Annotated in this window: 46 protein-coding genes, 1 pseudogene and 1 riboswitch (2 of these 48 only partly in view); of the genes and pseudogenes, 25 read left to right on the top strand and 22 right to left on the bottom strand. The window is 71.4% G+C overall.

Annotated elements, in window-relative coordinates:
- On the top strand, positions 1–1,252 hold the 3' portion of the coding sequence (locus tag ACZ59A_RS15480) for a hypothetical protein (RefSeq protein WP_470958548.1). The gene continues 176 nt to the left of window position 1, outside the view; 1,252 of the gene's 1,428 nt are visible here — the last part of the coding sequence; the start codon falls outside the window, past its left edge; its stop codon occupies positions 1,250–1,252.
- Here ACZ59A_RS15480 and ACZ59A_RS15485 read toward each other — a convergent pair.
- The 5 genes from ACZ59A_RS15485 to ACZ59A_RS15505 all read right to left on the bottom strand — a co-directional run bounded on the left by ACZ59A_RS15485 (position 1,249) and on the right by ACZ59A_RS15505 (position 7,074).
- Positions 1,249–1,863: a DUF742 domain-containing protein gene (locus tag ACZ59A_RS15485; protein ID WP_470958550.1), complete on the bottom strand. Its 615-nt coding sequence runs from the start codon at positions 1,861–1,863 to the stop codon at positions 1,249–1,251. The genes ACZ59A_RS15480 and ACZ59A_RS15485 overlap by 4 nt on opposite strands.
- 16 nt (positions 1,864–1,879) lie before the next feature.
- A complete protein-coding gene (locus ACZ59A_RS15490; RefSeq protein ID WP_470958553.1) occupies positions 1,880–2,290 on the bottom strand; it encodes a roadblock/LC7 domain-containing protein in 411 nt (136 codons plus the stop codon).
- 56 nt (positions 2,291–2,346) lie between these two features.
- Entirely contained in the window at positions 2,347–5,229 is a 2,883-nt protein-coding gene (locus ACZ59A_RS15495; RefSeq protein WP_470958556.1) for a sensor histidine kinase, read from the bottom strand.
- A 228-nt stretch (positions 5,230–5,457) separates the two neighbouring features.
- Positions 5,458–5,601 carry an MFS transporter small subunit gene (locus tag ACZ59A_RS15500; RefSeq protein ID WP_468045055.1) on the bottom strand — a complete coding sequence of 48 codons (144 nt, stop codon included), beginning with the start codon at positions 5,599–5,601 and terminating at the stop codon, positions 5,458–5,460.
- A 3-nt stretch (positions 5,602–5,604) separates the two neighbouring features.
- On the bottom strand, positions 5,605–7,074 hold the full coding sequence (locus ACZ59A_RS15505; protein ID WP_470958559.1) for an L-lactate MFS transporter: 1,470 nt from the start codon (positions 7,072–7,074) through the stop codon (positions 5,605–5,607).
- Between the two features lie 559 nt (positions 7,075–7,633).
- Here ACZ59A_RS15505 and ACZ59A_RS15510 point away from each other — a divergent pair.
- A complete protein-coding gene (locus ACZ59A_RS15510) occupies positions 7,634–8,029 on the top strand; it encodes a DUF485 domain-containing protein (protein ID WP_468045059.1) in 396 nt (131 codons plus the stop codon).
- Entirely contained in the window at positions 8,026–9,621 is a 1,596-nt protein-coding gene (locus tag ACZ59A_RS15515) for a solute symporter family protein (RefSeq protein WP_470958562.1), read from the top strand. Before ACZ59A_RS15510 ends, ACZ59A_RS15515 begins: the two co-directional genes overlap by 4 nt.
- A gap of 67 nt (positions 9,622–9,688) precedes the next feature.
- Here ACZ59A_RS15515 and ACZ59A_RS15520 read toward each other — a convergent pair whose 3' ends face one another.
- Positions 9,689–10,786 carry a LacI family DNA-binding transcriptional regulator gene (locus ACZ59A_RS15520; RefSeq protein ID WP_470958565.1) on the bottom strand — a complete coding sequence of 366 codons (1,098 nt, stop codon included), beginning with the start codon at positions 10,784–10,786 and terminating at the stop codon, positions 9,689–9,691.
- 193 nt (positions 10,787–10,979) lie between these two features.
- Between ACZ59A_RS15520 and ACZ59A_RS15525 the strand changes: the two genes are divergently transcribed.
- From ACZ59A_RS15525 to ACZ59A_RS15555, 7 genes are all read left to right on the top strand, one after another.
- Positions 10,980–11,906, top strand: a complete 927-nt coding sequence (locus ACZ59A_RS15525; RefSeq protein WP_468045063.1) for a carbohydrate ABC transporter permease — start codon at positions 10,980–10,982, stop codon at positions 11,904–11,906.
- A 4-nt stretch (positions 11,907–11,910) separates the two neighbouring features.
- On the top strand, positions 11,911–12,858 hold the full coding sequence (locus ACZ59A_RS15530) for a carbohydrate ABC transporter permease (protein WP_470958568.1): 948 nt from the start codon (positions 11,911–11,913) through the stop codon (positions 12,856–12,858).
- Positions 12,859–12,898: 40 nt separating this feature from the next.
- Positions 12,899–14,239: an ABC transporter substrate-binding protein gene (locus ACZ59A_RS15535; protein ID WP_470958571.1), complete on the top strand. Its 1,341-nt coding sequence runs from the start codon at positions 12,899–12,901 to the stop codon at positions 14,237–14,239.
- 43 nt (positions 14,240–14,282) lie between these two features.
- On the top strand, positions 14,283–16,349 hold the full coding sequence (locus ACZ59A_RS15540; RefSeq protein ID WP_470958574.1) for a beta-galactosidase: 2,067 nt from the start codon (positions 14,283–14,285) through the stop codon (positions 16,347–16,349).
- Positions 16,350–16,456: 107 nt separating this feature from the next.
- Entirely contained in the window at positions 16,457–18,502 is a 2,046-nt protein-coding gene (locus ACZ59A_RS15545) for a glycoside hydrolase (RefSeq protein WP_470958577.1), read from the top strand.
- 118 nt (positions 18,503–18,620) lie between these two features.
- Positions 18,621–20,507, top strand: coding sequence for a glycoside hydrolase family 9 protein (locus ACZ59A_RS15550; RefSeq protein WP_470958580.1), 1,887 nt, complete (start codon positions 18,621–18,623; stop codon positions 20,505–20,507).
- Between the two features lie 90 nt (positions 20,508–20,597).
- Complete coding sequence (locus ACZ59A_RS15555) at positions 20,598–21,941, top strand: NAD-binding protein (RefSeq protein WP_470958583.1); 1,344 nt, start codon at positions 20,598–20,600, stop codon at positions 21,939–21,941.
- Between the two features lie 3 nt (positions 21,942–21,944).
- Here ACZ59A_RS15555 and ACZ59A_RS15560 read toward each other — a convergent pair whose 3' ends face one another.
- From ACZ59A_RS15560 to ACZ59A_RS15570, 3 genes are all read right to left on the bottom strand, one after another.
- Positions 21,945–23,897, bottom strand: a complete 1,953-nt coding sequence (locus ACZ59A_RS15560) for a phosphatase PAP2 family protein (protein ID WP_470958585.1) — start codon at positions 23,895–23,897, stop codon at positions 21,945–21,947.
- A gap of 121 nt (positions 23,898–24,018) precedes the next feature.
- Positions 24,019–24,660 carry a YceI family protein gene (locus ACZ59A_RS15565; protein ID WP_470958588.1) on the bottom strand — a complete coding sequence of 214 codons (642 nt, stop codon included), beginning with the start codon at positions 24,658–24,660 and terminating at the stop codon, positions 24,019–24,021.
- 278 nt (positions 24,661–24,938) lie between these two features.
- On the bottom strand, positions 24,939–26,165 hold the full coding sequence (locus tag ACZ59A_RS15570) for a PucR family transcriptional regulator (protein WP_470958590.1): 1,227 nt from the start codon (positions 26,163–26,165) through the stop codon (positions 24,939–24,941).
- A gap of 196 nt (positions 26,166–26,361) precedes the next feature.
- Between ACZ59A_RS15570 and ACZ59A_RS15575 the strand changes: the two genes are divergently transcribed.
- Positions 26,362–28,158, top strand: a complete 1,797-nt coding sequence (locus ACZ59A_RS15575) for an FAD-binding dehydrogenase (protein ID WP_470958593.1) — start codon at positions 26,362–26,364, stop codon at positions 28,156–28,158.
- 34 nt (positions 28,159–28,192) lie between these two features.
- On the opposite strand, the gene ACZ59A_RS15580 is transcribed toward ACZ59A_RS15575, so the two are convergent.
- Both ACZ59A_RS15580 and ACZ59A_RS15585 read right to left on the bottom strand, forming a co-directional pair.
- Positions 28,193–29,338 (bottom strand): Glu/Leu/Phe/Val family dehydrogenase, encoded by a 1,146-nt coding sequence (locus ACZ59A_RS15580; RefSeq protein WP_470958596.1) that lies wholly within the window; start codon positions 29,336–29,338, stop codon positions 28,193–28,195.
- 119 nt (positions 29,339–29,457) lie between these two features.
- The gene (locus ACZ59A_RS15585; protein ID WP_470958599.1) at positions 29,458–30,372 is read right to left on the bottom strand and encodes a LysR family transcriptional regulator; all 915 of its coding nucleotides are present in this window, start codon (positions 30,370–30,372) and stop codon (positions 29,458–29,460) included.
- 168 nt (positions 30,373–30,540) lie between these two features.
- Between ACZ59A_RS15585 and ACZ59A_RS15590 the strand changes: the two genes are divergently transcribed.
- The 3 genes from ACZ59A_RS15590 to amaB are packed head-to-tail and all read left to right on the top strand — an operon-like array spanning position 30,541 to position 34,744.
- Positions 30,541–31,725, top strand: coding sequence for an NAD(P)/FAD-dependent oxidoreductase (locus tag ACZ59A_RS15590; protein ID WP_470958601.1), 1,185 nt, complete (start codon positions 30,541–30,543; stop codon positions 31,723–31,725).
- Between the two features lie 47 nt (positions 31,726–31,772).
- Entirely contained in the window at positions 31,773–33,176 is a 1,404-nt protein-coding gene (gene hglS / locus ACZ59A_RS15595; RefSeq protein WP_470958604.1) for a 2-oxoadipate dioxygenase/decarboxylase, read from the top strand.
- A gap of 38 nt (positions 33,177–33,214) precedes the next feature.
- A complete protein-coding gene (gene amaB, locus ACZ59A_RS15600; protein WP_470958606.1) occupies positions 33,215–34,744 on the top strand; it encodes an L-piperidine-6-carboxylate dehydrogenase in 1,530 nt (509 codons plus the stop codon).
- An 11-nt stretch (positions 34,745–34,755) separates the two neighbouring features.
- Here the strand turns inward: amaB and ACZ59A_RS15605 are convergent, their stop codons facing one another.
- Both ACZ59A_RS15605 and ACZ59A_RS15610 read right to left on the bottom strand, forming a co-directional pair.
- A complete protein-coding gene (locus ACZ59A_RS15605; RefSeq protein ID WP_470958609.1) occupies positions 34,756–37,296 on the bottom strand; it encodes a SpoIIE family protein phosphatase in 2,541 nt (846 codons plus the stop codon).
- 33 nt (positions 37,297–37,329) lie between these two features.
- Entirely contained in the window at positions 37,330–37,716 is a 387-nt protein-coding gene (locus tag ACZ59A_RS15610; RefSeq protein ID WP_470958612.1) for a VOC family protein, read from the bottom strand.
- Positions 37,717–37,808: 92 nt separating this feature from the next.
- On the opposite strand from ACZ59A_RS15610, the gene ACZ59A_RS15615 reads away from it, so the two are divergent.
- Positions 37,809–38,810 (top strand): helix-turn-helix transcriptional regulator, encoded by a 1,002-nt coding sequence (locus tag ACZ59A_RS15615; protein ID WP_470958614.1) that lies wholly within the window; start codon positions 37,809–37,811, stop codon positions 38,808–38,810.
- A gap of 11 nt (positions 38,811–38,821) precedes the next feature.
- On the opposite strand, the gene ACZ59A_RS15620 is transcribed toward ACZ59A_RS15615, so the two are convergent.
- Positions 38,822–39,706, bottom strand: a complete 885-nt coding sequence (locus ACZ59A_RS15620; RefSeq protein WP_470958617.1) for a fructosamine kinase family protein — start codon at positions 39,704–39,706, stop codon at positions 38,822–38,824.
- Positions 39,703–40,167, bottom strand: a complete 465-nt coding sequence (locus tag ACZ59A_RS15625; RefSeq protein ID WP_470958619.1) for a low molecular weight protein-tyrosine-phosphatase — start codon at positions 40,165–40,167, stop codon at positions 39,703–39,705. The genes ACZ59A_RS15620 and ACZ59A_RS15625 overlap by 4 nt, the downstream gene beginning before the upstream one ends.
- A 94-nt stretch (positions 40,168–40,261) precedes the next feature.
- On the opposite strand from ACZ59A_RS15625, the gene ACZ59A_RS15630 reads away from it, so the two are divergent.
- Positions 40,262–40,756, top strand: a complete 495-nt coding sequence (locus ACZ59A_RS15630) for a MarR family transcriptional regulator (protein WP_470958621.1) — start codon at positions 40,262–40,264, stop codon at positions 40,754–40,756.
- Here the strand turns inward: ACZ59A_RS15630 and ACZ59A_RS15635 are convergent.
- On the bottom strand, positions 40,749–42,299 hold the full coding sequence (locus tag ACZ59A_RS15635) for a carboxylesterase/lipase family protein (RefSeq protein WP_470958623.1): 1,551 nt from the start codon (positions 42,297–42,299) through the stop codon (positions 40,749–40,751). The genes ACZ59A_RS15630 and ACZ59A_RS15635 overlap by 8 nt on opposite strands.
- A gap of 152 nt (positions 42,300–42,451) precedes the next feature.
- Here ACZ59A_RS15635 and ACZ59A_RS15640 point away from each other — a divergent pair, with 152 nt between their 5' ends.
- On the top strand, positions 42,452–42,607 hold the full coding sequence (locus ACZ59A_RS15640; RefSeq protein WP_468045107.1) for a DUF6131 family protein: 156 nt from the start codon (positions 42,452–42,454) through the stop codon (positions 42,605–42,607).
- 44 nt (positions 42,608–42,651) lie between these two features.
- Here the strand turns inward: ACZ59A_RS15640 and ACZ59A_RS15645 are convergent, their stop codons facing one another.
- A complete protein-coding gene (locus ACZ59A_RS15645) occupies positions 42,652–43,506 on the bottom strand; it encodes a LysR family transcriptional regulator (protein ID WP_470958626.1) in 855 nt (284 codons plus the stop codon).
- 68 nt (positions 43,507–43,574) lie between these two features.
- Here ACZ59A_RS15645 and ACZ59A_RS15650 point away from each other — a divergent pair, with 68 nt between their 5' ends.
- The 3 genes from ACZ59A_RS15650 (at position 43,575) to ACZ59A_RS15660 (ending at position 47,998) form a co-directional block, all read left to right on the top strand.
- Positions 43,575–44,495, top strand: coding sequence for an EamA family transporter (locus tag ACZ59A_RS15650; protein WP_470958629.1), 921 nt, complete (start codon positions 43,575–43,577; stop codon positions 44,493–44,495).
- A 62-nt stretch (positions 44,496–44,557) separates the two neighbouring features.
- Positions 44,558–44,758, top strand: a riboswitch (cobalamin riboswitch).
- Between the two features lie 28 nt (positions 44,759–44,786).
- A complete protein-coding gene (nicT, locus tag ACZ59A_RS15655; protein ID WP_470958632.1) occupies positions 44,787–45,887 on the top strand; it encodes a Nickel transporter NicT in 1,101 nt (366 codons plus the stop codon).
- Positions 45,888–46,021: 134 nt separating this feature from the next.
- On the top strand, positions 46,022–47,998 hold the full coding sequence (locus ACZ59A_RS15660; RefSeq protein WP_470958635.1) for an aconitate hydratase: 1,977 nt from the start codon (positions 46,022–46,024) through the stop codon (positions 47,996–47,998).
- 191 nt (positions 47,999–48,189) lie between these two features.
- Here ACZ59A_RS15660 and ACZ59A_RS15665 read toward each other — a convergent pair whose 3' ends face one another.
- The 3 genes and pseudogenes from ACZ59A_RS15665 to ACZ59A_RS15675 all read right to left on the bottom strand — a co-directional run.
- Entirely contained in the window at positions 48,190–48,873 is a 684-nt protein-coding gene (locus tag ACZ59A_RS15665; RefSeq protein ID WP_470958637.1) for a GAF and ANTAR domain-containing protein, read from the bottom strand.
- A 40-nt stretch (positions 48,874–48,913) separates the two neighbouring features.
- Positions 48,914–49,057, bottom strand: a complete 144-nt coding sequence (locus ACZ59A_RS15670; RefSeq protein WP_470959715.1) for a hypothetical protein — start codon at positions 49,055–49,057, stop codon at positions 48,914–48,916.
- Between the two features lie 100 nt (positions 49,058–49,157).
- Positions 49,158–49,274 (bottom strand): annotated as a pseudogene (locus tag ACZ59A_RS15675) (hypothetical protein); the annotation flags it as partial.
- 16 nt (positions 49,275–49,290) lie between these two features.
- Between ACZ59A_RS15675 and ACZ59A_RS15680 the strand changes: the two are divergent.
- From ACZ59A_RS15680 to ACZ59A_RS15695, 4 genes are all read left to right on the top strand, one after another.
- Positions 49,291–49,518 (top strand): hypothetical protein, encoded by a 228-nt coding sequence (locus tag ACZ59A_RS15680; protein ID WP_470958640.1) that lies wholly within the window; start codon positions 49,291–49,293, stop codon positions 49,516–49,518.
- Between the two features lie 93 nt (positions 49,519–49,611).
- Positions 49,612–52,038, top strand: coding sequence for a glycoside hydrolase family 44 protein (locus ACZ59A_RS15685; RefSeq protein WP_470958643.1), 2,427 nt, complete (start codon positions 49,612–49,614; stop codon positions 52,036–52,038).
- A gap of 23 nt (positions 52,039–52,061) precedes the next feature.
- Positions 52,062–53,168, top strand: a complete 1,107-nt coding sequence (locus ACZ59A_RS15690; RefSeq protein ID WP_470959663.1) for a glycoside hydrolase family 53 protein — start codon at positions 52,062–52,064, stop codon at positions 53,166–53,168.
- A gap of 46 nt (positions 53,169–53,214) precedes the next feature.
- Positions 53,215–53,841, top strand: a complete 627-nt coding sequence (locus ACZ59A_RS15695) for an alpha-ketoglutarate-dependent dioxygenase AlkB (RefSeq protein ID WP_470958646.1) — start codon at positions 53,215–53,217, stop codon at positions 53,839–53,841.
- A gap of 24 nt (positions 53,842–53,865) precedes the next feature.
- On the opposite strand, the gene ACZ59A_RS15700 is transcribed toward ACZ59A_RS15695, so the two are convergent.
- Positions 53,866–54,627, bottom strand: coding sequence for an oxidoreductase (locus ACZ59A_RS15700; RefSeq protein ID WP_470958649.1), 762 nt, complete (start codon positions 54,625–54,627; stop codon positions 53,866–53,868).
- Positions 54,628–54,666: 39 nt separating this feature from the next.
- Positions 54,667–55,251 carry a TetR/AcrR family transcriptional regulator gene (locus ACZ59A_RS15705; protein WP_470958651.1) on the bottom strand — a complete coding sequence of 195 codons (585 nt, stop codon included), beginning with the start codon at positions 55,249–55,251 and terminating at the stop codon, positions 54,667–54,669.
- Positions 55,252–55,849: 598 nt separating this feature from the next.
- Here ACZ59A_RS15705 and ACZ59A_RS15710 point away from each other — a divergent pair.
- Positions 55,850–57,358 carry the beginning of an SDR family NAD(P)-dependent oxidoreductase gene (locus ACZ59A_RS15710; RefSeq protein ID WP_470958653.1) on the top strand. 5,448 nt of this gene lie beyond the right edge of the window, so only the first 1,509 of its 6,957 coding nucleotides appear in the window; it begins with the start codon at positions 55,850–55,852; the stop codon falls past the right edge of the window.

Here is a 57,358-nt window from a genome sequence, read left to right on the forward strand (position 1 = left end):
GCTGCTGTTCAGCCACGGCTACGCCCCGCAGGGCAGCCCCAACCCCGCCCAGAACGCCCCGAGCGCGGCGACCCGTACCCGGCTGCTGGACGAGGGATATGCGCTGGCCGGCTCCTCCTACGCCACGACCGGCTGGGCCGTGACGGACGCGGTGCCCGACCAGCTGGCCACCCTGGACCTGTTCACGCAGAAGTTCGGCGCGGCACGGCAGACCCTCGCCTGGGGGCAGTCGTACGGCGGGTTCGTCACCACGGCGATCGCCGAACGGCACGCCGACCGGATCGACGGTTCGCTGTCGATGTGCGGACTCGTCCAGGGCGGGGTCGCCAACTGGAACAGCACCCTCGACCCCGTCTTCGCACTGAAGACCCTCCTCGCACCGGACTCCGGCATCCGCCTCACCGGTTTCACCGACCAGGCGGAGGCCAAGAGCGCCGCGAGCGCCCTCACCGGGAAGCTGACCGAGGCCCAGCAGACCCCGCGGGGCCGGGCGCGGATCGCGCTCGCCGCCGCCCTGCACAACATCCCCGGCCACAACGACGCGTCACAGCCGAAGCCCGGCCCGGCCGACTGGGCCGGACAGCAGGCCAACCAGTACGCGGCGGTCGCCGGACTGGTGCGGACCGCCGCGTTCTCGTGGCGGCAGGAGGCCGAGTCCCGGGCGGGCGGCAACCCGTCCTGGAACACGGGCGTCGACTACTCGGCGATGTTGCGGCACTCCTCGGTGTACAAGGAGGTGACTGAGCTGTACAAGAGGGCGGGGCTGACGCTGCGCGACGACCTCGCGGCCCTGGGCCGTGCTCCCCGTACCGCCGCCGACCCGCGGGCCGTGGCATGGATGCGGAACACCAGCGCCTTCACCGGCAGGCTGGCCGACCCACAGCTGAACATCCACACCACCGGTGACGGGCTGATCCCGGTGCAGGCGGAGAGCGCCTACCGACGGGCCGCCACCGCTGGAGGATCGGCGGGGCTGCTGCGTCAGGCGTATGTCGACGGGCCCGGCCACTGCACCTTCACCACCGGTGAGTCACTCGCCGCCGTGCACACGCTGGAGCGGCGGGTGGCCACCGGCCGCTGGGACACCTCGCCGGACACGCTCAACTCCGCGGCGAAGACGGAGGATCCGGGCGGCGAGGCACGGTACGCCGGCTACCGGCCCACCACGTATCCGCGCCCCTACGACCTGGCCCACCGCGACGGCCCGACCCACCGCGACGGCCCGGGGCACCACGGCCGGGACCGCCGCTAGAGCCGCCGGAGTCCGGTCAGCACCCGCTCCATCAGCGCGACGGTCGGGGCCTCGCCCTCGCTGGTCTCGGTCTGGTGGACGGCGATCAGCCCACGGTCCGCCATGTCGCCGAGCAGCACCCTGGCCACGCCCAGCGGCACCGAGAGCCGCGCGGACACCTCCGCCACCGACGTCGGCTCCTGGCACAGCGAGATCACCGGAACGTGATCCGCTTGCGTGAAGGCGACGGACTGGTGCCCCAGTTCGGTGGTCGTCACCAGGGTCTCCAGCTCGAAGTGATGCTGGGACCTGGTGCGGCCACCCGTCCACGTATAGGCGCGCACGAACGAGGGCGAGCCCTGTTGCTGCTGCTCGTATCCGCCCTCCCACCCGGCGTGCTGCTCGTCCTGCGACGGCGGGTACGCGTACGGGTCCGGGGAAGCGGGCGGCGTCTCCTCCGGCTGCTGGCGGGCCGCGGCCTCCGCGCCGGAGTCGGAACCGGAGCCGGACTTCTTCCGCGGCCGCCGTGCCTTGCCGAAACTGAACGCGTTGAGCACGTCGGCGAAGGTCTGCTCGTCCTCCGCTCCCTGATCTCTCCGAGCGTCCCCGGAAGGGCCTTCACCGGTGCTCATGATCTCCTCATCCGAGCTAGTGGGTTGCCGACTTGTTGAATCCCTGTAGCTCCGCGCGCAGTTCGGGGGTCAGCATTTCGCCGACCTGGTCCACGAGCACCGCCATCTCATAGGCCACCTGACCGATCTCGCAGTCCGGCGCGGCCAGGGTCACCAGGCACGAGCCGTCCTTGATCGACATCAGCAGCATATGTCCGTACTCCATCTGGATCACGGTGCTCTTCACCTCACCGGTGTCCAGACACCGCGCGGCACCCTGGATCAGGCTGATGGCACCCGCGGCGATGGTGGCGAGGTGTTCGGCGTAGTCGTCCGCCAGCCGGTTGGAGGCGGTGAGCAAAATCCCGTCGGCTGATACCACCACGGCGTGGGCCACATTGGGAACACGTTCGGTGAAGTTGGTGACCAGCCATCCGAACTGGCTCACCTCCCGAGGGTGGGGTGAGGTCATGGCTTCTTTCCTGCCCGTTTGTCGATGGGATCTTATCGCTCGTCGGGACGGGCCCGACGGATGCCTGACTGGTAGTTGCTGAGGAAGCTGTGCGTCTGGCCCGCGTCCTGGCTCGGCTTGGCCTTGCCGGGGGCGGTACGCGGCTCGGGACGGTCACCCGGCCGCGGCGAACGCGGAGTCCGCTTCGGCAGTCCGGACTGGGTGCGGCCGTCCCCCTCCGGGGAGTCCGAGGGCTCGGCGGGGCCGCCCGGGCGGCGGTCGGCCCCCCGGTCGCCCGCCGCGTTCTCCCCGCCGCGGGCAGCCGCGCCGGGTCCCGGCAGGGGCTCCGTCTGCTGGCCGGGTGGGGTGAAGAGGCGCGCGGAACCCTGCGGGCGGGGGCTCGCCGACGGGGGCCGGGAGTTCGTCGGCGCCGGTGTCCCACCGGCATCCGACGCGGCCGACCCGAACCACGCCGAGCGGGGGGCCTGCCGCTGGTCCGGTCCGGCCCCGGGCGGCTGCTCCGGTCCGGACCGTTGCGGCGGCACCAGGCCGGGACGGGCCTTCTGGGCGTCCTGCCCGTCCGCCGGTGTCCCGTCGTACGAGGAGTGCTCGGGACGCTTGGCGTGCTCGGAGCGCTCCGAGCCGTCGCGGGGTCCCTCCGGTGCGCCCTTGCCGATCGGGCCGGGGCGGCCGGTTCCGTTGGCCCCGTTCCCGATCCCGTTCCCGATTCCGGCGGGCCCGTCGGCCCCGGCCGGTGTCCGGCGCGGCAGCCGCCGCGGGAGCGCGGAGTCCGCGCCGGTCCCGGCGGGTTCGGGGCGGCCCGGCTGGGCGGTGCCCCGGCCCGGGGACCGCGTACCGGAGTCGGCGGGGGCCGCCGGGCGGGGGCCGCCCGGGGACTCGCGCACGGCGGGGGCAGCCGTGGTGTGGCCCGACTCCGGCCGCGGCTGCGCCGGTTCGAAGGCCTTGGCGGCGGTCGGCGTCGGCCCGGAACGCCGGGGCAGACTTCCCCGGGGAGCCTCGTCGGGCCGGTTCCCCGGCACCAGGTTGGCCGGGACGAGCACACCGGCCCGCAGGCCCGCGCCCCACTCCGAGCTGAGGTTCACGGAGATACCGTGCCGACTGGCCAGACGGCCCACCACGAAGAGTCCCATTTGACGGGAGGACGAGGCTTCCTCGGAGGAGGTTGCCTCCAGACGCCGGTGAGCCTTGGCCAGGTCGGCGCCGCTCATCCCGATGCCCTGGTCGCGCACCTCGATCAGCGCGGACCCGTCGCGGCGCGGGGTGGTGCTGACGAACACCTGGGTCTCCGGCGGGGAGAACGCGGTGGCGTTGTCCAGCAGTTCGGCGATGATCCGCGCCAGGTCACCGGCCACGTAGCCGGTCACTGCCACGGAGGAGGAGGGCTGCACCTCCGCGCGCTGGTAGTGCTCGATCTCGGAGACCGCGGCCCGCAGGACGTCCTCCAGCGGCACGCGATGACCGTGGGAACGGACGAGCGTGCTGCCGCAGAGAACCATCAGGTTCTCGTTGTTGCGCCGCATCCGGGTCGCCAGGTGGTCCATCTGGAAGAGGTTGGCCAGCTGGTCCGGGTCCTCTTCATGGCGTTCGAGCTGCTCCATCAGGCGCAGCAGCCGGTCCACCAGGGTCTGGCTGCGCCGGGAGAGGTTGACCAGGGTGTCCCTCAGGTCACCGCGGAGCGCGGCCTGTTCCGACGCCAGGCGCACGGCCTGACCGTGCACCGCGTCGAAGGCCCGGGCAAGCTGCCCGAACTCCTCCGTGGTGTGCACCGGCACGGCGCTGACCGCGGTGTCCGCCTTCTCGCCCTCGCGGATGCTGGAGACGGCGGCCGGAAGCCGGTTCTCGGCCACGTCGAGCGCGGTGGAACGGAGGACGGTCAGCGACCGCAGCAGATAGCGGCCGATCGCGAAGCCGACGGAACCGGCGAGCAGCAGCACCGCGAGCAGGGCCACGGAGTACGCACCGGCCCGGTTGCTCGTCTGGTCCTGCAGCTGGGCGGAGTTCACCCGCAGCTGCTGGGCGAGGTCCTTCTCGACCTTGCCGAGGAGCTTCGCGGTGGTTTCCGAGCTGCGGTTCCACTCGGAAACCGGGACCCGGGGCGCGGTGACTCCCTGCTGGGTGCCGTCCTCCTGCGACGCGGACAGCGCGGTACGCACCAGCTTCGAGCGCCGGGACACCAGGTCCCCGGTGACCGTCCGCTGGTACTTCTCCTGTTCCGCGGGGGTGGCCACGGCCTGGAAGTCGCCGAGCTTGTCCTGCAGCCGGATGTCGGACTCCTCCAGCGCCCGGATGAGCTTGGTGTCCATGGGCTGCCCGGGCTTCATCGCCTCCAGGAGCGTCACATGCTGGAGATGGACCTCCTCCTGGACCGCCTCGAGGTCGTACAGCGCGGACGCCGGTCCGGACAGCTTGGGTTCACCGAACCCGCTGCCCAGGGCCTGGTCCAGGTCGAGCAGGCTGTTGATGACGGTGCGGTACTTGTTCACCGCGGCCCAGGAGCTGATGTCGCCGGACGTCACCTGCTTGCGCAGATCGGTCAGCTGGCCCAGGGCCTTGACCGCATCCTGGTAGCGGTTCCCCGAGGCACCGCCCAGCTGGGGTGCCTGCTCCGTGCCGCCGCCGGAGAGGACGGCCCGGGCGCGGTCGGTGAACCGGGCCTGTCGCCGCATCGCGGCGGGGGAGTCGCCGCCCGCTCCGCCACGCAGCTGCCCAGCGGCCATGGTCCGCTCCGCCTGCAGGCTCCCGAGCAGCGGCATCAGCCCGGAGCGCAGCTTGACCAGACGCTGCATGTCCGCGTACGAGTTGGCGCGTTCGACTTCGCGCTGAATCTGGACGACGCCCAAGGCGACGGCCAGCAGCGCGGGCACGACCAGCACGGCGCCCAGCTTGACCGGCAGCCGCCAGTTTCGCCATTGCACGAGGGTGGCCCACAGCCCCGGGCCGCGTGCAACTTCGGCCGCATGCCTGCCCGGGGTCACGAGACGCGCTCCGCGCCCGGAGCGGCTTGGCCACAGCGATGTATCACGATGCGCTTTCTCCTGGGATTTCTCCTGAAGAGGAAGTCGGACCACCGGCCGCGCACCGGCCGGGCCAAGGGCGGCGGAAACGCCCACGGCCGGACCGGTGAGGTGCCGGTGCGCCCACCTCTACTCGAACAGCTTGCGGCTCGTCATGGCGAGCTCATAGAGGCCGTACGCGAAGGGGATGGCCACCCACAGCCACGCCACGGCCAGCAGAGCGGGCGAGGACTTCACGGCCGCGCTCTGCGAAGGATCGTCCTGGTGAGCCATCAGTTACCCCTTGCCCTTCTCGGCCGGGACACGGTCGGTTCCGCCCTCTTCCTCGTCGTCCTGCTTGCCTTCCTGCTCGCCCTGTTCCTCCTGGGCGGCAGCCTGCTCACCTGCGGCCACCGGCTCGGGCTTCGGCTCCTGCTTCGGCGCCGGCTCCGGCTCGTGGAACTTCGGGTTCACCGGGCGCACCAGCTCGTTGGCGATGAAGCCGATGACGAGCAGCCCGATCATGAGGTAGAAGGAGACGGCGTAGAGGCCCGGCCCGGTGTCCCCGGACTTCTTCCCCGCGTCCGCGACGGCGTCCACGATGATCGGCCCGGCGACACCGGCGACCGACCACGCGGTCAGCAGCCGACCGTGGATCGCGCCGACCTGGTAGGTGCCGAACAGGTCCTTCAGATAGGCCGGTACGGTCGCGAACCCGCCGCCGTAGAACGACAGGATCACCATGGCCGCGACCACGAACAGCGCGGTGCTGCTGTTCTTCCCGAGCAGGATCGTCAGGTAGAGCAGAGCACCCGCCCCCAGGTACAGGCGGTAGATGTTCTTCCTGCCGATCGCGTCGGAGACCGACGACCAGACGAAGCGGCCGGTCATGTTGGCCAGGGACAGCAGGGCGACGAACCCGGCGGCGGCGGTCGCGCTCACCGGGGCGTCGGTGTCCTGGAAGAAGTCCTGGATCATCGGGGCGGCCTTCTGGAGGATCCCGATGCCTGCAGTGACGTTCATGCACAGCACGATCCACAGCAGCCAGAACTGCGGGGTCTTCACCGCGTTCTTCGCCGACACGTTCGCGGTCGTGACGAGCTGCTTGCCGGTTTCCTCGCGGGGGACCCACCCGGCCGGGCGCCAGCCGTCGGCGGGCACCCGGATGAGCAGCACGCCGAGGGTCATGAACGCGGCGTAGGCCAGGCCGTGTACCAGGAAGGTCTTGGCGATGCCGCCGGTGTCGCTGCCGAAGGAGGAGAGCATCTGCGACGACCAGGGGGAGGCGATCAGCGCGCCGCCGCCGAAGCCCATGATCGCGGTACCGGTGGCCATGCCGGGGCGGTCCGGGAACCACTTCATCAGCGTGGACACCGGCGAGATGTAGCCGATGCCGAGGCCGACGCCGCCGATGACGCCGTATCCGAAGATGACCAGCCAGTACTGGCTGGTGGCCACGCCGAGCGAGGCGACCAGGAAGCCGGAGGAGAAGGCCACGAGCGAGACGAACATCGCCCACCGCGGCCCCTTACGCTCGACGAGCGTGCCACCGAAGGCGGCGGAGAGGCCGAGAACGAGAATAGCGATCTGGAAGGGGAGTGCGCTGGCGGTCCCCGAAATGTCTAGGGCTTTCTCCAGTGGTGTCTTGAAGACGCTCCAGGCGTATGCCTGGCCGATGGAGAAGTGAATCGCAAGTGCCGCCGGAGGAATCAGCCATCGATTCCACCCCGGACCTGCGATAATGCGAGAGCGGTCGAGAAAACCCACCGATTACCTACCTCCGTCCTCGGGAACCCATTGTCGCAGGCTCTATTTCTGGAGACGCGAAAACGCGTCTCGGGCGGTGGCGAGTGTAGAGCACCCTGATCAGCGGTAACAACGACGGGACTTCGTCACGGGGCCCGCAGGGGAGCAGCCTCCCACACGTTCGCATAGATGGGGCGATCAACCAACATCGACACATCGCATGCATCTCCCGTTCACGAAACATCCGCAAGTCGGGCGGTTCTGGGCTGCCGTCATCGCGTGGCACCAGGTCAGACGGACCGAAAGGAGGAAGGATCGGGAAAAGCGCACATCCGGAGAAGTTCTGACAGGTGATCACAAGGTCGGCACAGGTGTATATGTGGCACGCAGTCATCTGAAACGGGTGCTCCCGGTACATCCCCGCCCGGGTCATCCCGCGGTGTATCCCCGGCCGTTGACTGCATCCGGCGCCTTACTACACTGACCCCGCCATGGGGCTGCGGGTTGCTCCTCCTCCCCACCATCCACTGCAGGCAGATACGTACGAATTCTCCTGCCCGAAACTCCCGGGAGTAGGGCCATGACGAAAGCGGTGCGGCCTCCCGCGCCTATTTCATCCGAGCGGGCCACCGGACCGGGGTTCGCCGACCGCGGCAATGGAAACGGTGAGCCCGACTTCGCCGAGATTCAGGCGAGCCCGGAATTCGACCAGCTGCGCAAGAGGCTGCGCCGGTTCGTCTTCCCCATGAGCGCGCTCTTCTTTTGCTGGTACATGACCTTCGCGCTCTTCTCGGCGTATGGTCATGGCTTCATGAGCCGTAAGGTGTTCGGCTCGGTCAACATGGGGACCCTCTTCGGTCTGCTGCAGTTCGTGTCGACGATGACGATCGTGCTGCTGTACCGGAGGTTCGCCGACAGGAAAATCGACCCGCAGGTGGACAAGGTGCGCGAGCTGGCGGGGGCCGACAAGGAATGACATTGCAGATCGCGGGTGAGGCGACCGGCAGCCCGGTCATCAACGTCAGCGTATTCGTCGTATTCGTCCTGATTACGCTGTTCATCGTCTACAAGGCCACCACCCGGAACCAGTCGGCGGCCGACTACTACGCCGCGGGCAGCGCGTTCACGGGAGTGCAGAACGGCATCGCCCTCTCCGGAGACTTCCTCTCCGCGGCGTCCTTCCTCGGGATCTCCGGGGCGATCGCCGTCCATGGCTACGACGGATTCCTGTACTCCGTGGGATGGCTCGTCGCCTGGCTGGTCGCCCTCCTGCTCGTCGGTGAACGGCTGCGCAACACCGGCCGGTTCACGGTGGGCGATGTGATGGCCTACCGGATGAAGCAGCGCCCGGTGCGCGCCGCGGCGGCCAACGCCACCTTGGTGATCACGTTCTTCTACATGCTCGCCCAGATGGCGGGCGCGGGCGGGCTGATCGCCCTCCTGCTGAACGTGCACAGCAAGGGCGGGCAGGCCCTCGTCATCACGGGCGTCGGCCTCGTGATGGTCTTCTACGTCCTGGTGGGCGGCATGAAGGGCACCACCTGGGTGCAGATCATCAAGGCGGGTCTGCTCCTGCTCTGCGTGACCTTCATGAGCGTGTTCATCGTGGGGAAGTTCGGCTTCAGCTTCTCGGCGATCCTCGACCAGGCCGCGCAGCGCAGCCCGCTGGGGCAGAGCCTGCTCGAACCGGGCGGCTGGTACGGCGACGGGGCGATGGACAAGCTCGACTTCGTCTCGCTGTCCCTGGCGCTGGTCCTCGGCATCTCCAGCCTGCCGCACGTGCTGATGCGCTTCTACACCGTGCCCGACGCCAAGGAGGCGCGCCGGTCGGTGGTGTGGTGCTCCTGGTCGATGTTCATCTTCTACCTCGGCATCCTGGTCGTGGGCTACGGCGCCGCCGCGCTGGTCGGCCCCGAAGCGATCCTGGACGCACCCGGCGGGGAGAACTCGGCGGCACCGCTGCTCGCGTTCAAGGTCGGCGGTGCGGTGCTCCTGGGCATCGTCTCCGCGGTGGCCTTCGCGACGATCCTCGCGGTCGTGGCCGGTCTGACCCTGACCGCGTCGGCCTCGTTCGCGCACGACGTCTACGCGAACGTGATGCGGGAGGGCAAGGCCGACGCGCGGTCCGAGATCCGGGTCGCCCGGCTGACGGCGATCGCGGTCGGCGTCCTGGCCATCGTCGGCGGCATCGTCACCAGCGGCCAGAACGTCGCCTTCCTGGTGTCACTGGCCCTGGCGCTCGCCGCGTCCGCCAACCTGTCGACCATCCTGTACACCCTGTACTGGAAGCGGTTCAACACGACGGGGACGCTGTGGAGCATCTACGGCGGCCTGGCGTCGGGGCTCATCCTCATCGTCTTCTCACCGGCGATCTCGGGCTCCTCGACGGCCATCTTCAAGGACGTCGACTTCCACTGGTTCCCGCTGACCAACCCGGGCATCGTGTCGATCCCGCTCTCCTTCCTCTGCGGTTTCCTCGGCACGGTCCTCAGCAAGGACCCCGCGGACCCCGAGAAGCAGGCGGAGATGGAAGTGCGGTCGCTGACCGGAATCGGCAGCAAGGTCTAGCCGGAATCCGGCACCACGAGGCCGGTACGGGGAGCACGCCGACTCCCCGTACCGGCCTCGGCCGTTGTTACCGCGCGGGCGGCGGCGCGGTGCTGCGGCGCAGCACCAGCCGGGTGGGGACGAGGGTGGTGCCGCGGCCCGGGGCGCTCTGCCGCATCTGGCGCAGCACGCCCTCGACGCAGCGGCGTCCGACCTCGGCGAAGTCCTGGTGCACGGTGGTCAGCGGCGGCAGGAACGACCCGGCCTCGGGGATGTCGTCGAAGCCGATGACGCTCACGTCGTCCGGCACCTTCCGGCCCTTTTCGTCCAGGGCGCGCAACAGGCCCAGCGCCATCTGGTCGTTCGCGGCGAACACCGCCGTGCAGTCCTCCTCGGCGGCGAGCGCGAGCCCGGCCCGGTAGCCGGACTCGGCCGACCAGTCGCCCCGTACGAGCGGTGGCGGAGCGCACCCGGCCTCGGTGAGCGCCGTATGCCAGGCGTCGGCGCGGCGCTGGGCCGCGAAGGAGCCCTCGGGCCCGGCGAGATGCCATACGGTGCGGTGGCCGAGGCCGAGCAGATGGTCCACCGCGTCGTGGGTGCCGCCCGCCTGGTCGGTGTCGACCACCGTGTAGCGGTCTCCGGCGTCCGAGTCGGCCACGACGACCTGGACGTGGGGCGGCAGGGAGAGCGCCGCCGCGTCGAGGAGGTGGACTTCCATGATGACGATGACGGCGTCGACGGCGAGTTCGCCCAGCCGCGAGAAGGCGCCCCGTACCTCGTCCTGGGTGGGGACGGCGACGGGGAGCAGGGTGACGGCGTAGCCCTCGTGGGCGGCGGAGGTGGCGATCGCTTCGAGCGTGCGCACATTGCCGGTGGTGGAGAGGGTGAAGGTGATGACGCCGATGGTGCGGAACTCGCCGCGCTTGAGCGCCCGTGCGGCGCTGTTGGGCCGGTAGCCGAGCTGCTTCATGGCCGCCAGCACCTCCCGCCGCGTCTCCTCGGTGACACCGGGGAAGCCGTTGGAGACCCGGGAGACGGTCTGCGCGGAGACACCGGCGAGACGGGCCACGTCCGCCATGGACGCGCGCTGCGCGCGCCGGGCGGCCCGGGTCCGGGTGATGCCGCCGTCCGTCGGGGGACCGTCCGCCGAGGGGCCGCCCGCCGAGGGGCTGTCCGCTGCTTCCACTGTCTCCCTCGCTGCGTGTGTCCTGGATTTGTCAGACGGCTCTTGACCACCGTCATTGGGGCAGTGTAGACATTCCGCCATCAGATGTTTACGTAAACATAACACCTCCGCGCTTCCTTGACCGGCGTGATGTTTACGCAAACATCGCGACGGCGCATCGCGCCGGTTCCGAGATGGACGAGCGAGGAACGACATGACGACGCTTCAGCCCCCCGCCGCCGTGAAACGGGGCCCGACCCGGCCTCCGGCGAAACGGGACCGCCGCTCCTGGACGGGGTGGGGATTCATCGGTCCCTTCGTGGTGGTCTTCGCCTTCGTCTTCCTGGCCCCCATCGCCTACTCGGTCTACCTCAGCCTCTTCCGCGACCAGCTCATCGGCGGCAACACGTTCGTCGGCCTGGACAACTACCAGCAGGCCCTGCAGGACGACAGGTTCTGGACGTCCCTGACCCGGGTGTCGCTGTTCCTGCTGGTGCAGGTGCCGATCATGCTCGGCATCGCCCTGCTCGTCGCCCTCGCGCTGGACAGCGGGCGGCTATACGGACGGGACTTCTTCCGGATCTCGATCTTCCTGCCGTACGCGGTGCCCGCCGTGGTCGCCACCCTCATGTGGGGGTTCATGTACGGCAACCGCTTCGGCCTGGTGAGCGACATCAACGACGCCCTCGGGGTGTCCCTGCCGAACCCGCTGTCACCCGATCTGGTGCTGACCTCCATCGGCAACATCGTCACCTGGGAGTTCGTCGGCTACAACATGCTGATCTTCTACTCCGCGCTCCGCGTCATCCCGCACTCCCTGTACGAGGCCGCGGAGATCGACGGCGCCGGGCAGATCCGCGTCATCACCGCCATCAAGCTGCCCGCGATCCGGGGCGCCCTGGTCATCGCCACCATCTTCTCGATCATCGGCACCTTCCAGCTGTTCAACGAGCCGAACATCCTGCAGAAGCTGGCGCCGAACGCCATCACCACCGACTACACCCCGAACTTCTACACCTACTCGCTGTCCTTCTCGGGCCAGCAGCACAACTACTCCGCGACCGTCGCCATCATCATGGGGCTGATCACCATGGTCATCGCCTACGTCGTCCAGCTGCGCGGCATGCGCAAGGGAGCGTGAAGCGATGAGCAGCCCCGTCACCACCGCCTCCCGGCCCGCACCCGCCACGGCCGGATCCCCGAAGCCGGCGCCCCGGCTGCGCGTGCCGCGCAAGCGCACCGAGGGCCGCCGCCCGCGCCGCAGCGTGCTGCTGACCGTCCTCACCGGCCTGGTCCTGCTGTACTCACTGGTGCCGCTCGCCTGGCTGGTCATCAGCGCCACCAAGACCCAGGAGGGACTGGCCCGGTCGTTCGGGCTGTGGTTCAGCGGCGACTTCGCCCTGTGGGACAACATCCGCGAGACGTTCACCTACGACGACGGCGTCTTCACCCGCTGGCTGCTGAACACCCTGCTGTACGTGGTGACCGGGGCCGGTGGCGCCACCCTGCTGGCGGTGCTCGGCGGCTACGCCCTGGCCAAGTTCAGCTTCCCGGGCAAGCGTGCCGTCTTCGCCGTCATCATCGGCGCCGTCGCGGTGCCCGGCACCGCGCTGGCCGTGCCCACCTTCCTGATGTTCAGCGAGATGGGGCTGACCAACACCCCCTGGGCGGTGATCATCCCGTCCCTCATCTCGCCGTTCGGCCTGTACCTGATGTGGGTCTTCGCCACCGAGGCCGTCCCCGTCGAGCTGCTGGAGGCCGCGCGCATCGACGGCGCCGGTGAGGTGCGTACGTTCTTCACGGTCGTCCTGCCGCTGCTCGCACCCGGCATCGTGACCGTCCTGCTGTTCACGATGGTCGCCACCTGGAACAACTACTTCCTGCCGCTGATCATGCTCAAGGACCCGGACTGGTATCCCCTGACGCTGGGCCTCCACAGCTGGAACGAGCAGGCCGCGACCGCCGGTGGCGAGGCCGTCTTCAACCTCGTCATCACCGGCTCCCTGATCACCATCGTGCCGCTGATCGCCGCGTTCCTCCTGCTCCAGAAGTACTGGCAGTCCGGGCTCGCCGCCGGAAGCGTCAAGGAATAGCCCCACCGTCCCGCACCACGAAGAAGTGGAAAGCACGCCCATGCGCATGAACACTCGCCGCCTGCTGCGCGGCATAGCCCTGGTCTCCGCCCTCACCCTCGGAGCCACCGCCTGCGGCGGCTCCGACGACAGCGCCGCCGACAGCAAGCCGGTGTCCGCCAAGGACATCGACGCGGCCCTGGAGAAGGGCGGCACCGTGACGGTGTGGGCCTGGGAGCCCACGCTCAAGAAGGTCGCCAAGGACTTCGAGAAGGAACACCCCAAGGTCAAGGTCAACTTGGTCAACGCGGGCACCAACAAGGACCAGTACAAGGCCCTCCAGAACGCCATCGCCGCGAAGAAGGGCGTCCCCGACGTCGCCCAGATCGAGTACTACGCGCTGGGCGAGTACGCCCTGACCAAGGCCCTCGACAAGCTGGCTCCGTACGGCGCCGACAAGCTCGCGGGCAAGTACTCCCCGGGCCCGTGGCACTCCGTGAAGTCCGGCAAGGACGTCTACGCCCTGCCCATGGACTCCGGACCCATGGCGATGTTCTACAACAAGAAGGTCTTCGACAAGTACAAGCTCAAGGTGCCGACCACCTGGGACGAGTACGTCAAGACCGCCCGCGACCTGCACAAGGCCGACCCCAAGGCGTACATCACCGCTGACACGGGAGAAGGCGGCACCGCCACCAGCATGCTGTGGCAGGCCGGTTCCCGCCCGTACAAGGTCGACGGCACCAAGGTGAAGATCGACTTCTCCGACGCGGGCGCCAAGAAGTACACCGACACCTGGCAGAAGCTCCTCGACGACAAGCTGCTCGCGCCCATCACCGGCTGGAGCGACGACTGGTACAAGGGCCTCGGTGACGGCACCATCGCCACCCTGACCGCCGGCGCCTGGATGCCCGCCAACTTCGCCTCGGGTGTGAAGGGAGCCTCCGGCGACTGGCGCGCGGCACCGCTGCCGCAGTGGAAGGCGGGGGACAGGACCACCGCGGAGAACGGCGGCAGCTCGCTGGCCCTGCCCACCCTCGGCAAGCACAAGGAACTCGCCTACGCCTTCGCCGAGTACGCGGCCGCGGGCAAGGGCGTGCAGACCCGGATCAAGGAGGGCGCCTTCCCGGCGACCACCGCGGACCTGGAGTCCAAGGCGTTCCAGGACACCGCGTTCCCGTACTTCGGCGGGCAGAAGGCCAACAAGATCTTCGCCGAGTCGGCCGCGAACGTAGGCCGCGGCTGGTCGTACCTGCCGTACCAGGTCTACGCCAACAACATCTTCAACGACACCGTCGGCAAGGCGTACGTCTCGAACACCAAGCTGGCCGCCGGTCTGAAGTCCTGGCAGGACGCCTCCGTCAAGTACGGAGAAGAGCAGGGCTTCACCGTCGAGAAGTAACCAGCCCCCGCGCCGCCCCGTACGGTTCACCGGAAGGACCACCATGATCTCCACCCTCCAGTCCCAGCCTCCGCATGGGCCGGACGGTGCCACCACCACCCCACGCCTCGGCTACGGCGCGGACTACAACCCCGAGCAGTGGCCGCGCGAGGTGTGGGAGGACGACATCCGGCTGATGCGCGAGGCCGGTGTCACCATCGTCTCGGTGGGGATCTTCTCCTGGGCCCGCGTCCAGCCGGCCCAGGACACGTGGGACTTCGGCTGGCTCGACGAGATCATGGACCTGCTGCACGCGGGCGGCATCGGGGTCGACCTGGCCACCGCCACCGCGTCCCCGCCGCCCTGGCTCACCACGGCGCACCCGGAGATCCTCCCGGTGACCGCCTCCGGTGAGACGGTGTGGCCGGGGGCGCGGCAGCACTGGCGCCCCACCTCGCCCGTCTTCCGCACTCACGCGCTGCGCCTGGTGCGGAAGCTGGCCGAGCGGTACGCGGGTCATCCCGCCCTGGTGGCCTGGCACGTCTCCAACGAGCTGGGCTGCCACAACATCTACGACTACTCCGACGACGCCGCCCGCGCCTTCCGCGACTGGCTGCGCGCCCGCTACACCACCCTCGACGCCCTCAACCACGCCTGGGGCACCGCGTTCTGGTCCCAGCGGTACAGCGCCTGGGAGCAGATCCTGCCGCCCCGGCTGGCGGCCTCCCACCCGAACCCCACCCAGCAGCTGGACTTCAAGCGCTTCTCCTCCGACGCGCTGAAGGAGCATCTGCGCGCGGAGCGGGACCTGCTGCGCGACCTCACCCTCGGCATTCCGGTCACCACGAACTTCATGGTGACGGGCGGCACCAAGGGCATGAACTACGCCGACTGGGCCGGTGAGATCGACTTCGTCTCCAACGACCACTACGTCCATCCCGGCCCGCAGGACCGCGACGAGCTGTCCTTCTCCGCGAACCTCGTCAGCGGCATCTCCGGCCACCGCCCCTGGTTCCTCATGGAGCACTCCACCAGCGCCGTCAACTGGCAGCCGGTCAACGTGGCCAAGCGGCCGGGCGAGCTGGCCCGGGACGCGCTGCTGCACGTCGCCCACGGCGCCGACGCGGTGTGCTTCTTCCAGTGGCGGCAGTCGGCGGCCGGTGCCGAGAAGTACCACTCGGCGATGGTGCCGCACGCCGGGCCCGACAGCGAGGTGTTCCGCGCGGTGGCCGCGCTCGGGCAGACCCTGAAGACCCTGGCCCCGGTGGCGGGTACGACACGCGAACCGGCCCGGGTCGGGATCGTCTTCGACTGGGAGTCGTGGTGGGCGAGCGAACAGGACTCCCACCCGACCTCCCTCCTCGACTACCGGCAGGAAGCGCTCGACTGGTACTCCGCCCTCCTCGCCCTCGGCATCCGGGCCGACGTCATCACCGCACAAACCGGCCTCGACCGGTACGAGGTGCTGATCGCGCCCGTGCTGCACATGGTCCCCGCGGCGCTGGCCAAGGACCTCACCCGGTACGCCGAGCAGGGCGGCCATCTGATCGCCACCTACTTCTCCGGTGTGGTGGACGAGAACGACCACATCTGGCTCGGCGGCTACCCGGGGGCCCTGAGCGAGCTGCTCGGCATCCGCATCGAGGAGTTCGGCCCGCTGCTCGACGGCGAGAGCGTCGAGATCGAGGCCCGGTCCGTAGCCGACGGCACGGCCACCGGCACCCTGTGGACCGACCGGATCACCGTCACCGACCCCGAGGTGGAGGTCCTGGCCCACTACCGCAGCGGGACGTACACGGGCCGCCCCGCCGTCACCCGCCGCGCGGTGGGCGGCGGATCGGCCGCGTACGTCTCCACCCGGCTGGGCGCGGAAGGGCTCACCGGACTGCTGCCGGGGCTGCTCGCGCCCGCCGGGGTCGGCAGCGAACTGCCGGACGGCGCCCGGGGAAGCGTGGAGCTGGCCGTGCGCCACGGCGGCGGCAGCCGCTATCTGTTCCTGGTCAACCGCACCGACGCGGCGGTGCCACTGACCGGGCTCGCCGGGGAACCCCTGACCGGCGGTGCCGGGGACGACGGCGCGCTCGTCCTGGCCCCCAGGGGCGTCGCCGTACTGCGACAGCCCACGACCTGACGGCGGGACCCGCCACGTCTGTCACCGCCTCCTGAAACTCCGTCGTCGCCCGCGCGGGCACGGCGGCCGGTCCACCCAAGCGTCCGCACACGAGTTGGGAGCACACGTTGGCACGCCGTACCCGCACACGACGACTGCTGGGAAGCATCTCCGTCACCGCACTGGCCACCGGGGCCGCCCTGATCACCGCGCCACCGGTGACCGCGCAGGCCCCGGCGGCCGCGACGGCCGACGCCGTCACCGTTTCGCCCGACCCCTCGTACAAGGCGGAGAGATTCGAGGGCTGGGGCACCAGCCTGGTCTGGTTCGCCAACGCCACCGGCGACTATCCCAAGGAGATCCGCGAGAAGCTGGCCAAGCTGCTCTTCGGGGACAGCGGCCTCGCCCTCAACATCGCCCGCTACAACATCGGTGGCGGCAACGCCCCCGATGTGAAGGACTACCTCCGCGCCGGGGGAGCGGTCGAGGGCTGGTGGAAGGCCCCGGCGGGCACCACGCGCGAGGACACCGACTGGTGGAGCGCGGACGACAAGGCCGACTGGAACCCGGACGCCGACGCCACCCAGCGCTGGTGGGTCGACCGCATCAAGGGCGACATCGACCACTGGGAGACGTTCAGCAACTCGCCGCCGTGGTTCATGACCGAGAGCGGCTATGTCTCCGGCAGCTTCAACGCCACCGACGAGCAGCTGAAGCCGGAGTCCGTCGACGACTTCGCCGCGTATATGGCGGGCGTCACCAAGCGGCTGGAGAAGGCACACGGCATCAAGGTCGACACCGTCGACCCGTTCAACGAGCCCAACACCAACTACTGGGGCACCCGCCTGGGCGCCGACGGCGAGCCGGTCGGCGGACGGCAGGAGGGGGCGCACATCGGCCCCGAGGTCCAGCAGAAGGTGATCAGCGCGCTGGCCCCCGCCCTGAAGAAGGCGCGGACCGGCGCGAAGATATCCGCGATGGACGAGACCAACCCCAGCATCTTCACCCAGAACTGGAACACCTACCCGCAAGCGGTGCGCGACCTCGTCGGCCAGATGAACGTGCACACCTACGGCACCGGTGGCCGCACCAGCGTGCGCGACCTGGCCAAGGCGGCGGACAAGCCGCTGTGGATGAGCGAGGTCGAGGGCGACTGGGGCGACGGCCAGAGCTTCACCGACATGCGGCCCGGCCTCGGGCTCGCCCGGCAGATGGTGGACGACCTCCGCGAACTGGAGCCCAGTGCCTGGGTGTTCTGGCAGCCCGTCGAGGACTACGACAACATGAAGCCCGGCGGGGAGTCGGCCAAGGGCGGGAACTGGGGCAGCATCCAGCTCCCCTTCAGCTGCACCTCCAAGGACACGCTCGACACCTGCCCCATCCGGACGAACACCAAGTTCGACACGGCCCGCAACTTCACCCACTACATCAAGCCCGGCGACCGGCTCATCAAGACCGACGACACCTCCAGCGCCGCGGCCGTCTCAAAGAAGGGTGACGCGGCCACCGTCGTCCACGTCAACAGCGGCACCGCCGAGCGCGCGGTCACCGTCGACCTGTCCAAGTTCGGCAAGGTCGGCCGCCACGCGACCGTCACCCCCGTGGTGACCAGCGCCGAAGGCAAGCTGGAGCGGCGGGACGCCATCAAGGTGACCGGCAAGAAGGCCACCTTCACCGCACCCGCCCAGTCCGTGACGACCTTCCTCGTCAAGGGCGTGTCCGGGGTGGCCAAGGACGCCGCCGAGCTGCGGAAGGGCCACACGTACGGGCTGACCGGTGTCCAGAGCGGCAAGGCGCTCACCGTCGCGGACGACGGCACCAAGCTGGTCATCAAGGGCGCGGACACCGCCGCTCGCGGCCAGCAGTGGCGGCTGCGCCAGATCAGCGGCGACACCGGCAACCGGCAGCGGTATGTGTTCACCAACCCGGTGGAGGGCAAGCGGCTGGCCGTCCGGGACGGCGCCCCGGTGCTGGAGCCGGACCACGGGAAGCGTGACAAGGCCACCCAGTGGATCATGTCGACCACCGGTGACGGCACGTGGACCCTGGTCAACGCGGCCACCGGCCGACTGCTGGAGGTGGGCGGCCAGGCCACGAACGACGGCGCCGCCGTCACCACCTGGACCCCGACGTCCGGCCCGAACCAGCGGTGGAAGGTTTCCGAGGTGAGCTGACCGCCATCGAGGCCCGCCTACCTCAATTGAGGTAGGCGGGCCTCGGTCGATGTGCGTAGCAAGATTTCGACTAAGCGTACGAAGCCGCAGGTCAGCCCGGATTCTTAGGCTCTGGGGCATGGCTATACACGTCGAACGACGCCCGCGCGTGCTGGGCGCGGCCATCGCCGCGAGCCTGGCGCTCGGAGCCCTGGCCGCACCCGCCGCCGGAGCCGTGGACCACAGGGCCCGGCCGGGTGCCGAGAAGCCCGGCCCCACGGTCCGTACCGGCTCCCCGGTGCGGGTCAACCAGGTCGGCTATCTGACCTACGGCCCCAAGAAGGGCACCGTCGTCACCGGCGCCACCAAGCCCCTGACGTGGACGCTCAAGGCGGCCGACGGCACCGAGCGCGCCAGCGGCGTCACCACCCCCGCGGGCGTCGACCCCAGCTCCCGGCAGCGCGTCCAGACCTTCGACTTCAGCGAGGTCACCGACGCGGGTGAGGGCTACACCGTCACCATCGACGGGAAGAAGAGCGAGCCGTTCACCATCGGCGACCGCCTCTACGACTCACTGCGCGGCGACGCGCTGGCGTACTTCTACCACAACCGCAGCGGCATCAAGATCGACAAGGATCTCGTCGGCCGGAAGTACGCCCGCCCCGCGGGCCACGACAAGGCCGCTCCGCACCGCGGCGACACCGCCGTCCCGTTCCGCTGGCACGGGTCCGACTACCGGCGGAATGTCTCCGGTGGCTGGTACGACGCCGGTGACCAGGGCAAATACGTCGTCAACGGCGGCATCTCGGTGGCCCAGCTGATGTCCGCGTACGAGCGCACCCGCACCACACACGGTGCCGGTGGCGACGCGCTGGGTGACGGCAAGCTGCGGGTGCCCGAGCGCGGCAACGGCGTCCCGGACATCCTCGACGAGGCGCGCTGGGAGATGGACTTCCTGATGCGCATGCAGGTCCCCCAGGGCAAGCCGTACGCCGGAATGGCGTTCCACAAGGTGCACGACAAGCGCTGGACCGGATTCCCGACGCGGCCGGACCAGGACCGGCAGCCGCGTGTGCTGCGCCCGCCGTCCACCGCCGCCACCCTCAACCTGGCGGCCGCCGCCGCGCAGTGCGCCCGCCTCTTCCGGCCCTACGACCCGCACTATGCCGCCCGGTGCCTGGACACGGCCCGGACCGCCTGGGCCGCGGCCAAGAAGCATCCGAAGATGTTCGCCAGCGACAAGGACTCCACCGGGGGCGGCGCGTACGGCGACCGCCACGTCGGCGACGAGTTCTACTGGGCCGCCGCCGAGCTGTTCCTCACCACCGGCGAGGACACCTACCGCACGGCCGTCCTCCGCTCACCGCTGCACGGCGACGTCGACGCGCTCTTCCCGCGCGGCGGCGGCCTGTCCTGGTCGGCCACCGCGGGCCTCGGAGCGCTCGACCTGGCCACCGTGCCCGGCAAGCTCGACCACAAGCAGCGCGCCGCCGCGCGCGCCACGGTGGTCAAGGCCGCCGACCGCTACGCCGCGGACTCCGCGAAGTCGGCCTACGGCGTTCCGTACGCACCCAAGGGCGGCGCGTACGAGTGGGGCTCCAACAGCCAGGTGCTGAACAACATGGTCGTACTCGCCACCGCGCACGAGCTGACCGGCAAGATCCGCTACCGTGACGCGGTGCTGCGCGGCATGGACTACCTGCTGGGCGGCAATCCGCTCAACCAGTCCTACGTCACCGGCTACGGCGAACGGAACTCGCACCGCCAGCACCACCGCTTCTGGGCGCATCAGCTCGACGCCAGGCTGCCGAGCCCGGCCCGCGGTTCGCTGGCCGGTGGCCCGGACTCCAAGCTGGAGGACCCCGTCGCGCGCAAGAAGCTGAAGGGCTGCGCCCCGGCGATGTGCTACGTCGACGACATCATGGCGTTCTCCACCAACGAGATCACCATCAACTGGAACGCGCCGCTGGCCTGGGTGACCTCCTACCTCGACGACGTTGAGCAGATGTCTGATCAGCGGCCCTGACCGTGTGGCATCTGTTCATGGTGGCGTGGTGTCCTCGCGCCTAGCGTGTGCGGGCAAACGCCACGGTCGAGCGCGTCGAGGAGGAGCCGGATGCGGGAGGAGCGGCACACCCCCGACACGCTCGGTGAGCGGTACTTCGTCGTGATCGGCGACGAGGAGGCGCGCAAGGTCTGCGGCTCCCTGCGGGCGGCCGGACACCGGGTGCGCCACTTCGCCCGGCCCACCGACGAGGATCTGCGGCAGGCGCTGGACCGGGAGGTGGCAGGGGTCGCGATCCTGCTCAAGAAGGATGCCGAGTCCCTGCGCTACGCGCTCGCGGTGGAACACATCCACCCCAAGGTCCCCCTCGTGGTGACGATCTTCGACCGGACCGTGGCCGACCAGCTGGTGCGGGTGGTCCCGAACTGCCAGGTCACCTCCCCGGCCGATGTCGCCGCGCCGGTCCTCCTGGCGGGCTGTCTCCAGCCCGATCTGCTCGCGCTGACCACGACGCCCTCGGGCCACGCGGGGGCCCGCTGGGACGGGGAGACCGTGCGCCTCCAGCCGTACCGGCCACCGCGTTCCCTGCGGTACCGGGCGTGGCTGGGGAAGTTCCGGGGGCAGCTGCGGCCGCACGACGGCAGTTCGCGGATCATGCTGATGGGGCTCGGCGGCCTGCTCGCCGTACTGCTCACGGACTGGGCCTGGCTGGTGGCACTGCACCACCGCACACCCGTCGAGGCGTTCTTCGAGGCGGCGCGCACCGTGGCCGCCGTCGGCCCGGCCCTCGCCCACGGCTCGCACGCGTATCTGATGTTCTCCGGCCTCGCGATGCTCATCACCATCGTCTTCACCGCCGTCTTCACGGCCGGTGTGGTCGACCGGCTGCTGGCCCCGCGGGCGGTCGGCATCGTGGGCCCGCGCGCCCTGCCCCGGGGCGGCCATGTGGTCGTCGTCGGGCTCGGACAGGTGGGGCTGCGGCTGTGCACCCAGCTGCAGGCCCTGGGCATCGGGGTGATCGCGGTCGAGCGGAACCCGGCGGCCCCGAACCTCCGGCTGGCCAAGGCGCTCGGGGTGCCCGTCGTCGTCGCCGACGCCACCGACCGGTTCGTCCTGCGCACCCTCCGCCTCGGGCGGGCGCAGGCGATGGCCGCGGTGGCGTCGGACGACCTGGACAACATCGCCGTCTCGGTGGCGGCACTGGCCGTCGCGCCCGAGTTGCGGGTGGTGATGCGCGCGGGGGACCACGAGGCCATCGCGGAGACCCGCTCGCTGTTCAAGATCGGCCTGGTGCACGATCTGGGCAGCCTGAGCGCCGCGTACACCACCGCGAGCCTGACCGGGCTCCGGCCGCGCGGTGTGCTGGCCCACGACAAGCGGCTCCTGGTGGAGCGGGAGGACGGGGAATTCATGCCGTGGCCGCAGCCGGAGCGCTGCGGCCACCCCGACCGCTGACGCCTAGGCCAGCCGTACGGTGAGCGTGTTCCGGGAGTACGACGGCACGGCCGGGTACGTGTGGCCCTCCGACCGGACCCTGATGGCGGCGAACCGGCCGTGCAGCCCGCCGCGCGCGTGCAGCACCTCGACGCGGGTGTGCCGGGCGGAGGAGCCGAGGCCGTCCAGCCGGATGTCGAGGACGGCGTCGTGGCCGAGCACGACGGACCGGGCCGCCGTGAGCGCGGGCGTACGGCCGTCGTCCGCCGCCACCTCCAGCGTGGCGCCGGACGCCAGGACGACGCCCCGCCGCGCCCGTACGCCGCCGGGGGACGCGAGCCGCAGGGTGCCGCCGTGGACGTGGACCTCTCCGGCGCCCAGGGCCTCCGGCGACCCCGCGACCAGGGTTCCCGCCTCGACGCGGGTACCGCCGGTGTACTGGTTGCGGCCGGTGAGGGTCAGGGTGCCGGTGCCGCGTTTGATCAGGCCGCCGTCCCCGGTGATGTCGTTGCGCCAGGCGTCGGCCGCGCCGAACCCGCCGTCGGAGTGGTTCATCTCCACCCGTACGTCGCGGTCGAAGGCCCCGTAACCGTCCGCCGCCGCGAAGAGGTTGAGCCGCCCCCACTGCTCGGGCCCCTCCAGCAGGGCGTAGCCGGAGGGCACGGCGGTGGTGCGCAGAACTTCGCGGCGCTGGTGCGCGGTGAGGTAGGGCAGCCGGGTCTCGATGAGCACTTCGGCGCCCTTGGGCACGGTCATCGCGCGGTGCTCGCCGCCCCTGGGCAGGATGTACGTCAGACGTGGAGTGAACGCGCGGGCGTTGGCGGCGCGGTCGGCGTACGGATCGGTGTCCTTGCCCGCCGAGTGCGCGTACGCCCGGAGCGTGTCGGCCGTGGTGCCGGTCCGGGAGCGGAGGTAGTCGGCGGCCTGTCGGCGCGCGGCGGCCTTGAGCCCGGCGTTGGCCGGGTCGTACAGCGCGGCGGCGGCCAGCGCGGTGGCCAGGACGCGGCCGCCGACGACGTCGAGGGCGGAGTGCATGCCGGACACGATCCGGGTGTGGGCGGCCGCGGAGGCGTGGGTCACCAGTTCCTGGAACCGCTCGGGTATGGCGTACGCCAGCGCGAGACCGGCCAGATAGAGGGCGTTGGTGTGGCCGCTGGGGAAACCGCCGTCCTCGGCGGGGGTGGCGCCGCGCTGACGCAGCAGCTGCGGGGTGACGGCCACCTCGGAGGCGTAGACGGGGAAGCCGAAGGCGTCCGTGGCACCGGTGGCGACGACCTCGCTGTGCTCCGTCATCCGCCATGGACGCGGGTACTGGTAGCCGTACTTGGCGGGGTTGCCCGAAGCGTACGGGCCGCGCAGCGTCTGTACGAGCCGGACGACCTCGCCCAGGTCCGAGTCGGTGGCCCCGGCCCCGATGGCGGAACCGGCGGGTGCGCCGGGCGGCACGGCGTCGCCGACCGTGGTGGCCGGGGTGGTGTCCGGCGCGCTGGTGATGCTGGTGACGGCCTTGGCGCCGGTGCGGTAGATCTCGGTGAGCGGGCCGAGACCGGCGGTGGCCGCGTAACTCTGGTCCTGCCGGTCGTAGATGAAGGATTCCCGGGCCTGTGCGTCGGTGCGCCGCGTGGTGAGGACGATCGAGTAGCGCATGTTGGCGCGCAGTACACCGGCCGCGCGCGGGGTGCCGTTGTTCCAGGCCGTGCCGGTGTGCCAGAGCCGCTGGACACCGCTCAGGACGCGTAAGGCCGCGTTGGTCTCGGGGGTGAGGTTGGCCGTGGTGTTGGTCCGGTAGTCGTCGACGAACGACGGGAGTGGCCGCCCGGCCGTCTTCTCCGCCGCCCGGGCCAGGGGGACGGGCAGCAGGGCGAACGCCGTCGGGGCGGCGATCAGGCCCGCCGGAACCGAGGCGGAACGCCGGAGGAAACCCCTGCGGTCCAGGGTGGGTTCCGCGGACCGGCCGGGGGAGGTACGCGCCGTCATGCTGCCCTCGCGATTCTCGCCGTAAGCGCTTGCTGAAACGACTGACGCGAAGGAAGTGTAGGGGCCTCCACGGCAAGTGGGCGCCGGAAGACGGCGGTTGTCATGGAGGCGGGACGCGCGGTCAGCCGCCGACGGGGGCGCGAATGGCCGCGATGTCGAACTGGAGGCGGACCTTCTCGCTCACCATGGCGCCGCCCTGGGCCAGTTTGGCGCTGTAGGTCAGGCCCCAGTCGGAGCGGTTGATGGTGGTGGTGCCGTCGAAGCCCACCCGCTCGTCGCCGAAGGGGTCGGTGACATGCCCGATGTAGGTCAGCTCCAGGACCACCGGGCGGGTGGCGTCGCGCAGGGTGAGGTCACCGGCCATGCGGTACACGTCCTGGCCCGCGAGCTGTACGTCGGTGCTCCGGAAACTGATGCGCGGAAAGGCCCGGGCGTCCAGGAAGTCGCGGCTCATCAGATGGGCGTCGCGCTGCTCGACACCGGTGTCGACACTGGCGCTGGAGAGCACGATCTCGGCCCGGGAGCGGGCCGGGTCATGGCCGTCGAAGTAAAGGCGGCTCTCATATTCGGTGAAGGCGCCGCGCACCGTGGTCACCATGGCGTGCCGGACGGAGAAGCCGATCCTGCTGTGCGCCGCGTCGATAATCCATTCCCCGGTGAGGTCCGGGCGTCCGGAACCCTGCGGGGCGTCGTACTCGGAGGGGGCCGGGGCGTCCTGGGACACCGCGGAGCGGGAGGAGGAGTTGCGAGTAAAAAGTTTCATGGGGCATCTAGTTACTGCAAGAGTGGGGAACGCTGCAAGTGCTGTTCTGGAACCGGCCCGGGACTGTGGACGTCACCCTACCGCCGGGTCGGTAATTCCCCTCGCGAAGGCAGATCCCATGGCCGCGAAACCGGCACCGGGTCTTCACAAGTAAACGCCGGGCAGGGGGAGTCGAATGGCGGCCGATCAGCGGACGAAACGCTCTTCGGGTACCGGGCCCGGTGTCGAATTCGGGTAACGGCGCTTGAACTTCGACGTATCCGCCGTCACCTTCCATTTCATTTCTTCAAGAAATCTCCACCATCGGGAACGGCTGTGGTGGATCGCGTGGGGTGCCCTCCCCGGTCCAGCCAGGTGGTCAGGGCCCACCACCAGTGGAGCGTGTCCAGCGGCCCGCCGCGGCCATCGGGCCGGGTGTCGGTCAGTGAGGTGCCGGTGATCTGCTGGAACCGGCCGAGCCGGTAGCGGATGGTGTTGGGGTGGGTGAACAGGGTCGCCGCGGTCTGGTCCAGACGGCGGCCGTGGTCCAGAAAGGTCAGTGCGGTGAGGGCGAGTTGCCGGTGGAACGCGTCCGACGGATCGAGGCCGCCCAGGAGCCGGTCGCTCAGATACGAGCCCAGGAGCGGCTGATCCGCCACGGCGATCTCCGCGGCGAAGTCGGTGAGTCCGTGCCATCCGTGCCTACCCGCCGCCGCGCCGAGCTCCACGGCCCGGACGCAGAGCCGGTACAGCGGGCGTAACCGGTCCAGGGGAGCGGCCGGAGAAGCCACGATCAGGGCGGGAACCCCCAGGTCCCCGTCCTGGGGCAGCCGGGGGCACAGGCCCGCCACGCGCCCGTCGACCAGTGCGGAGATCCCGCCGCGCAGCGCGGAGAGCCGACGCCGCAGACGGTGGGCGTGTGCGGGCTCGGTGGCCTCGGCGACGAGGCAGTGGTACGGGCCGTGGCCGTCCTCCGCCCGGATCCCGGCCCTCGTCAACTCCTCGGCGTCGGGGGCGACTCCGTCGATCAGTACCCGCCGCAACAGTCCGGTGCGGATCTCGTGCGTCCCGTGTGCCGGTCCCCGCTCCGCCGCGTGGTACCCGTTGATGACATGGCGCTCGATGGCGTCGCCGTACTCCTTCAGCCGCAGGACCACGGGGAGCAGCGCGCCGTCGGGCACCCCGGACATCCGGCAGCGGTCGACGCTGATCTCCACGGCCCGGGTGAGCGCGGCCTGCACACCGCGCAGCACGGCGGTCATCGGCACGCCCTGGCCCGCCCGGTCGGCACCCAGCAACAGGGCGGTGGTGAAGTCCTGTTCCTCGACCCGGTCGAAGGTGCCGAACCACGCACCGGCCGCGCGGATCATCGCGAGGACATGGGAGCGGGTCTCCGCCTCGGTCAGCCGGGCCACCTCGGGGGAGTGGGTGCGCGCCGCGCGCACGAGTTCGCCGCACACGTCCGCGTCGACGGCCATGGCCCGCAGGATCTCGGTGACCGGCTCGCGCTCGTGGACGACAGCCATGAGCCCCTTTTCCGTTTCCCGTACCGGCGCTGTCGCCGGGCCACAACGAAGCGGTGACCGCGTTGACGCCCAGCTACTACCGCGTCGCCGTGCCGACCTGATTTCCTGTGCGCTACCGACGGTAACAGCGCGGCCGTCGCGGTGACAGCCTCCCGCGTCGGTCCGCCCTGTCCGTACCTCACCGGGAGGGCAGTCCATGGAGAACCCCGCATCCCCGACGTCGATCACCCGGCGCGGCGCCCTGACGGTGGCCGGAGGCGTGCTCGCGGGAGCCGCCCTCGACCAGACGGTCCCCGCCTTCGCGGCCGGGTCCGCGGCCGGTTCCTCCGAGGCGGACGCGATCGTGGTCGGCCACGGGCTCGCCGGACTGGTCGCGACGGCGGAACTGGCCGCCGCGGGCCGCAAGGTGCTGCTCCTGGACCAGGAACCGGAGAGCAATCTGGGCGGGCAGGCGTTCTGGTCCTTCGGCGGACTGTTCTTCGTCGACTCCGAAGAGCAGCGCCTGATGGGCATCAAGGACTCCCACGAACTGGCCTGGCAGGACTGGCTGGGCACGGCCGGATTCGACCGTGACCTGGACGATCCGCGCGGCCAGGACCACTGGGCGTACAAGTGGGCCGAGGCGTACGTCGACTTCGCCGGCGGGGAGAAGCGGTCCTGGCTGCACGGGCTCGGGGTGCGCTGGTTCCCGATCGTCGGCTGGGCCGAGCGCGGCGGCGGGCTCGCGGACGGGCACGGCAACTCGGTGCCCCGCTTCCATGTCACCTGGGGCACCGGTCCGGCCGTGGTCGAGCCGTTCGAGAAGAAGGTACGGGCCGCGGTGGCGGACGGCCGGGTGGTGTTCAAGCACCGGCACCGCGTCGATGAGATCGTGACGACCGGCGGTGCCGTGACCGGCGTCCGCGGCGCGGTCCTCGAACCGAGCAACGCCCAGCGCGGCAAGGCCAGTTCCCGCACCGTGGTCGGCGACTTCGAGCTGAGCGCACCGGTGGTGATCGTCACCTCCGGAGGCATCGGCGCGAACCACGACCTCGTACGGCAGAACTGGCCGTCCCGCCTGGGCACCCCGCCCAAGCGCATGATCACCGGCGTCCCGGCGTATGTGGACGGCCGCATGCTCGCCATCACCGAGAAGGCGGGCGGGCGCATCGTCAACCCCGACCGGATGTGGCACTACACCGAGGGGCTGAAGAACTACGACCCGATCTGGGCCGACCATGGCATCCGGATCCTGCCGGGGCCGTCCTCGATGTGGTTCGACGCCAAGGGCAGGCGGTTCTCCGCCCCCGACCTCCCCGGATACGACACCCTCAGCACCCTGAAGACCATCACCGAGTCCGGGTACGACTACTCCTGGTTCGTCACCACCCAGAAGATCATCGCGAAGGAGTTCGCGCTCTCCGGCTCCGAGCAGAACCCGGACCTCACCAACAAGGACATCCTGCAGCTCCTCTCGCGCATCTGGCAGACGCCCGAGCCGATCGAGAAGTTCAAGAAGAACGGCGTCGACTTCGTCGTCGCGACGACGCTGCCCGAACTGGTCCGCGGGATGAACAAGCTGACCGGGGACGGCCTCATCGACCTGGCCGACCTCAAGCGGCAGATCGACGCACGGGACCGCGAGATCGACAATCCGTACACCAAGGACGTCCAGGTCATGGGCATCCGCAACGCCCTCGCCTACCCCGGGGACACCCTGAGCCGGACCGCCTCGGCGCACAAGATCATGGACTCCGGGGCCGGACCGCTGATCGCCGTACGGCTCAACATCCTCACCCGCAAGACCCTCGGCGGTCTCCAGACCGACCTGTCCGGCCGCGTCCTGGGCGCCACCGGCGAGCCGGTTCCCGGGCTCTACGCGGCGGGCGAGGCCGCGGGGTTCGGCGGCGGCGGAGTCCATGGATACCGCTCGCTGGAAGGCACGTTCCTGGGCGGCTGTCTCTTCTCCGGCCGCCGGACGGGGCGGGCCGCGGCCGACGCCACCGCGACCTGACAACCGCGACCTGACCTCCGCACCCCGAGGGGCATCAGCGGGGGAGGCGTCCCTTGCTGAGCATGGCGGCGCGGACGCGCTCCTCCGCCAGCCCGCGCCCGGCCGTGTGCGGCGTGGTGCCACGGCGCTCGGCCTCGTCGAGGACGGTGACGGCGTTCGCGCGCAGCCGACCCGAGATCGTCTCGAAGATGGTGCGCGTCTCGGGCCGGAACCCGGAGTAGCGGGCGTCCATGGCGAACGCGGCGGCGACGACACCACCGGCATTGGCCACGAAGTCGGGCAGCACGGTGATCCCCCGCCCGGCCAGGACCTCCTGAGCCGCGGGCGAGGTGGGCAGATTGGCACCCTCGACCACCAGCCCGGCCTTGATCAGGTGGGCCGTCCGGTCGTCGATGACGTCCTGGAGGGCGGCGGGCACCAGGATGTCGCAGTCGACGGTGAGTTCCTGGCCGGAGGCGAGCACTTCGCCCTGGGAGTGGCGGCCGACGAAGTCGTCGCCGTGCTCCTCCCGGGCGGCCAGCAGGGCGGGTACGTCCAGCCCGCCGGGGTCGTGCAGCGCACCGCGGGCCGTGGACACGGCCACGACGGTGGCGCCCAGTTCGGCGAACCGCGCCGCCGCGGCGGCACCCACGGCGCCGAACCCCTGGATGGCCACCCGGCAGCCGGACAGGGACAGCCCGCGGCGCTGCGCGGCGGCGTCGGTGGCTTCGGCGATGCCGTAGCCCGTGACCCCGAGCTTGTCGTAGGCGACCCCGCCCAGGTGCTCCGGGGTGCCGACGGCCGAGCCGCGGTCTCCCAGCTCGTCCTGGATGATGGCGGCATCGCTCTCGGTCAGCCCCATGTCCAGCCCCATCACATACTCCCGGGGCACCTCGTTGGACAGCGCGCGGGCGAACGCGCGCAGGATCGCCTCCTTGTCGGGGGACGCGGGATCGGCGGCGATGCCCGCCTTGGCGCCACCGTAGAAGAGGTCGACACCGGCCCACTTCCACGTCATGACGCGGGCCAGCCGGGCGACTTCCCCGACCGTCACCGTGGGGCTCATCCGGGTACCGCCCTTGGCCGTACCCCGGGCCGTGTTGTCGATGACCAGCACGCCCTTCATGCCGGTGCGCCGGTGCGAGACGACGACGATCTTCTCGGGACCCCAGTCGTCAACGAGCGAGAGTGCGTCAGCCACGTCGGTGTGTCCTTCTCCGTAGATCGGTGGATCCGTGGTCCACCTCACGATGTGGCCGGTGACCGCACCCCACAAGGGTCGGCAGGGCGACAGATTCGATACCGAGGAGCAAGGAACGCTTATGCTCGCCCGCCCAGCCCCGACTGCGCCACGGCGCGCAGGACGTCGACGAGGGCCACTACGGTGGGCCGGCGCTCCGCGGCACAGCGGAACACCACGACGATGTGCCGCTCGACCGTCTCGCGCAGCCGCACCACATCGAAGCGCGAGGGGCGCAGCCTGAGCATCAGATCCGTCACCGTGCTCACCCCCACGCCCGCCTCCACCAGGGCCAGTGTCGCCGCGGTGTCCGTGACCTCGTGCAGCACCTCGGGCTCGACGCCCGCCCGGCGGAAGGCGGTGCGCACGGCGCGCCCGTAGTAGCTCCCGGCGGACGGCAGGATCCACCCCAGATCCCGGGTCTGCGCCATGGTGATGGTTTCCCGGCGGCCCATCGAACCGGTCGGCACCGCGAGCGAGAAGCGCTCCCGGTGCAACCGCGTCACCCGCAGGGCCGGATCGCGCGGGATCGGTACGTCCGGATAGTCGAGCCCGAGCGCGAGATCCACGGCCCCGGAGGCCACCGCGTCGTACACCTCGTCCACGTCCATGTCACGGCTGTGGACCGTCAGCCCCGGATGGTCCTCGCGCGCCGTGCGCAGCGCGGGCGGCAGGATCTCGGCGGCGGCCGTGGCGAACAGACCGACCAGCAGCGTGCCCGAGGCGTCGTTGCGGGTGCGCTCCAGCGCCTCGACGGCCTCGGCCTCCGTGGACAGGATCCGCTCGGCGTGCCGGGCCAGCGTCATCCCCGCGTCGGTCAGCTCCACCCTGCGTCCGGTCCGCCGCAGCAAGTCCATGCCGGTGGCCTTCTCCAGCGCGGCGATCTGCTGCGAGACCCCGCCGGGCGTGTACCCGAGCGACTCCGCGACCGCGGTGATGGTGCCGCGCCGGGTCAGTTCGACGAGGGAACGCAGCTGGGCACTCGTCCAGTCCATATAGCGACCCTAATAGATCACGAGCAATAACTGTTCATGGACGTCAAAGGCCGGGGTGCTGCACGATGACCGGCAGATAGCTGATCGGCATCGTCCTGCACTGCGACAGCCGCGCCGCGCCGGGGCCCCCTTTGGCCTCGGCGCCCGCCTCGCGAAGGGATCGGCCATATGTCCCCCTCGTCTTCCCCGTCCTCCTTCCGCACCGTCCCGCCCGCCGCCGACGTCGTGATCATCGGCGGCGGTGTCATGGGTGCCAGTACCGCCTTCCACCTGGCCGAGGCCGGAGTGGCGAACATCGTCGTCGTCGAACGCGGAGAGCTGGGCTGCGGCAGCTCGGGCAAGCCCATCGGCGGCGTCCGGGCCGTGTTCTCCGACCCGCTCAACATCCAGCTGGGCAGCCGGAGCCTGCGCGCCTTCCAGGACTTCCCGCACCGCCCCGGCGCCGACATCCGGTTCGACGACGTCGGCTACCTCTTCCTGCTCACCAGCGAGCAGCAGGCGACGGACTTCGAGGCCGCCGTCAGGACCCAGAACGCTCTCGACGTGCCCAGCCGCATGATCGGCCCGCGGGAGGCGCAGCGGCTGTGCCCCTACGTCGGCACCGAAGGGCTCGTGGCCGCCGTCCACTCGCCCACCGGCGGCCACGCCCGCCCCGGGCTGGTCATTGAGGGCTACGCGCGCGCCGCGGCGCGGGCCGGAGTCACGTTCGCCACCCACACCGCCGTCACCGCCATCGACACCGCGGGCGACCGGGCCACCACCGTGCACACCGACCACGGGCCGATCTCCTGCGCCACCGTCATCTGTACGGCGGGCGCCTGGTCCGCGCGGATCGGGGACATGCTGGGCGTACGCCTCCCGGTGCGCCCGGTGCGCCGTCAGGTGGCCTTCACCGCACCGCTCACCCCGCCCGCCCCGCGCATCCCCTTCACCATCGACTTCTCCTCGTCGGCCTACTTCCACAACAGCGACGACGGGCTGCTGTTCGGCCTCGCCGACCCCGGCCAGGCCGACGGGCACGACACCACCTGGACCCCGGAGTGGCTGGAGCTGTTCCGCGCCGCCGCCCGGCGTCAGGCCCCGGCCCTGGCGGACATGGAGACGGTCGGCGGCTGGGCTGGGCTCTACGAGATCACACCGGACCACAACGCCCTGATCGGCCGCTCCGGCGACTTGAGCAATTTTCTTTACGCGACCGGGTTTTCGGGGCATGGCTTCCTCCAGGCCCCGGCCGTCGGCGAGATCGTCCGGGACCTGTATCTGGACCGCACTCCGTACCTCGACGTCCGCCCGTTCAGCGCCGACCGCTTCACGACCGGGGCGAACGTACGCCCCGAAGCGCATGTGGTGTGAGCCGGAGTCGACCGGTGCGGACCGCCAAGCGAAAGGCAGCACTTCCGATGACCAGCCGGACCCTCAGCCAGTGGCAGCTGCGCGCCGCGTTCGCCGCCCGGCTCTCGGACATGTACGGGCGGGAGGTCCCCGCCTACACCACCCTTGTGGACGTCTCCCGCGAGGTCAACGACGACGTGCTGCGCACCCGCGGCGCCGACGCCGAGCGGCTGGGCTCCATCAGCCGGGTCACCGCGGAGCGCCACGGCGCGATCCGCGTCGGCACCCCGCGGGAGATGAGCCAGGTCGCGCGCGTCTTCGGGGCGCTGGGCATGCACCCGACCGGCTTCTACGACCTGCGCGAGGCCGCCGCCAGCGCGGTGCCCGTCGTCTCCACCGCCTTCCGCCCCACCGACGGCGAGGAGCTGGCGCGCAACCCGTTCCGCGTCTTCACCTCCATGCTCACCCCCGCCGACCCGCGGTTCTTCGACGACGACCTGCGGGCCCGGCTGGAAACCTTCCTCGCGGGCCGCGAGCTGTTCCCCCCGGAGCTGCTCGCCCTCGCCGACCGGGCCGAGGCCGAGGGCGAACTGCCCGAAGCGCAGGCCGAATCCTTCCTCCAGCTCGCCGTGGCCGCCTTCGAGCTGTCGGCCGAGCCGATCGACCGGGGCTGGTACGAAACCCTGGAGCAGGTCTCCGCCGTCGCCGCGGACATCGGCGGCGTCCGCAGCACCCACATCAACCACCTCACCCCGCGCGTCCTGGACATCGACGAGCTGTACCGGCGCATGACCGACCGCGGCATCGAGATGATCGACGCCATCCAGGGCCCGCCGCACTGGGACGGCCCCGATCTGCTGCTGCGCCAGACGTCCTTCCGCGCGCTCGCCGAACCCCGGGCCATGCGCACCGCCGACGGGAACGTGACCAGCGGATCCCTGCGGGTGCGGTTCGGCGAGGTCGAGGCGCGCGGCATCGCCCTCACCCGCGAGGGCCGCGCCCTCTACGACCAGCTGCTGACCCGGATCGACCAGGAGGCGGCCGCCCGCCCCGAGGCGGACCGCGGTGACCTCGCCCGCGCGCTGTGGGCGGAACACGTCCCCGCCACCGAACGCCGGCTCGCCGACCGGAAACTGGGCTACTTCACCTACCACGTGGTCCCCGACCGGCCACGCGACGGCAGCCGGCCGCCCGCCGATCTCGGCGAGCTGGTGGCCCGGGGCTGGCTGCGCGCCGAACCCCTCGTCTACGAGGACTTCCTGCCCCGCTCCGCGGCCGGGATCTTCCAGTCCAACCTCACCGGCGAGGGCGCGCGCAACAACGACCACGCGGGCGCCGCCTACGACAGCGCATGGCTGTCCGGCGCCATCGGCCGCGACGTCCTCGACCCCTTCGCCCTCTACGAGGAGCAGCAGGACCACTCCATCGCCCAGGCCGCCCGCGTGCTGGAACTCGACGGCGCGCTCGGCTGACACCGCAAGCGACCCCCCTACCTCCCGAGGGAGCATTCATGACCAGCACCGCCCTTCCCACCACCGACGACCTGCGCGACCGGGCCCGTACCGCCCTGGAGCGCGTCGGCGTGAGCGTCCCTCGGGGCAGCGGCCTCACCGCCCGCACCCCGATCACCGGCGAGAACCTCTTCGAGCTGGCCGCCGCGACCCCGGCCGACGCCGAGGCGGCCATCGCCGCCTCCCGCGCGGCCTTCCTCGACTGGCGCACCACCCCCGCCCCCCGGCGCGGTGAACTCGTGCGCCGCCTGGGCGAGTTGCTGCGCGACCACAAGAGCGACCTGGCCGACCTGATCACCATCGAGGCGGGCAAGATCCGCTCCGAGGCGCTGGGCGAGGTCCAGGAAATGATCGACATCTGCGACTTCGCCGTCGGCCTGTCCCGCCAGCTCTACGGACGCACCATCGCCTCCGAACGCCCCGGCCACCGGCTCGCCGAAACCTGGCACCCGCTCGGCGTGGTCGGCGTCATCTCCGCGTTCAACTTCCCCGCGGCCGTCTGGTCCTGGAACACCGCTGTCGCCCTGGCCTGCGGCGACACCGTGATCTGGAAGCCGTCCGACCTCACCCCGCTGATCTCCCTGGCCTGCGACCGGCTCCTCGCCCAAGCCGCCGAGGAGGTCGGGGCGCCCCGCGATGTCCACCGGCTGCTGCTCGGCGACCGCGCCATCGGCGAGAAGCTGGTCGACGACCCCCGCGTCGCCCTCGTCAGCGCCACCGGCTCCACCCGCATGGGCCGCGAGGTCGGCCCCCGCGTCGCCGCCCGCTTCGGCCGCAGCCTGCTCGAACTCGGCGGCAACAACGCCGCCATCGTCGCGCCCTCCGCCGACCTCGACCTCGCCGTGCAGGGCATCGTGTTCGCCGCGGCCGGTACCGCGGGGCAGCGCTGTACGACGCTGCGCCGCCTCATCGTCCACCGGGACATCGCCGACACCCTCATCGCCCGGCTGACCGCCGCCTACACCAAGCTCCCCATCGGCAGCCCGTTCGACGAGGACACCCTCGTCGGCCCGCTCATCTCCACCGGCGCCCTCGACGGCATGCGCGGCGCCCTCACCCGCGTCCAGGCCGAGGGCGGCAAGGTCCTCGCGGGCGGCAACCGCCGCCTGGCCGAGGAGCTGCCGCAAGCCGCGTACGCCGAACCCGTCATCGTCCGGGTGGACGAACAGAGCGAGGTCGTACGGGAGGAGACCTTCGCCCCGATCCTGTACGTCATGACCTACGACACCCTGGAGGAGGCCATCGCCCTCCACAACGACGTCCCGCAGGGCCTGTCGTCCAGCATCTTCACCCGCGACCAGCAGGAAGCCGAGGTCTTCCTCTCCGCCGAGGGCTCCGACTGCGGCATCGCCAACGTCAACATCGGCACCTCCGGCGCGGAGATCGGCGGCGCCTTCGGCGGCGAGAAGGAGACCGGCGGCGGCCGCGAGTCCGGCTCCGACTCCTGGCGCGCCTACATGCGCCCGGCCACCAACACCATCAACTACTCCAGCCGGCTGGCCCTCGCCCAGAACGTCAGCTTCCTGTGACCGAAGCCTGGTCACGTCAGAAGCTGCTCCGCCCAGATGCACTTCCCCTGTGAGGTGTAGCGGGCTCCCCACCGATGGGCGAGGGCGGCGACCAGTTGCAGTCCACGGCCGCCCTCGTCCAGCTCGCCCGCCCGGCGGATCCGGGGCGTGGCCGGGCTGCCGTCGGACACTTCGCAGATCATGGCCCCGCTGCGCAGCAGGCGCAGTCCGATGGGTCCTTCGGCGTGCCGGACCACATTGCCCACCAGCTCGCTGACCAGCAGCTCGGTGGTCGCGGTGAGGGCGTCCAGATGCCATGCGCCGAGCTGGCTCCGGACATGGGCGCGTGCCTCGCCCGCCGCCCGGGGGTTCTCGGGCAGGGACCAGCAGGCGATGTCGTCGGCGGGGAAGGGCCGGAGCCGGGCGATGAGGAGGGCCGCGTCGTCGTCGGTGTGCTGCCCGGGGGGCAGCAGGGCGGACAGCAGCGTCTCGCACAGCCGGTCGGGGTCGGTGGCGGCGCCGTCGCCTTCGCCTTCGCCTTGCGGGGCGCGGCGCATCGCGGCGGTGAGGTCGCGGGCGAGGTCCGCCATCCCCTGCTGGATGTCGCGGCCCGCCGTCTCGACCAGGCCGTCGGTGTAGAGCACGAGCAAGGCATCGTCGGGCAGGGCGAGTTCGAAGGTGTCGAACGGCGGCGTCGCGGCGCCGAGGGGCGGTACGACGGGGAGCTCGGGGAAGAACACCGAGCCGTCGGCACGCACCACGGCGGGCGGCGGATGTCCGGCCCGGGCGATGGAGCAATGGTGGCGGGTGGGGTCGTATTCGATGTACAGGCAGGTGGCGTAGAAGTCGTCACCGAGGCCGCTGACGAGGTCGTTGAGCCGGAAGAGGAGTTCCCCCGGCGGGAGTTCGAGGTCGGCGAGGGTACGGACGGCCGTGCGCAGCCGTCCCATGGTGGCGGCCTCCGACAGGCCATGGCCCATGACGTCGCCGATGACGAGCGCCACCCGGCCACCGGACAGCGGGATGAGGTCGTACCAGTCGCCGCCCACCTCCGCGCTCGCGCTGGCGGGCAGATAGCGCGCCGACGCGGTGGCGGCGGGCAGCTCCGGCAGGATGCGGGGGAGCAGCTCGCGCTGAAGTTCCTGCGCGTGCTGGTGCTCGGCGTCGTAGAGGCGCGCCCGCGCCAGCGCCTGGGCGGCCAGCCCGCCCAGGGCCGTGAGCAGCGTGCGCTCCTCGCCGGTGAGGGTCCGCGGATGGTCGAACGAGACGGAGCAGTAGCCGATGGCGTCCCCGGAGACGATCAGCGGGAGAAACGCCCATGCCTGCTTCCCCGAGGCGGTCGGCAGATGGGCCAGCTGGGGAAAGCGCCGGACGAACTCCTGCGACGAGGAGACGAACGTGGGCACGGCCGAACGCAGCGCCACCGTCAGCGGGTTCTCGCGCGGATGCCCCGGATCCGCCAGCAGCGTGATGAAGTCCTGGGAGTACCCCCGCGAGCCCACCGTCGTCAGGCGGGTGCCCTCGACCAGCTGGACCAGCAGTCCGATGGCGCCGAAGAGCGGCAGGGCGCGGTCGGCCAGGGCACCGACGACGTCCTGCACGGTCGCCGCCGCGGCGAGGCTTCCAGCCAGCTCCTCCAGCCGGGTGGCACGCAAGGCGTCGTCCATGGCGAGCGCTCCGCCCTCCGGGGACCCGGCCGGGTGCGCGGGGCCCTCGGCGAGGCCCTGAAGGCTGCCGGTCATGCGATACGGCGTGCCGTCGTCCCCCGACAGCAGCTGGCCGTCGGCCCGGACCCGGATGTAGCGCCCGTCCGGCTGGCGCACCCGGTAGGCGGCGCTGTAGTCGCTCCGGGCGTCGATCGCCGCTTCGCCGGTGGCGAGCACATGGGGCAGATCCTCGGGATGGACGAGGCTCATCCACTCCTCGAACGTCGAGTCGACGGGGAGGGAACCGGCGCCGAGGATCGCCAGCGCGGTCTCGTCCCAGTGCACCGCTCCGGCGCCGAAGTCCCACGTCCAGGTGCCGATGCCGGTCCCGCTCCGGGACCGCTGGAGGTGGGCGCGGGTGGGCCACGCCCAGCCGGGAGGCCCGCCCTGCGAGAGCACCGGGGTGTGCAGCCGCTCGGCGGCCCATCCGGCCACGGCGATGAGCAGGGACTGTTCCGCCGCCCCCGGCTCGCCACGCGCGGCCGTGAGGACGGACAGCGCCCCCTGCGGTCCGCGCGGCGCGGGCATGGGGACGGAGACCAGTCCGGTGCCGAGGGGAAAGGTCCGGCCCCCGGCCCCGGCGTCGCCGGTGAGGGGCGTCCAGACGACGCTGTCGTCCCGTACGGCGAGGGCGGGCGCGACCCGCTCGTCGCCCCCGATGCTCTTCCACGCCTCGGTCAGGCCGTCGGAGAGCCCGCAGCGCGTCGCCAGATACAGATGTCCGCTGCCCCCGCCGCCCAGATGCACCATGCCGCCGAGCCCGCCCACCCCGGCCACCGCCTGATCGAGGCCGATCCGCAGCGCCTCTTGGGCGCCGACGCTCTCGCCCGCGGCCATGAGCATGCCGATCCGGGGGTCCGTACTCATCGCGTCACCTGTTCCTACATGCCCTTATCCACCCTATCCGGGCATACGGGACGCGACCGGGGTGAAGAAGTTGACGAGGTTGCCGTCCGGGTCCCGGAACAGGAGCGAGCGATTGCCCCAGGGCATCGTGGTGGGCTCCTTGACGACGTCCCGCACGAAGCCGGTCAGATTCCGGTGCACCGTGTCCACGTCGTCCACCTGGAACTCCAGGATGACGCTGCGGTTGTCGCCCGGCTGGGCGGAGCCGGGCGCGAACATCGGGACGGTGCGGGTGCTGCCGATCGCCAGGGTGGCCGAGCCGACCCTCAGCTCGGCGAAGTCCTCGGTGGCCCAGCTCGCCCGCACTCCGGTGGCGCGTTCGTAGAAGCCGACGAGGCGGGTGATGTCGCCGGTGATGACGCGGATCGAGACGAAGTCCATGGGTGTTTCTCCTGGTAGCTCGGTGCTTCGGACCGCACGCTACGGTCAATACCGGGCAGAACCCGCCCGGTATCTACGGGAGAATGGTCGGCATGCCCCGACCGATTGCCCGCGTGCTCACCCTGCTGGAACTTCTGCAGTCCGGCGGCCTGCGCACCGTCGCCGAACTCGCCGACCGGCTCGGCGTGGACGAACGCACGGTGCGGCGATACGCCGACCACCTCATCGACCTCGACATACCCGTCGAGTCGGTGCGCGGCCGCTACGGCGGTTACCGGCTCGCCCCCGGTTTCCGCATGCCCCCGCTGATGCTGACCGACGACGAAGCGCTCGCCGTGCTGCTCGGCCTGGCCGCCGGACGGCGCGGCGGCCTGACGACGGCCACGGACACGATGGCCACGGCCACGGCGGGCGAGACCGCGGCGGCCAAGATCCGGCGGGTGCTGCCCGAACGGCTTCGCGGCAGGCTCGACGCCGTGCTCGACTCCCTCGCCTTCACGGCCCCGCCCGGCGCTTCCGCCGCCCCGCGGACCCCGGTCCTGCTGTCGCTCGCCGACGCGGTGCGCCATCACCGGCCGGTCCGGATCCGGTACACCGCCGCCGACGGCCGGTCCGGCGACCGCACCCTGTACCCGTACGGGCTCGTGACCCACGCGGGCAAGTGGTACGTGACCGGGGTGGATCCCGGGATCGGCGAGGACCGGACGTTCCGGCTGGACCGCATCGCCGATGCGCGTACCCTGCCCGGCTCGTTCGAGCCGCCCGCCGGAATCGACCCGGCGCGGCGTGTCCTGGAAGGGCTCGCCACCGCGCCGTACCGGCATCGGGTGACCCTGCGGATCCGGGGGACGGCCGAGCAGATCCACACCCGGCTGCCCGCCAGTGTCGCGCTCGTGACCGCGGCCCCGGCGGCCGAGGAGTGGTCCCGTGTCGAACTGCGCGTGGAGCGGCTCGACTGGCTGCCCGGCGTGCTCGCGTCGCTGGACCTGCCGTTCGTCATCGAGCGCCCCGACGAGCTGCGCGACCTCGTCGCGGCACTCGCCGACCGGCTCGCGCGCGCGGCCCGCGAAGATCCGCCGGACGGCAGGGTCTAGTGCGCCAGGACCTAGCGCGCCAGGGCGGCCCGGGCCGCCGCGAGTGCCTGCTCGGCGTAGCCGCGTCCGAACAGCACCGCGTGCACCAGCAGCGGGAAGAGCTGATGCAGTCCGACGCGGTCCGCCCAGCCCGCGGCGAGCGGCGACGCCTCCTGGTAGCCCTCCAGCACCCGGTCCAGATGCGGGCAGCCGAACAGGCGCAGCATCGCCAGGTCGGTTTCCCGGTGCCCGCCGTGCGCGGCCGGGTCGATCAGCCAGACCTGCCCGTCGGCACCCCACAGCACATTGCCGTTCCACAGGTCGCCGTGCAGCCGGGCGGGCGGCTCGGCGGGGCCCGCCAGGCCGGGCAGGCGCTCGCAGACCCGCTCGACCGTGGCCGCCTCGGCGGCGCGCACCGTGCCCTCGTCCACCGCGCGGCGCAGATAGGGCAGCACCCGGTGCTCGGCGTACCAGCGCGGCCAGTCGCCGCCGGTGACGTTGCGCATCGGGGCCAGCCCGATGTACGCGTCCTCGGGGCCGCCCGGTGGCGGGGCGCCGAACGCGGGTGCGCCGGAGGCGTGCAGGGCGGCCAGCTCGCGGCCGAACCGCGCCGCCGCCCGGGCGCTCGACGGGCCGGAGGAGACCCGGTCGGTCACCAGCCAGCGCGGGTCGTCGCCGTGCACCACCGGGACACGGACCGTGCCGGTGTCGGCCAGCCAGCGCAGCCCCGCCGCCTCGGCCTCCGTCGCGCCGGGGTCGTCACCGCGCTTGACCATCACCACCTGCCCGCCGTCGAGGGTGACTTCGGCGAGCGCCCCGGACATCGCGCGCTCAGCGGTCACCGGGCGTCCGGTGAGGCGGGCCGCCGCCGCGCCCGGGCCGTCGCCGGTCCCGGCCGGGTCCGGACCGGCCGTCATGCGTCCGCGCGCTCGCGCGCCCAGGCGAGCAGGCCGGGTGTGGCGGCTTCGATCATGTCCAGCACCGTGTCGAATCCCTCCGGGCCCCCGTAGTACGGATCGGGTACGTCCAGGTCGCCCCGCGCGTCCGGGTCGAAGGACCGCAGCATCCGGACCCGGGACGGATCGTCGACCAGCCGGCGCAGCTCGCGCTCGTGGCCGCGGTCCATCGCCAGGAACAGATCGGCGTCCCTGTGCTCGGCGCCGACCTGGGCCGCGACGTGTTCGACCGGATAGCCGCGCCGGGCCAGCACCTCCCCGGCCCGTTCGTCGACGGGCTCGCCGACGTGCCAGGGACCGATACCGGCGCTGGTGACCCGTACCGCACTGTCGAGCCCCGCGCGGCGCAGCCGCTCGGCGAAGACCAGCGCGGCGGACGGCGAGCGGCAGATGTTCCCGCTGCAGACAAAGCAGATGTGCACGGCCCCCAGGGTAGGGCCGTATCCCCCGGCGCCGGGGAACGGGGTGGGACGCGGGCCGTGTTCCCGCCCGGCGCCGGACGGTAGCGTCACGATCATGAATGCGTCAGGCAACGGCCTCACCGACCAGGCCCCGGCCGATCCCGCCGCCACCGACGACATGCTGGCGAGCCAGCCCGTCGGCTACTGGACCGGCCTGGCCCACACCACCGTCACCCGGCATCTGCGCGACGCGATGGCCAGGATCGACGTCACCCAGCCGCAGTACTGGGTGCTCAACTGCGTGCACTCCTGGCCCGCCGCGCCGAGCCGCGAGGAGGTGGCGGCCCAGCTGGCGCCCCTCGCGGACGGTCCGCACGAGACCGCCCGCGTCATCGACCAGCTGCTCCACCGCGACTGGCTCCGGGCCGACACCGGGCAGCGCCTGCACCTCACCGACGCGGGCGAGGCCGCCCGCGTCCAGCTGCGCGCACTGGTCACCGAGCTGCGTGCCGTCGTCCACGAGGGCGTCGGCGACGACGAGTACGTGGCCGCGCTCACGGTGCTGCGCACGATGGTCGCCAACGTCCGGCGCGCCGAAGGGGCTACGTGAGCAGCGGCAGGGCGGGGAAGGCGTGGTCCTGCCAGAGCCGCCGGGAGACCTCCTCCGGGTAGGCGGTGGTCTCGGGCGTCGCGTCGAAGACCCGGGTCAGGCGGCCGTCCGGGTCGTACGCGGGCCAGCCCGGGTCGCCCGTCGTGGCGAACGCGGCCCAGGCCGTGCGGAAGCGGGACGACAGCGCCTCGGCCTCCGGCGAGGGCCCGGAGCCGTCGAACAGCAGCAGGCCGAGGTCGGCCTCGAAGGTGCCGAACAGCAGCGGTACGTCCAGGCCGTGGCAGGCGCCCATGACGCCGCCGCCCGCCGGGGCGGGCCAGGTCAGCTCGTACAGATGCGCGCGGCCGCCCCCGGCCACCTGGGCCTCGGCCAGCCGCAGCGAGGGCATGTGGAACAGCCAGTCGGACTGGACCCGTTCGTGGAGTTCGGCGGGCGAGGCTTCGGGGAAGGCGGCGCGATAGGCCCGTTCGCCGTCCGGCCCCGGCCCGAACGCGCGCAGTGCCGCCGCCGCTTCCCGCTCACCGGCCTTGCCGAGCTGCCCGCCGAGGGCGAGGAACAGCCGGTACTCGTCCCGGTTGTGCCCGGCGAGCAGCTCCACGTCGCGGGCCGCACCGGCCGCCAGCGCCTGCCACGGGGTGGTCGGCAGCACCTCGCCGTCCACGACGGGCGCGAAGGGGGTCAGCGTGTGGACGAGCTTGCCCCACCGCTCCTCGTACTGGCGCATCTTGGGGGCCAACGCCTCACCTGCCGAGGGCAGTTGGCGTGGATCCACCGTGGACAGCCCGGCGGCCGTCGGCCGCACGCCCGCCTCGGCGGCGAGCGCGCCCGCGATGTCCCGGCCCAGTTCGTCCGAGAAGTACGTGCCCGGCACGCTCTGCGCGATGGCGCGCCGGAACAGCCCCGCCGCGCTCGGCATGGCCAGCAGCGCGGCGACCGATCCGGCTCCGGCCGACTCCCCGAACACGGTGACCCGGCCGGGGTCGCCGCCGAACGCCGCGACGTTCTCCCGCACCCATTCCAGGGCCGCGACCTGGTCGAGCAGACCGCGGTTGGCGGGCGCCCCGTCGATGTGGGCGAAGCCCTCGATGCCCACCCGGTAGTTGAGGGTGACCACGACGACGTCGCCGTCCCGGGCGATGTGCCGGGCGTCGTAGCCGGGGCTGCCGGAGTGGCCGAGCTTGTAGGCGCCGCCGTAGAGCCACACCATCACGGGGCGGCGGGCGGCCGGGTCCGGATCGGGCGTCCAGACGTTGACCGTCAGCCAGTCGTCGCCGGTCGGCGCCTCCAGCGCACCGCCGCGGCCCAGGAACGCCGACTCCTGCGGGGGCGGCGGCCCGAAGGCGTACGCGTCCCGCGTGCCCTCCCAGGCGCGCACGGGGCGCGGCGCCTGGAACCGCGCGTCCCCCACCGGCGGCTCGGCGAACGGGATGCCGCGGAACACGGCAAGACCGCCCTCCCGGCGGCCACGCACCGCACCGGCGGCGGCGCGCACCACGGGCCCGGCGGATCCGGCCGCCGACTCGCGGGACTCGGCTGTCGTCATCGATGACTCCTCACGGCTCCTGGTGAACACGTCGGTAGCCACGATGCCCGAGCCGCGCGCGGATGCCCCCGGTGGGGGCGCGACGTGTTGGCACGGCAGGCGGAAGAGGCGGATAGTTGAAGTGGAGCAATCCCGAGAGATCGGAGGACGCCATGATTGTCCTCGGGGTCATTCTCCTCATCATCGGTCTGCTGACCGGTATCGCCGTTCTGTGGACGATCGGCATCGTCCTTCTCGTCATCGGGGCGGTCCTGTGGGCCCTGGGCGCCGCGGGTCACGCGGTCGCCGGACGGCGGCACTTCTACTAGGCGGCACTTCTCCTAGCAGGCACTTCTCCTAGCAGACCGGCTGCTCACCCCGCCCGGTAGAGCGCGGTGATCAGCTCGATCACCGCCTGCCCCGCGGGATGCGGATCGTCCCGCCACCAGCCAAGACGCACGGCGATCGGCTCGGCGTCGCGCACCGGCCGGTACACGATGCCGGGCCGCGGATACTGGTGCGCGGTCGACTCCGCGGTCATGCCCACACAGCGGCCCGTGGAGATCAGATTGAGCCAGTCGTCGACGTCCTGCGTCTCCTCGACGGCCGGGCGGGAGCCGGGCGGCCACAGCTCGGGGGTGGTGGTGCCGGTCCGCCGGTCGACCAGCAGCGTGCGGTCGCCGATGTCGGCGAGCCGGATGGAGCGGCGCCGGGCCAGCGGATCGTCCGCCGCCATCGCGCACAGCCGCCGCTCCAGCCCCACGATGGCGGAGTCGAAGCGCCGGTCCTCCAGCGGTCTGCGCAGTACCGCCAGGTCACAGGCCCCTTCCGCGAGACCGGCCGTGGTGGCGTTGACCCGGACGAGGTGCAGATCGGTCTCCGGATGCGCGGCGGCCCAGCGGCGCTGGAAGGCCGGGGTGTGGCTGCCCAGCGCCGACCACGCGTAGCCGATCCGCAGCCGGGTGTGGCCCGACGTGGCCTCCCGCACCAGATCGTCCACCTCCCCGAGCACCCGCCGGGCCTGCGCCACCACGCGCAGTCCGCTGCCGGTCGGGGTCACCGTCCGCGACGTACGCCGCAACAGCCGCACCCCGAGGGTGCGTTCGAGCGAGGCCAGCGTGCGGGACACGGCCGCCTGGGAGACCCCGAGCGCGATGGCGGCATCGGTGAACGTGCCCTCGTCCACGATCGCGACGAGACAGCGCAACTGACGCAGCTCCACATCCATAACCCAAGCGTATAGGTGCGACGGCAAACGCATTTTGCGCAATGGTCGCCCGGCCCCACGATCGGGGCATGGACGCAGCCCCCGCCCCCGCTTCCGCCCCCGAGCACCTGACCGCTACGTCACCCACGAGTCCGGACCTCCCGGAACCGAACCCGGCCGGGCGGCCCATGGCCGGTGTGCTCACCATGGCGGGCAGCGGCCTGTCCAACCAGACCGGGGCCGCGATCGGATCCCTCGCCTTCCCCGTGCTCGGGGCCTCCGGCGTCGTCGCGGTACGCCAGTACGTCGCCGCCCTCGTCCTGCTGGCCGTCGGCCGCCCCCGCCTGCGGTCCTTCACCAAGCAGCAGTGGGTGCCGGTGCTGCTGCTGGCCCTGGTCTTCGGCGCCATGAACCTCTCCCTGTACAGCGCCATCGACCGCATCGGCCTCGGGCTGGCGGTGACGCTGGAATTCCTCGGCCCGCTGACCATCGCCCTGTCCGCCTCCCACCGCCGCACGGACGCGTGCTGCGCGCTGGTCGCCCTGGCGGGCGTCATCACCCTGATGCGCCCCCAGCCCTCCACCGACTACCTGGGCCTGGGCCTCGGGCTGCTGGCCGCCGCCTGCTGGGCGTCGTACATCCTGCTCAACCGCACCGTCGGCCGCCGCGTCCCCGGGGCGCAGGGGTCTGCGGCGGCCGCCGCGGTCTCCGCCGTGCTGTTCCTGCCCGTCGGCATCGTCATCGCAGTCCAGCACCCGCCGACCCCGGGAGCGGCCGGTTACGCCATCGTCGCCGGTGTCCTCTCCTCCGCCGTGCCCTACCTCGCCGACCTGTTCACCCTGCGCCGCGTACCCGCCCAGACCTTCGGGCTGTTCATGAGCGTCAACCCGGTCCTCGCCGCCGTCGTCGGATGGATCCTCCTCGGCCAGAGCCTGGGGTGGGCCGAGTGGGCGTCCATCGGCGCCATCGTCGTGGCCAACGCGCTCAGCATCCTCACCTCACGCGCGTGACCGGCGTGCCTCGCGTGACCGCGGCTGAAAGTGCCTCACTTGCCGGTTTTGCGGGGTGGCGCCTATGGTTGCGGCGCCGTGGTGTTCGGGAAGCCGGTGCGAAACCGGAGCGGCCCTCGCCACTGTGATCGGGGAGTTCCCGTCCCGTTCCGCGGCCGCACGACCGGGCCGCGGAGCCACTGGCCGCCACCGCGCGGCCGGGAAGGCAGGGGCGGTCGCGTCGACCCGTCAGCCAGGAGACCGGCCGCGGCATCTCACGAAGTGATCCACGAGGTGCTGGAGCGTGACCGCATGACCCTGCCCACCGCATTCCACTGGCGGCGCGAGGACACCGTCCGGACCGCCGGGCTCCTGGCGGTGATCGTCGCCCTGCACGCCGTCGCCTTCGGCCTGCTCTTCCTGGTCGTCGAGCCCCAGCACTACGAGGTCGGCGCCAAGACGTTCGGCGTCGGCCTCGGGATCACCGCGTACACCCTGGGCATGCGGCACGCCTTCGACGCCGACCACATCGCCGCCATCGACAACACCACCCGCAAGCTGATGGCCGACGGCAAGCGGCCGGTGTCGGTGGGTTTCTGGTTCGCGCTCGGCCACTCCAGCGTCGTGGTGGCCCTGGCCGCCCTGGTCGCCGGAGGAACCCAGCTGGCGGGCACCCTGATCAACGAGAACTCCGGCACCCACCAGGTCCTCGGCGTCGTCGGCACCACCGTGTCCGGGACCTTCCTCTACCTCATCGCCGCGCTCAACCTGGTCGCCCTGCTCGGCATCCTGCGGGTCTTCCGGGCGATGCGCGCCGGGCGGTTCGACGAGTCGGAACTGGAGGCGCACCTCGACTCGCGCGGCTTCATGAACCGCGTCCTGGGCCGCTTCACGAACTCCATCACCCGGCCCGGCCAGATGTTCCCGCTCGGCTTCCTCTTCGGGCTCGGCTTCGACACCGCCACCGAGGTCACGCTGATGGTGATGGCCGGAAGCGGCGCCGCAGCGGGACTGCCCTGGTACGCCGTCCTGTGCCTGCCGCTGCTCTTCGCCGCCGGGATGAGCCTGTTCGACACCCTCGACGGCACCTTCATGAACTTCGCCTACCAGTGGGCGTTCTCCAACCCGGTCCGCAAGGTGTTCTACAACCTGGCCATCACCGGTCTGTCGATCGCGGTGGCCTTCCTCATCGGCACCATCGAGCTGGTCGGCGTCCTGCACGACAAGCTCGCCCTGCGCGACTCCGTCACCGGCTGGATCTCCGCCCTGAACCTGGACAACGTCGGATTCATCATCGTCGGCCTGTTCGTCGTGGTGTGGGCCGCGGCGCTGGCCTACTGGCGGATCGCCAAGGTCGAACAGCGCTGGCGCGTCCGCACCGCCCCGGCCGCCGCGGACGCGGACGGCGGCTGACACCGGCCGCCGGGCCCGGGCGCCCGTCCGGGTGACTGTGCCCGGGCGCGCCCGGGATGGCCGCCGCGGAACGGGAACCGCCATGGTGGCGCCCGGACCGTCCGGCCGCGCCGCACCGGGAAGGCGGTACCGCTATGGGTCTGCCCCATGGCCGCGCACACGGCACCGTGACGCAACGGCTGATCGCCGACCACCTCGTGTCCGGCCGCATGGAGCCGGGGGAGGAGATCGCGCTGCGCGTGGACCAGACGCTCACCCAGGACGCCACCGGCACCCTGGTGATGCAGGAACTGGAGGCGCTGGCGCTGGACCGGGTCGCCACGCAGGTCAGCGTCCAGTACGTGGACCACAACATCCTCCAGGCCGATGAGCGCAACGCCGAGGACCATCTCTTTCTGCGCTCGGCCGCCCGCCGCTTCGGCCTGTGGTTCTCCAAGCCCGGCAACGGTGTCTCCCATCCGACGCACATGCAGCACTTCGGCGCCCCCGGCAGAACGCTCGCCGGATCCGACTCCCACACCTGCGCGGGCGGCTCCCTGGGCATGCTGGCGATCGGCACCGGCGGACTGGAGGTGGCCCTCGCCATGGCCGGACGGCCGCTCCACCTCACCATGCCGAAGATCTGGGGCATCCGGCTGACCGGGGAACTGCCCCCGTGGGTCAGCGCCAAGGACGTGATCCTGGAGATGCTGCGCCGCCACGGGGTGCAGGGCGGCGTCCAGCGCGTACTGGAGTACCACGGGCCCGGCCTGGCCTCCCTCACCGCCATGGACCGGCACGTCATCGCGAACATGGGGGCGGAACTCGGCGCCACCACCACCGTCTTCCCCTCCGACGGCGCGGTGCGCGACTTCCTGACGGGGGTGGGGCGGGGCGAGGACTACGTGGAGATCGTCGCGGACGAGGACGCCGCTTACGACCTCGACGAGGAGATCGACCTGTCGTCCCTGGAGCCGCTGATCGCACGGCCCACCTCCCCGGGGAACGTCGTGCCCGTCCGGGAGGCCGCCGGTGAGCCCATCGGGCAGGCGGTCCTCGGCTCCTCCGCCAACCCCGGGTTCCGCGACTTCGCCGTACCTGCGGCCATGGTGGCGGGGCGGCAGACGGCGCCCGAGGTGAGCTTCGACATCAACCCGACCTCCCGCGAGATCCTCCAGGACCTGACGCGGTCCGGTGCCACGTTCGACCTGATCGCCGCCGGTGGCCGCATCCATCAGTCGGGCTGTCTGGGCTGCATCGGCATGGGCCAGGCCCCCGCGGCGGGGCGCAATTCGCTGCGTACGTTCCCGCGCAACTTCCCCGGCCGCTCCGGCACCGAGGACGACGCGGTGTGGCTGTGTTCGCCGGAGACCGCCACGGCCTCCGCGCTGACCGGCGTCATCACCGATCCGCGCGACTGGGCCGACCGGCTGTCGGCGGTCCCGCCCGCACCGCACACCCCCGAACCGCCGTCGGTCAACGACGCCATGCTGGAGCCCCCGCTGCCACCGGAGGAGGCACACCGCGTCCAGCTGCGGCGCGGCCCCAACATCTCCGCGCTGCCCCAGTTCGATCCGCTGCCGGACACCCTCGAAGGCCCGGTCCTCCTCAAGGCCGGTGACGACGTCTCGACCGACGAGATCTCCCCGGCCGGGGCGAAGGCCCTGCCCTACCGGTCCAACATCCCCAAGCTGGCCGAGTTCACCCTGACCCGGCTGGACCCCGACTACCCACGGCGCGCCGCGTCGGTCCGGGACGACGGCGGACACTTCATCGTCGCCGGGGAGAACTACGGCCAGGGCTCCTCCCGCGAACACGCCGCCATCACCCCGCGCTACCTGGGGCTACGGGCGGTCATCGCCAGGTCGTACGCCCGCATCCACTGGCAGAACCTCGCCAACTTCGGCGTCCTCGCCCTCGAATTCGACGATCCCGGCGACTACGCGCGCATCGGGACCGACGACCGGCTGCGGCTGTCCGGTCTGCACGAGGCCCTCGCCCGGACGGACGCCCCGGCGCTCCGGGTGCGCAACGTCACCCGGGACGAGGAGTATCCGCTGCGCCACCGGCTCTCCCCGCGGCAGTGCGAGGCGATTCTCGCGGGCGGCATCATCCCGGCCCTGGCCCGCTGACCTGCCCTTGCGCGCTGCCCGGCCCTCGCCCGCTGATCGGTCGTCATCGGGCCCGGTACGTATGCATACGGGTCCGGGCGGCGGGTACTCGCGGCCCACGCTGTCGGCGAGTCCCCCGGGGGAACACGATGGCCAGGCTCTTCCGGTCCAGAATGCGGGCCGGTGGAGCCGCCTCGGCGGCGGCTCGGCTCTCAGTCGATGCCGCCGCTCTCACAGACCTGCCGGGCGATGTCCCGCAGCTTGATGTTGCGCTCCTGGGACACCCGCCGCAGCACGTTGAAGGCATCGTCCTCGCCGACCTTCAGGCGTTCCATGAGGATGCCCATGGCCTCGCCGATGGTGTGCCGGGTGGACAGCGCCTGCTGGAGCTGGTCGGCGGTACGGGCGCTGGAGAAGGCGACCGCGGCGTGCGAGGCCAGCAGCCAGCCCGCCGTCTCGCTGCCCTTGGTGAAGACGCCCGTGCTCCGTGAATAGAGATTCAGCGAACCCAGTTCCTCTTCCCGCGTGTAGAGCAGGAAGCCCATCATGCTCCCGATGCCCAGGTCGCGGGCCCGGCGCCCGAAGTCGGGCCACCTCTCCTGCGGCTCGGCGAAGTCCCTGATCCGGTAGACGGGCTCGCTGCGGAGCGCGGCATCGAAGCACGGCCCCTCGCCGGTCTGCTCCTGCAGCTGATCGGAGCGGACCACAAGACCGTCGGTCGGGGCCAGGGTTTCCACCCGCTGACCATGGAGGACCAGGATTCCGGCCGAGTCGCACCCCTCGACGATCTCCACGGCGCATTGGGTGATCCGCTCCAGCGTCCCGTCCACCGAGTCCTGCGCCAGCAGGTCCCGCGCCATCACGGCCAGCCGCTCCGCGAAGGTCTCCCAGTCCATGCCCACCGTCTCTCTTCGACGCCATCCGCCCGCAGGGCCATCATGGTGCCTGAAGGGAGCGGCGGACCACGTACGTCAGAATCCCGCCGTGGCGGAGGTAGGCGAGCTCCTGCCGGGAGTGGATCCGCAGCCGCAGTTCCGCCGTGGTGTGGCGGCCGCCGTCGCCGTGGAGGTGCAACACCACCCGGTTGCCCGGTGAACGCGTGTGCCGACGCGCTGTCGCCCTCGGAGAACTCCAGTGGCAGCACACCCATGCCGGTCAGGTTGCTGCGGTGGATCCGCTCGTACGACGCGGCGACGACCGCCCGTACGCCCAGCAGAGCACGGGCAGGACTCGGGTGCGGTCGGGCCGGGCCGGGTGCCGGGCAGCAGATTGGCCACCGCCGGGTTGGTGAAGGCACCGCGCAGCATGACCTCGTGGTTGCTGCGGCGGGTGGAGTACTGGTTGAGGTCGCGGCGGGCGACCTGGCGTTCGGCCAGCCAGCGGCCCGCCGCGCTGTCGGCGGGGATCCGGCCCGCGGGGGAGACGTGGTCGGTGGTGACGTCGTCGCCGAGGACTTCGGCTGGATCCACGCGCATGACGTACGCGACGTACGACGTGCGGAGACGGCGGCCGGTGGCGGCCGGTTCGGTCGAGACGGTTGACACTCCCGCGGTGCTCGCTGACCATGCGCAGGATGGGAGCGCTCCCATCTCTCCCCGTCCTCAGCACGGCCGCCCCGAAGGAGACCCCCGCGCATGACCTCGAGACCCAGGCGCATGACTCCGAGGGCCGCCCCGGCGGCCGTGGTGCTGCTGGTGGCCGCCGCCGGGCTGGCCGGTCCCCACCCGGCGAGCGCGTTACCGGGCGGGGGAGCGCGGTCCGCCGCCTCCTCCGCCGCCGCGGATGGCCCCGCCCTCAGCGTCGACACCACCACCGGCCGCAAGGCGATCGACCCGCACATCTACGGAATCAACTTCGCCGACGAGGCACTCGCCGAGGAACTGCGCCTGCCGGTCCGCCGCTGGGGCGGCAACGCGACGAGCCGCTACAACTACCAGAACGACGCGTACAACGCGGGCGCCGACTGGTACTTCGAGAACCTGTACTACGAGAACGGCACCGCCGATCTGCCGGACGGTTCGCAAGCCGACAAGTTCGTCGACCAGGACCGCCGCACCGGCACCGACACCGTGATGACCGTGCCGATGAGCGGCTGGACGACCGCGGCGCGCAACACCGCCTGCGGCTTCAGCATCGCCAAGTACGGCCCGCAGAAGGCGAGCGACGCCCAGTGGCGTCCCGACTGCGGCAACGGAGTGAAGGCCGACGGTACCAACGTCACCGGCAACGACCCGGCCGAAACCAGCATCCCGGCGGGCCCGGAGTTCACCAAGGGATGGGTGCAGTACCTGAAGCGCGCCTACGGCGCCGCGGACGACGGCGGCGTCGGCTTCTACAACCTCGACAACGAGCCCGACCTGTGGTGGAGCACCCACCGCGACGTCCACCCGGCGGGCACGGGCTACGACGAGATGCGCGACAGCACGTACGCCACCGCCGCCGCCATCAAGGACGCCGACCCCGGGGCGAAGACCCTCGGCCCGGTCGGCTGGGGCTTCAACTCCCTGATCTACTCCGGGCTCGACCAGAAGACCTGCAACGAAAAGGGCGGCGACTGCTGGTCCAACCCGCCCGACCGGGCGGCCCACGGCGGACAGCTGTTCGCCCCCTGGTACCTCCAGCAGATGAAGGCGTACGACCAGAGCCACGGCCGCCGCATCCTGGACTACTTCGACGAGCACATCTACCCCCAGCAGACCGGGGTGTTCGGCGGCGGCGTGGACGCGGCCACCCAGGAGCTGCGGCTGCGCTCCACGCGGCAGCTGTGGGATCCGACGTACGTGGACGAGAGCTGGATCAACCAGCCGATCCAGTTCATCCCGCGCATGCGTTCCCTGGTCGACGAGAACTACCCGGGCACCAAGCTCGCCATCACCGAGTACAACTGGGGCGCGCTGGACCACATCAACGGCGCCCTCGCCCAGGCCGATGTGCTCGGCATCTTCGGACGGGAGGGGCTGGACCTCGCCACCCTCTGGGATCCGCCCGCCTCCACCGAGCCGGGCGCCTTCGCCTTCCGGATGTTCCGCAACTACGACGGCAAGGGCGGCTCCTTCGGCGACACCGCGGTCCGCGCAGCCAGCGCCGACCAGGACAAGCTCGCGGTGTACGCGGCCGAGCGCAGCGGCGACAAGGCGCTGACCGTGATGGTCGTCAACAAGACCACCGGCGATCTGACCGCCCCGGTCTCCGTCACCGGCAGCACCGCGCCGGGCGGCTCGGCGCAGGTCTACCAGTACGGCCAGGACGACGTCACCGCGATCGAGCACCTGGCCGATCAGCCGCTGACCGGCGGCGGTTTCACCGCCACCTTCCCGGCCAACTCCATCACCGAATACGTCCTGCCCGCCGGATCCTCCGAGGCGAAGCCGCCCACCGCGCCCGGCACCCCGTCCGCCACCGCCGTCGGCTCCGACCGGGCCACCCTCGCCTGGGGCGCGTCCACCGCCGGGTCCTCCCCGGTGGCGAGCTACCAGGTGTACTCCGGCGACACCGCGGGCGCCCCGGTTGCCACGGTCGACGCCCCCGCCACCAGCGCCACCGTCACCGGACTGTCCCCGGCCACCGCCTATACGTTCCGCGTCGTGGCCAAGGACACCGCCGGGCGCAGCTCCCCGCCATCGGCCCCGGTGCGGGTGACCACGGGCGCGGCCCCGGCGGCCACCTGCACGGTCGGTTACGCGGTGGGCAACGACTGGGGCAGCGGCTTCACGGCCACCGTCACGATCACCAACAAGGGCCCCGCCCTCAACGGCTGGCAGCTCGGCTTCGCCTTCACCGGCAACCAGAAGGTGGCCAACGGCTGGAACGGCACCTGGCGCCAGAACGCCTCCGCGGTCACCGTGAAGGACGCGGGCTGGAACGCGACCCTCGCCACCGGCGGCTCCACCGCCATCGGCTTCAACGGCGCCTACACCGGCAGCAACCCCGCGCCACGCGACTTCACCCTGAACGGCAAGCCGTGCACCGCCCCCGGCACCGCGGCCGCCGCACACATCGCGGCCCCGGTCGGCCACGCGCCCGGCCCGGACGCGGTGCCGGACCGGAGGAGGACACGGTGACCGGGCACGCCTTCGCACGCACCATCAGGGCGGCCCTGCTCGCCACCGTGCTGGCCCTGGCGGCGGCCCTGCTCACGGTGGACGCCAAGGCGTCCGCCACAGCGTCCGCCGTGAACGCGCTCAGCATGCGCGGCGCCGATGTGTCGACCGCGCAGCGGGCCCTCGATCTCGGCGCGAAGTACTACGACGCGAACGGCAACGCCGCGGACCCGCTCGACATCCTCAAGGGCGCCGGGGTGAACTACGTCCGCCTGCGGGTCTGGAACAACCCCGCCAGCGGATACAACAACAAGGCCAAGGTGCTGGCCTACGCGAAGACGGTCAAGGCCAAGGGGCTCAAGCTGCTGGTCGACTTCCACTACTCGGACACCTGGGCCGACCCCGGCAATCAGCGCAAGCCCGCCGCCTGGGCGAGCCACGGCATCGGCCAGCTCCAGACCGACGTCTACAACTACACGTACGACGTGTGCGACAGCCTCAAAGCCCAGGGCACCACGCCGGACAGCGTGCAGATCGGCAACGAGATCAACGTCGGCATGCTGTGGAACGACGGCAAGGTGGTCAACAACGACTTCACCAACCTCAGCCTCCTGCTCAAGGCGGGCTACAACGCCACCAAGGCGTGCAGCGGCGCCACCAAGGTGATCATCCACACCGCGAACGCGGACAGCGACGCGCACGCCCGCTGGTTCTACGACGGGATCAAGGCGAAGGGCGTCAGCTGGGACATCACCGGGCTGTCGTACTACTGCATGTGGCACGGCTCGCTGTCCACGCTCTACGACGTCGTCGCCGACATGAGGTCCCGGTACGGCAAGGACGTGGTCATCGCCGAGACCGCGTACCCCTTCACCACGGCGAACGCCGACAGCACCGGCAACTCGGTCACCTCCGGCTGTTCGGGCTATCCGCTCACCTGGGCGGGGCAGGCCGCCAACTTCACCGACGTACAGAACACCGCCCGCAACGCCGGTGCGATCGGCGTCTTCTACTGGGAGCCCACCTGGTACGCGGTACCCGGCAACGGCTGGGACCCGGCCGACATCAACAACAGCGGGGACGGCTGGGACAACATGGCCGTCTTCAACTGGACCGGCGGGCTGAACCCGAACATCAGATGGACCTCCTAGCCGGGGTTATCGCACACACGCTCGATTACCTGGGTACACTGCCGGTATGGGCGCGTATCTCCAGGGCTCGCTCTTCGACCAGGCCGACGCCGCAGCCCTCGGCCCGCTGCACGCGGTGCGCAGGACCGGGCTGCGGGACGGGGCCTGGATCGATTTGCTGACCGGATGGCTGCGGGGAGCGGACGACCTGTTCGTCCGCCTCTCCGCCGACGTCCCGTGGAAGGCCGAGCAGCGGCGAATGTACGACCGGACCGTGCAGGTCCCGCGGCTGCTCGCCTTCTACGGCGCCGATGACGCCCTGCCCCACCCCGTCCTCACCGAGGCCCGGGCCACGCTCTCCGCGTACTACGCCGCCGAGCTGGGCGAACCGTTCACCACGGCGGGGCTGTGCTACTACCGCGACGGCCGCGACAGCGTGGCCTGGCACGGCGACCGGACCGGCCGCGGCAGCAGCGAGGACACCATGGTCGCCATCCTGTCCGTGGGTGCGCCACGCGATCTGCTGCTCCGCCCCCGTGGTGGCGGGGCCACCGTGCGGCGGCCGCTCGGACACGGCGATCTCATCGTGATGGGCGGATCCTGCCAGCGGACCTGGGAACACGCCATCCCCAAGACCTCGCGGAGCACCGGACCGCGGATCAGTATCCAGTTCCGGCCCACGGGCGTGACGTGACCTCCGCGCCGCCGTCCACCTGACCTAGACCGTCCTCAGCTGGCCGCCGTCGACCACCAGATCGGCGCCGTTGATGGCCCGGGTGCGGCCGGAGGCGAGCATCCGCACCACCTCGGCCACCTCCTCCGGCTCGGTGAGACGGCCGGTGGTCAGCCCGGCGGCGCCGGGGAACGCCTCCAGGAACTCGTCCAGCGTCTTGCCGGAGGCGGCGGCCAGGCCCGCTCCGAACCCGTCGGCGTCCAGCCAGGCAGGGGTGCGCGTCGGCCCGGGGGAGACGGTGTTCACCCGGACGCCCTTCGGCCCCAGCTCCATCGACAGCGCCTTGCTGAAGTTGGTGAGCGCCGCCTTCGCCGCGCCGTAGTCCACCGTCGGGGGCTGCGGACCGCGGGCCCGGGCGGAGGACACGTTGACGACGGCGCCCTGGCGCTCCGTCAGGGACGGCAGGGCGGCGCGGATGGTGCGGACGACGCCGAAGAAGTTCAGCTCGAAGGTGTGCTGCCACTCGGTGTCATCGATGGCCGCGAAGCCGTCGGTCCGCGGGGAGAACGCGCCGACGTTGTTGACCAGGACGTCGATCCCGCCCAGCTCCGCCCGCGCCTGCCGGATCAGCTCCGCCGGACCCTCGGGGGTGGCCAGGTCGACGGCCACCGTCGACGTGGCGGCCTCCTTCAGCTCCGGCGTGATGGTGCGGGCGGCGCCGGTGACACGTATGCCGTCCGCTTCGAGCGCGCGCGTCACCGCCAGTCCGATGCCCTTGCTCGCGCCGGTCACCACAGCGGTCTTCATGGGATGGCTCCTTGCCTGTTGCCTGTGCGGCCTGTCGTTCTATCGGGGGAGTGCTTCGAGCGCCGCGTCGACGACCGACGCGAGCAGATTCCGGTCCGGCAGCGAGATGCTCATCACGCGGAGTCCCTGCACCATCGTGGTGAGGAGCGCGGCGATGCTCTCCACGTCCGTCTCGTACGGGATCTGGCCCGCCGCCCGGGCGCTGTGCAGCGCCGAGGCGAAGGCCGACCGGGTCGCGTTGATCGCGTCCTGCGCGATGCGGGCCGCCATCGGGTCGTGCGCCGCCCGTTCCACGATCGCGCCCACGAGGAGGCAGCCCGGGCGGTCCCGTTCCGTCAGCGAGTCGTCGACCCGCTCCAGCAACAGGTCCCGGACCGCCTGCCGGATCGGCACCTGACGGGACAGCTGGTCTCGCAGATGCCGGTTGACGACATCGACGTAGTGGCGCAGCGACCGCTCGTACACCTCCTGCTTGCTGCCGAAGGCCGCGTAGAGCGAGCCACGCCCCAGGCCGGTCACCTCGCACAGGTCGGCGACCGAGGTCGCCTCGTAACCCTTCGCCCAGAACAACCGCATGATCTTGAGCAAAGCCTCGTCTTCGGCGAAGCCGCGCTGTCTCGTCATGCCCCGCAACTTAATCTTCGTGGACTGATCGGTCAACAAAGAGCAGTAGCTTTCGGGTGATTCGCGAGGTATGTCAATGAGAGTGCGGGATCTTTCTGGACTGATCGATCAGCCGTGCGGCGCGGTCCGTAGCGTGTCCGCCCGCAGCGGGGAGGCGGTGCGGTCCGCGGGCTGATTCCGGCCGCACTTTCCGGCGATGCGCCGCGTGTGACGGAATTCAGAATCCGGAATGTGCTCCGCCGATTGAGTTCGATCGGCATGCCCGGGCGGTTTACCCGGCGGGACTTCCTCTGTGTAAATGGTGTATTCGAGGGGCACAAGGGACGTCGGTGGCGCTCTCTCTTCCGGCCCGGCTCGCGAAAGGTACATCAACATTTAACAAAGGAAGAGAGAGGCGGCACCGCAATTGACCGCCCTGCCCATGGCGCGATCCGGCCCGTCCTGGCAGGTGCGGGGCTCGCAACTTGTTGACGGCTCAGTAACCGGATCGCTAATTTCGCCTCCGCGTCGCTCTGTGTAAAAGGCGCAAGCCGTACGTTAGACGTGCATGCCAGAATTATCTCCCTTTCGCGGCTCAAGCGATTTATCCGGAGAAAACATGTCATCCGTTGCGTATCCTGGCGATCTTGTTATCGGTATCACTCCGTTCGGGGAACCCGACCCCCGACTCGCGGCGGCGATCAGCCGCGCGGGCGGTCTGGGCGTCCTCGACCTGGGAACGACGCGCCGCACAGCACTGGACGCGTGGGAACGCGTCAACGACTGGGTGGCCGACGGGCGCTACGGCGTGCGCGTGACGGCCGGGTGCCCCCTCACGCCCGCGGACCTGCGGTCCACGGCGCCACCGGACACCGGCCCCCCGGGCGACGGCGGCGGGCCCGGGCCGCACACCGTGGTCCTCGGTGTCGGCGCGCCCTGGCCGCTCGACGCCGTCGCCGCCCGCCATCGCGTGCTGGTCGAGGTCACCGACGTGGACCAGGCCCGCGCGGCGGTCCGGGCCGGGGCCCACGGGCTGATCGCCCGGGGCAGCGAATGCGGCGGGCCGGTCGGCGACTTGAGCACCTTCGTGCTGCTCCAGCGGCTGCTGGCCGAGCCCGGAGTGTCCGTACCGGTGTGGGCCTGGGGCGGCATCGGCCCGCGCACCGCCGCCGCGGCGGTCATCGGGGGCGCGGCCGGGGTCGTCCTGGACACCCAGCTGGCCCTGCTCGCCGAATCCGGGCTCCCCGAGGACCGGGCCGCGCTGCTCCGGCCGATGGACGGCTCGGAGACCACTGTCGTCGACGGGCACCGCGCGCTGCGCCCGCGGGCCCGCTCCCCGCGCTCCACGCCGCCCCTGCCGGTGGGTCAGGACGGGTTCCTCGCCGCGCGCTTCGCGAGGCGCTGGCGGGACGTGGGCCGGGCCGTACGGGGCGTGGCGGACGCCATCCGGGCCACCGTACGGGACGTCGCGACCGAGGCCGTGGACGAGCCCATCACCCGGCTGCCCGTCGCGCAGGGCCCGATGACGCGCGTCAGCGACCGGGCGGGGTTCGCCTCCGCCGTCGCGGCGGACGGCGCGCTGCCGTTCATCGCGCTCGCCCTGGCCGGACGCGAACAGGCGCGCACCCTGCTGGCGGAGGCCGCGGCCGCGCTGACCGGGCGTCCGTGGGGCGTGGGCGTGCTCGGCTTCGCCCCGGAGGACATCAGGGGCGCCCAGCTGGAGGCCGTACGGGAGATCCGGCCGAGCCACGCCATCATCGCGGGCGGACGGCCGTCCCAGGCCGCGGCGCTGGAGCAGGACGGCATCACCACGTATCTGCATGTGCCCTCGCCCGGACTGCTGCGGCAGTTCCTGGAGGGCGGGGCGCGGCGGTTCGTCTTCGAGGGCTCCGAGTGCGGCGGCCATGTGGGGCCGCGCGCGAGCTTCCCGCTGTGGGAGGCCCAGCTCGCGGTCGTCGAGGACTTCCTCGACGACCCCGCGCACCGGGCCGACGGCGCGGGCATCGAGATCTACTTCGCCGGTGGAGTGCACGACGAACGGTCCGCCGCGATGGTGGCCGCGCTCGCCGCCCCGCTGACCCGGCGCGGCGTCGCCGCCGGGCTGCTGATGGGCACCGCGTACCTGTTC

It is taken from the genome of Streptomyces sp. NPDC040405 (assembly GCF_055595765.1).

What these genes read in the sequence shown, in the direction of transcription:
- ACZ59A_RS15485 (WP_470958550.1), bottom strand. Translation starts at nt 1,863, where the DNA reads ATGAGCACCGGTGAAGGCCCTTCCGGGGACGCTCGGAGAGATCAGGGA.
- ACZ59A_RS15500 (WP_468045055.1), bottom strand. Translation starts at nt 5,601, where the DNA reads ATGGCTCACCAGGACGATCCTTCGCAGAGCGCGGCCGTGAAGTCCTCG.
- ACZ59A_RS15510 (WP_468045059.1), top strand. Translation starts at nt 7,634, where the DNA reads ATGACGAAAGCGGTGCGGCCTCCCGCGCCTATTTCATCCGAGCGGGCC.
- ACZ59A_RS15515 (WP_470958562.1), top strand. Translation starts at nt 8,026, where the DNA reads ATGACATTGCAGATCGCGGGTGAGGCGACCGGCAGCCCGGTCATCAAC.
- ACZ59A_RS15525 (WP_468045063.1), top strand. Translation starts at nt 10,980, where the DNA reads ATGACGACGCTTCAGCCCCCCGCCGCCGTGAAACGGGGCCCGACCCGG.
- ACZ59A_RS15530 (WP_470958568.1), top strand. Translation starts at nt 11,911, where the DNA reads ATGAGCAGCCCCGTCACCACCGCCTCCCGGCCCGCACCCGCCACGGCC.
- ACZ59A_RS15535 (WP_470958571.1), top strand. Translation starts at nt 12,899, where the DNA reads ATGCGCATGAACACTCGCCGCCTGCTGCGCGGCATAGCCCTGGTCTCC.
- ACZ59A_RS15540 (WP_470958574.1), top strand. Translation starts at nt 14,283, where the DNA reads ATGATCTCCACCCTCCAGTCCCAGCCTCCGCATGGGCCGGACGGTGCC.
- ACZ59A_RS15550 (WP_470958580.1), top strand. Translation starts at nt 18,621, where the DNA reads ATGGCTATACACGTCGAACGACGCCCGCGCGTGCTGGGCGCGGCCATC.
- ACZ59A_RS15555 (WP_470958583.1), top strand. Translation starts at nt 20,598, where the DNA reads ATGCGGGAGGAGCGGCACACCCCCGACACGCTCGGTGAGCGGTACTTC.
- ACZ59A_RS15560 (WP_470958585.1), bottom strand. Translation starts at nt 23,897, where the DNA reads ATGACGGCGCGTACCTCCCCCGGCCGGTCCGCGGAACCCACCCTGGAC.
- ACZ59A_RS15565 (WP_470958588.1), bottom strand. Translation starts at nt 24,660, where the DNA reads ATGAAACTTTTTACTCGCAACTCCTCCTCCCGCTCCGCGGTGTCCCAG.
- ACZ59A_RS15570 (WP_470958590.1), bottom strand. Translation starts at nt 26,165, where the DNA reads ATGGCTGTCGTCCACGAGCGCGAGCCGGTCACCGAGATCCTGCGGGCC.
- ACZ59A_RS15575 (WP_470958593.1), top strand. Translation starts at nt 26,362, where the DNA reads ATGGAGAACCCCGCATCCCCGACGTCGATCACCCGGCGCGGCGCCCTG.
- ACZ59A_RS15585 (WP_470958599.1), bottom strand. Translation starts at nt 30,372, where the DNA reads ATGGACTGGACGAGTGCCCAGCTGCGTTCCCTCGTCGAACTGACCCGG.
- ACZ59A_RS15590 (WP_470958601.1), top strand. Translation starts at nt 30,541, where the DNA reads ATGTCCCCCTCGTCTTCCCCGTCCTCCTTCCGCACCGTCCCGCCCGCC.
- hglS (WP_470958604.1), top strand. Translation starts at nt 31,773, where the DNA reads ATGACCAGCCGGACCCTCAGCCAGTGGCAGCTGCGCGCCGCGTTCGCC.
- amaB (WP_470958606.1), top strand. Translation starts at nt 33,215, where the DNA reads ATGACCAGCACCGCCCTTCCCACCACCGACGACCTGCGCGACCGGGCC.
- ACZ59A_RS15605 (WP_470958609.1), bottom strand. Translation starts at nt 37,296, where the DNA reads ATGAGTACGGACCCCCGGATCGGCATGCTCATGGCCGCGGGCGAGAGC.
- ACZ59A_RS15610 (WP_470958612.1), bottom strand. Translation starts at nt 37,716, where the DNA reads ATGGACTTCGTCTCGATCCGCGTCATCACCGGCGACATCACCCGCCTC.
- ACZ59A_RS15615 (WP_470958614.1), top strand. Translation starts at nt 37,809, where the DNA reads ATGCCCCGACCGATTGCCCGCGTGCTCACCCTGCTGGAACTTCTGCAG.
- ACZ59A_RS15620 (WP_470958617.1), bottom strand. Translation starts at nt 39,706, where the DNA reads ATGACGGCCGGTCCGGACCCGGCCGGGACCGGCGACGGCCCGGGCGCG.
- ACZ59A_RS15630 (WP_470958621.1), top strand. Translation starts at nt 40,262, where the DNA reads ATGAATGCGTCAGGCAACGGCCTCACCGACCAGGCCCCGGCCGATCCC.
- ACZ59A_RS15635 (WP_470958623.1), bottom strand. Translation starts at nt 42,299, where the DNA reads ATGACGACAGCCGAGTCCCGCGAGTCGGCGGCCGGATCCGCCGGGCCC.
- ACZ59A_RS15640 (WP_468045107.1), top strand. Translation starts at nt 42,452, where the DNA reads ATGATTGTCCTCGGGGTCATTCTCCTCATCATCGGTCTGCTGACCGGT.
- ACZ59A_RS15645 (WP_470958626.1), bottom strand. Translation starts at nt 43,506, where the DNA reads ATGGATGTGGAGCTGCGTCAGTTGCGCTGTCTCGTCGCGATCGTGGAC.
- ACZ59A_RS15650 (WP_470958629.1), top strand. Translation starts at nt 43,575, where the DNA reads ATGGACGCAGCCCCCGCCCCCGCTTCCGCCCCCGAGCACCTGACCGCT.
- nicT (WP_470958632.1), top strand. Translation starts at nt 44,787, where the DNA reads ATGACCCTGCCCACCGCATTCCACTGGCGGCGCGAGGACACCGTCCGG.
- ACZ59A_RS15660 (WP_470958635.1), top strand. Translation starts at nt 46,022, where the DNA reads ATGGGTCTGCCCCATGGCCGCGCACACGGCACCGTGACGCAACGGCTG.
- ACZ59A_RS15665 (WP_470958637.1), bottom strand. Translation starts at nt 48,873, where the DNA reads ATGGACTGGGAGACCTTCGCGGAGCGGCTGGCCGTGATGGCGCGGGAC.
- ACZ59A_RS15685 (WP_470958643.1), top strand. Translation starts at nt 49,612, where the DNA reads ATGACCTCGAGACCCAGGCGCATGACTCCGAGGGCCGCCCCGGCGGCC.
- ACZ59A_RS15695 (WP_470958646.1), top strand. Translation starts at nt 53,215, where the DNA reads ATGGGCGCGTATCTCCAGGGCTCGCTCTTCGACCAGGCCGACGCCGCA.
- ACZ59A_RS15700 (WP_470958649.1), bottom strand. Translation starts at nt 54,627, where the DNA reads ATGAAGACCGCTGTGGTGACCGGCGCGAGCAAGGGCATCGGACTGGCG.
- ACZ59A_RS15705 (WP_470958651.1), bottom strand. Translation starts at nt 55,251, where the DNA reads ATGACGAGACAGCGCGGCTTCGCCGAAGACGAGGCTTTGCTCAAGATC.